Origin of the sequence: Hydrosulfovibrio ferrireducens (assembly GCF_046883345.1) — a bacterium.
GTDB classification, from domain to species: domain Bacteria; phylum Desulfobacterota; class Desulfobulbia; order Desulfobulbales; family Desulfurivibrionaceae; genus Thiovibrio; species Thiovibrio ferrireducens.
This window is the reverse complement of the sequence record NZ_JALKCW010000025.1, coordinates 1-56,861: the sequence shown is the minus strand read 5'-3', so window position 1 is coordinate 56,861 and position 56,861 is coordinate 1. Positions and strand designations below refer to the sequence as shown.

The following is a 56,861-nucleotide window of genomic DNA, read 5'->3' as shown; positions in this document are numbered from 1 at the left end:
CGCCACCTGTCATCAGGAGAAGCATAGGATGATCCCGCAATGCCAGGGCTGCCATGGCGCAAAACCGCACGCCGCGGCCATGCACCAGACTTTCCCGCAGTGCAGTCAATGCCATGGGACAGCCCATGACCTGCACAAATAATTCTTCACCCATGCGGGGCATGATGAAAACGTGCCCCGCATGGGTGGTCTTGCCAGTAGAGGGGTTTTAATATAATCTTCAGAGGAGGAATGCATGGATTTCACCATCGTTAAACCGGACCAGACCCTTGATGTGAAGGGCATGTGTTGCCCTATGCCGCTGCTTAAAACCAAAAAGGCCATTGAGTCCATCGGTTCGGGCCAGATTCTGGAAGTTCTCGGCACCGACCCCGGATCCAAAAATGACCTCCCCAATTGGTGTGCGCGCTGCGGCCATGAATTTTTGGGCAACAAGGAAAATGAAGGAGTTTTCATTTTTTATATCAAAAAGGGGTAGCCGCCCCCTGTTGTAGCTTGAGGCACAATACCGAAAACACATCGGGCCTGAAAGCATGGGGCAGGTGGTGGTTCGTCCATTTTCCCGCCGGGGGTTCCTCATCCTGCCGGACGGGAAAACATCGAATGTACGAATGCCGCGCCTGCCCCTCTTTCCCCTTCACAGGAAAACTCCTCCCCTCACCCTCCCGCCGGATCACTCTTTTCCCCTCCAATCCGAACAGGCATCACACAGCGGACCACGATCATCGCCGCCATCCTCCGGCAGAAGCGGTAGCGCCTGCCAGCGGCAACGATCTCCGCATCAATGATTGAACCGGAAATGCTGCGCTGCGCTTTCCTTCGTGTGGCTTCCCTTCCTGGAAACTCTCCCTGCGCCCCCTTCAACTCCGGTAGCTGCAGGAGAAGCGTGACGTTTTTTTTTGACTTCTCTTTTTTTTTCAACGATTGTTTAGATACTGTTCGGATTCCATCAAGACAAACAACCCGATTTTCCAAGGAAAGGAGTTGAACACCATGAAACTCTCGCTTCGGACAAGGGTAATGGGTATCCCGCTGGCGCTGGTGGCTGCGGCCATCACATCATTGGTGGCGGTGTCCTTGTGGGTGGTGAACACCATGTGGCAAGCCGAGTTGCAGACCCTTGCCAAAAGCCAGGCAGGACTCACGGAAAAAAGCCTTGAGAGCCTCAAGAAGCAATCCCTTGTTTTAGCGGGCTTCTCCGCCCAGGTTCCCGGCGTGCAGGAGGCCTATGCGCTGGCCCGGCAAGGCAATGAGACCGAAGGCCGCGGGATGCTGCGCAAAAGTTTTGACCCCATTCATGCCGAACTCGCCAAAACCCTCGGTCTCAAGACCGTGGAAATTCATTTTCACCTCCCCCCGGCCAAGAGCTTTCTCCGCATCTGGCGCAAGCCAGGCGACCGGGACGGCGGCGATGATCTTTCCGCCTTCCGCAAGACCATTCTCAAGGCCAACAACGAAAAAACCCAGGTCTCCGGCCTCGAGGTTGGCGACCAGGGGTTTGCCATCCGCGGCGTCATTCCGATTACCGGTCCCAACGGCGAACATCTCGGCTCCGTGGAAGGCTTGATGCCCATGGGCAAGGTGTTTGAAACCTCCAAGGCCCTTGAGACAGACAATGTGGCCATTTACCTGCTTTCCTCCCAATTGGAATTCGCGAAAAAAGCCAAGGAGATGAATCCCCCCATTGTGGGCGACATGGCAAGGATATTCAGTTCCGCCGCCACCGAAACCGACCCGTTTATCACGGAAAAAATACTCCAGAACGCGAAAACGACAATCAGCATGGAGGAAAACGGCGGACGACTCATAACCGCCATGCCCATTCTCGATTTCGCCAATGAAACCAAGGGGGTTCTGGTGTATGTCCGGGACGCCAGCACTCTGGTCAATAAGATCCGCTATCTGCAATGGGGCTTAACCCTCGGCGGGATTGCCCTGGTTGCGCTGCTCTCGGTGCTGCTCTTCTTCTCCTCGGGCACAATCACCCGCCGACTCAATCAAACCATCGACACCTTGGGCGAGGCCGGAGGCAACATGCTCTCCGCCGCCCAGGAGATCAACAGCACCAGCCATCAACTGGCCGAAGGCGCTTCAGAGCAGGCTGCCTCGCTGGAGGAAACCTCCTCATCCCTTGAAGAAATGGCCTCGATGACCCTCCGCAATTCAGACAACGCCAGCCAGACGGAAACCCTGATGAAGGAGGCCAGCCGGACCATCACCGAGGCCGGGGAATCCATGCAGCGTCTTACCGGTTCCATGCAGGAAATCTCCAAGGCCAGCGAGCAGACATCCAAGATCATCAAAACCATCGACGAAATTGCCTTCCAAACCAATCTCCTGGCGCTTAATGCGGCGGTGGAAGCGGCACGGGCCGGCGAGGCCGGGGCCGGGTTCGCCGTTGTTGCGGACGAGGTAAGAAATCTCGCCATGCGCGCGGCGGAAGCAGCAAAAAATACCGCCACCCTCATCGAAGGGACTGTTGGCAAGGTCCAGACGGGATCGGAACTCGTTTCCAAAACCAATCAATCCTTTGCCGAGGTTTCCGAGGCTTCTGGCCGCATCAACCTTTTGATCAGCGAAATTGCCTCGGCCTCGAAAGAACAAGCCCATGGCATCAGCCAAATCAACAAGGCAATCGGGCATATCGACTCCGTCACCCAACAGAATGCCGCCAGCGCCGAGGAATCCGCCTCTTCTTCCGAAGTGCTGAGTGCACAGGCAGGCCGCGTGCAGGAGATTGTCGGTGGCCTTGCCGCCCTGGTTTCCGGAGAGGAGAGTCTTCAATCCGCAGGAAGGGGAGAAGGAAGGCCGGCGGCCTCCTTGCCGCGGCCGCCCAACAAACAAAAACTGCTTGACCGTGCAGAGGCGAAACCCGCACCGGCGCCGGCAAATAAACCTTCTTCCGTCAAGGCCCTTCCCCAGCGGAAGGAAACGGATGATGATTTCGAGGATTTTTAAGGGACGCTGGGTTGGGTCTTTCGTCTAAGCCCTTGCCACGCGGCAAGGGCTTTTTTTCAGTTGATCCGAGGCGACCTAGCATGTATCCCGTGAGCCCCCCGTTTTCACGGAATAGAGGAATGAGCCATGCCCCGATTCGGCGCCCACATGTCCATCAGCGGCGGGATAGCCCTGGCCTTCGACCGGTTGGCCCAGGTGGAAGGCCAGGCGTTGCAGATTTTCACCGCCAACCAACGGCAATGGCAGCCCAAGACGCCGAATCTTGCCGAGATTGAGGCCTTCAAGGCCAGGCGGCGGCAAACTCCTGGTATTCCGGTCGCCTCCCACGATTCCTACCTGATCAACCTCGCCTCGCCCAATCCGGAAACAACGGGCAAGTCCATCGCCGCCTTCCGCGACGAGCTGCGCCGTTGCGCTGCCCTGGAAATCGAATATCTGGTTGCGCATCCCGGCTCCCATCTCGGCGAGGGGGTCGAAGCGGGGTTGCGCAGATTCACCGCCAACCTGGACCGGGCTCTAGCCGAGGCTGGCACCGGCCAGCAGGTCATGGTGCTGCTTGAGACCACCGCCGGCCAGGGCACCAATCTGGGGGCGAGCTTCGAGGAACTGGCCACGATCATCGCCAATTCCACCCATCCGGCGCAGTTGGGGGTCTGCTACGACACATGCCACACCTTTGCGGCCGGCTACGATATTCGCACCCCCAAGAAATATGCCGAAACCATGGCCAGATTCGACCAGGTGCTCGGCCTGGAGCGGCTTAAGTTTTTCCATCTTAACGACGCCGGCAAAGGGTTGGGCAGCAGGATCGACCGCCACGCCCATATCGGCCAAGGAGAGATCACCGTGGAGGGATTCCGCAACCTGGTCAACGACCCACGCTTCAGCAACCATCCCATGGTCCTGGAAACCCCAAAGTCGGAGGATCTCCACGAAGACCGGGCGAATCTGCAACTGCTGCGGAGTCTTGTCAGGCAAGAGCCTTTGTAGGAGGGGGCGAAACGGGAACGGGACAACAAAAAAGGGGAAATACGGCCGTGCCTTCTTCCGCCGCCATTTCCCCCTGCCGGAGAAGGCTAGAACAAGTAGATGAGATACAGTGCCGCGGTAACGCAGATGAAAATGACGCCTACCTTGGCGGCAACATCCGGTTCATCGTGTCCGTATCCGTGCGGGTCGTCGTGGTGTTCGTCATGTCCACTCATCGTGCATTCCTCCTCGGGGGTGTTTTTTATTTCTTCGGCAACGGAAAGCCGCTGCTGGTACGTTGTACAATTACACTGCTCGCAACTTATAGTCTTTGCCGACTTTTTCAAGCATTAAATCGCGCCTAAGCCTTGCCGGCGCCGCTCCCCGTCCTTTGCCGGGCTCTCTAACCTTGAAGAGCTTGTCCGTAAATAAATCTTTGGTGCTCGCATCCGGCTTTTGGCCGCCTTTGGCCGCGCCTCAATCGCACAATCCTCGCCGTAGCACTGCTACGCCTGTGGTTTTGCTCAATCGTCCCACCCAAATCCGTCTCACAATCCGGCGCGATCCCTGAAAAGATTATTTACGGACAAGCTCTAAGGCTTTCCTTTCCGGTTGTTGCCTGATAGCATGGAGTATGTGGCCGGACAGCTATTTTTCCCCTAAAAAATCGACGCTGCTTCCATTTCCCATTCCTCAAACCACAGGAGACAACAATGAACCGAAACCTCTGTATTGGCATGATCATGGCGGGACTGATCCTCTGGGGATGCACCCAGGAGGAAAAACAAGCCGAGACGCCACCCCCGGCGACAATGCCCACGGTCGAGCAGGCCATGGACAAGGCGAAAGAAACCGCCGGGACGGTTAGCGAGCAGGTGGAGAAAACGGCCGAGACGGTTGCGGAAAAGGCCGAACAACAGATCGCCACAGTGGAGAAAAAAGCCGCTCCCGTTGTGGAAAAGGTTGCAGAGACGGCAGCCCAGGTCAAGGAGGCGGTAGTCAAGCCTACCACCACGGTGGAAAGCATTGTGATCGACAACAAGAATGGTCAGGTCATTCTCCCGCACAAAAAACACGCCGAGGCTTACGGCTGCGTTGTCTGCCACGGCGACAAAAAACCCGGGCCGCACAAGCTGGGAAAAGATGCGGCCCATGCCCTGTGCCAGGGCTGCCATAAGGAAAAAAAGGCAGGCCCCACCGGTTGCACCCAGTGCCATCAAAAAAAGGCCAAAGCCCTCGAAGGCTGTTGATCCTTTGTCAATTCCGGCAACGGAGCGGGTTCTGGGCCACCGGGACTCGCTCCCCGTGCCGGGTGGGCCTGCATCCCTGCCCTAGCAATGCTTTCTTCGCAACAGGGATGTGGCAATTTTTTCCGGCAGCGTTATGATGGTCCTGCACTTTGGCGCTGCGCCGATCGTATATTTCCACCGGGCAGCCGGACTCCCGTCGCAACCAGCACAACACACAGGACCGAACCATGAATAAGATCACCCAGTATTTCCTGCAGGGCCTCCTTTTTCTCGTGCCGGTGGCGGCCACGCTCTATATGATTTATATCATTTTTTCCAAGATCGACGGGTTCTTCTCCTTTGATGTGCCCGGGATCGGGTTTCTGGTTACCATCGGACTCATCCTTGCCGTGGGGTTCGTGAGCTCCAACCTGCTGGCCAACAGCATCATGCTCCGCGTGGATCGGATGTTCGCCCGAATGCCGCTGGTGACCATGCTCTATACCTCCATCAAGGACCTGATCGACGCCTTTGTCGGCGACAAGAAAAGCTTCAACAAGCCGGTCCTCGTCGCCCTTGATGCGGACAGCCGGATCAGCGTGCTGGGTTTCATCACCCGCGAAGACCTCAATACCCTCGGCATTGCCGACAGCGTAGCCGTTTACCTGCCCCAGTCATACAATTTTGCCGCCAACCTCATCATCGTCGACCGGAGCAGAGTCTCCCTCCTCACCGCCAATCCGAAAGAGGTCATGAAGTTCATCGTCTCCGGCGGGGTTTCCGCTTAAGAACCAGACTTTTTTTCTTGGGCCGCCAACCTGAAACCGACAGGAGCTGAGCGTATGTGCCAGTTCTGCACCCAGCATGGGGAAGGGAAAAAGTGGTACGAGAACATGGCCAACTACACGGCCGAAGTGTTCCATCAGGTCAATTCCGAGCAAAACCTCGTCCGCTTCCTGCGCGGTTTTGCCAAGTCGCTGCGGGATGACGTTGCCACTGCTGCCCGCTGGCAACGCCGCTTCCCCCGGATCTACCGCTTCATCGCCTATCCCATCCTCTCCCGCACGATGCAAAAAACCCACTTCGGCCAGATCGTGCCGCTGGAGGATGTGGAAGCGATTCTCTCGCAGGTGGAGCACATCGTCCGGCTACCCTGCGTCTGCCGGAAGGTCTCCCTCGGCGCCGAAAAACGCTACTGCTTCGGGGTGGGCATGGACCTTACCCCGATCCTCGCCCAAGCGCCGGATTTCGCCGCCTTCGAGCACTGGAGCCGGGAACAGGCCATCAGCTTCATCCGCCAGCTCGATCAGGAAGGCAAAACCCACAGCGTCTGGACCTTCAACACCCCCTTCATCGGCGCGATCTGCAACTGCGACCAGGATTGCATGGCCTACCGGGCCCAGATCACCCTGGGGGTGACGCGCACCATGTGGAAAGCGGAGTACGTGGCCGAAATCGACCCGCTCGCCTGCACCGGCTGCAACCTCTGCCGCCCGCGCTGTTTTTTTGACGCCATCGGCTTTGACCGCGACAACACGAAATGCCACATCGATGTTGCCGCCTGCCATGGCTGCGGAGTCTGCCGCCCCGTTTGCCAGCATGGGGCCATCCGCCTCATCGACCGCGCGGCCGTGCCCGCAGCGGCGGCGAATTGGTAGAGGACAGAGGAAAACGGCGGAAAAATGTGTCGCTCCCCGGAAATATGCATGCTGCAACGGACCGGATTTGGCAACAACCCCAAGGCCAAAAACTAGCATTTGCCTTACGCATCCTGAAGGTATAGGCTGAATGTATACCGTGGTTGCAAACTCCCCTCGGTGAATTCAGCAAAAAAAGCACGGAAATTGCCCGGGCTCTTGCCATGGATACCCTGCCCATGATGCTCAACCACCTCTTGCAACGAAAATTTGTGGTGTGCAACAAGGGGTTTACCCTTATCGAACTCCTGATCGTTATTGCAATCATTGCAACCTTGGCGGGAATTGCCACCCCTTTGTTTTCCAGCTATATTGATCGGGTGAAAAATCAAAAAGCCATGGTTGAAATTCGCATGCTTTCCCGTGAGATTTCATTCTTTCATAATGACAATAACCGTTACCCGGTCAACCTGGCTGAAATTGGCCTCGGCTCTCTGCGCGATCCCTGGGGCAACCCCTATCGATACCTGCCAATTGCCGGCACCCCTAAAGGAAAACTTCGCAAGGATCATTCCATGGTGCCGGTGAATCAGTATTATGATCTGTACAGCATGGGGAAAGATGGCAAAAGCCAGGCCCCGTTTACCGCGGCGGCCAGCAGGGATGACATTGTCCTCGCCAATGATGGTGCATATATCGGACCTGTCTCACAATACTAACGGGATGGAATATGAAGCTTTCCAAGCTTGACTCCACTTTTTTGAAAAGCAAAATAGCCCGCAGGATTTTCTTTCTCTTTATTGGCTGTGCATTGCTGCCGCTTACCGTATTGACAGCCCTCACCTTCATTCATGTCACAAAACAGATTAAAATTCAGAGCCTTGAACGGTTGCAGCAGTCGGCTAAAACCCATGGCCTGAGCATATATGAACGTTTCTTGTCCATGGAAAGCGACATGCAGTTCATGGCCATGACCCTGATGCAAAACAAAACACAACAATCTTTTTCCGCTTTTTTTGACACACTGTTCCATGAAAGGCTCAGCCAACGATATGAAGCGCTCTTCCTTGTGAAAGATGGGGCTGACCCGCAACGACTTTTTGGCAATGCTCCTTTCACCCTTGAATCAACCGGAGATTTGTTGGCAAGAAACGGCAAAAACAAAATTCTGGCCAAAAAGCAAAAAACCGGGCTGGCCGAAATGTACCTGGTTGTCCCCTTGGACACCTTTGCGCCACACAGCTCTGTGTTGATCGCCCGGATCAACACCACCTATCTCTGGGGAATCGGCTACGAAAACATCCTGCCCCCGATGACGGAACTGTGCATTCTCGACCATGGCCGAGATATCCTTGCCAGCTCCTTTCCGACAAGTCCACAGCTCCTTCAGGAACTCGCCTTTCGAACAGGAGGCGGCAAAGAAAGACGGTTCGAATACACGGCCGACGACGAAAATCCATTTCTTGTCAGCTTCTGGCCCCTGTACCTGCAAGGAAGATTCAATGCCCCAAACCTTACCGTGGTTCTCAGGCAGGCACGGGCGGATGTGCTTGCCCCGTTGCAGGATTTCAAGATAATATTTCCGCTGGTCGTGCTTTTATCGCTCTGGATCGTTCTGTTGCTCAGCATGGTGTTCATCAGAAGGTATATGGTTCCGGTTGAGAAACTGAAAGAGGCAACCGTTCAAATCGCCGAAAGGAATTTTACCCACGAGCTCGATATTCAGAGCGGGGATGAATTTGAAACCCTGGCCCAATCCTTCAACACGATGGGCCGCCGGCTGGACAGTCAATTCAACACCCTGGAAACCATTTCCGATATCAGCCGAACCATTCTCTCTTCCCTGAGCACAAGCAGGATCATCGAGACAGCGCTGAGTCGTCTTTCCCAATTTCTCCATAGCGAAGCCAGCCAACTCATCCTTTTCAAAGACCAGCAATCAGGCCAGGCAAGCGCCTTTACCTACTCCGGGGAGGCACAACTCTCCCGTGAGGAAGAGATCGTTGATATCTCGCACACCGAAAAAATGCCGCTCGTTAAAAAGCCGCACCTTCTTCGCACCGACCACGCCTCTTCCCCCCGCTATCTGACAACTTTTTTCGGCAAACCCCTGCCGACCATTCTCCAGCTTCCCCTGGTAACCAATGGCGAGCTCAGAGGCATGGTCAATCTGAGCTTCAACCCCCAGCGAGGATTGAGCGATGACGAGTGCAACCACGCCCGGCAGTTAGCCGACCAGATAACCATTGCCCTGGAGAATGCCAACCTTATCGAGACCCTTGAGAAACTCAACTGGGGCGCCCTCCAAGCCTTGGCCCGCACGGTTGACGCGAAATCACCCTGGACAGCCGGCCATTCTGAACGCGTAACCGACCTCGCCATCAAAATTGCTAAAATCATGGGCTGCAGCAAAAAAGAAATCAGCGCTCTCCATCAAGCAGCCCTGGTGCATGACATTGGCAAAATCGCCATTCCGAGCACAATTCTCGACAAACCGGGAAAACTTACCGACGAGGAGTTTGAGCACGTCAAGAATCACCCCCTTATCGGGGCTCGCATCCTGCAGCCGATTTCCGGATTTGCCGAGGCCATGCACATTGTTCTCCAACACCATGAACGCTGCGACGGCTCGGGATACCCCCTTGGCTTAAACGGTGAGGCGATCAGCCTTGGGGCAAAGATTATTGCCGTGGCCGATACCTATGACGCCCTCATTTCGGAGCGGCCTTATCGGGATGGCTGGGTACAGGACAGGGTGTTTGAGCTTCTTCAGGCGGAAAGCGAAGGCAAATTAGACCCCCAGGTCGTCCAGGCCTGCCTGTTTGCCGTGCGGCAATGACACGGGGGCAACCATGAAATCCTTTAAAAACAAGGGCTTCGCCAAACCGATGCTGTACGCTGCAGCAGCAATCTGTCTTGGCCTCGTCCTCTTTTTTGTTTTTTGGCCCCCAAAAACGCAGCAACTCCCGCCGAATATTTTGGGGGAATGGTATTCCGATGACCCCCGCTACCAAACCTGCTTCGTGACCATCAACGCGGACTCTTTTATCATTGGCGGCGCCGATGGCAATATCTATCCTTACCGCATCAAGTCAATCACCGCGGAAGACACGGCCGACAGCAAGGACCGCTTGTACACCCTGCTCTGTGAAGATCCGGAAGGATTGGAATTGGCGTTCCGCCTCTATTACGATGCGGAGAGAGGGATGCTTTCTTATAAAAACCAGCGGAACATTATCTGGCTCAAAGCCAAAAAAAATTAATCCGGCAGGAGCAGCGGCGCGCTTGTCCTCCTGCCGGACGCCCACCGGGAAAAGATCGCCGGTGTCCCACTGCCCCGATAGTTGCAGATACTTCAAGGGCAGAGGCCTAATCCCCTTCAAGCCCCAGCGCCTTGCGCTTGCCGGTGATCCGCTGGTCCAAAAGCTCGGCCGCCTTGAGCGGGTCGGGCTCAACCACGAAGCTGGCCCCAACCAAGCCTTCCAGTCCGTTCAGGGCCAGATCGGTGACCACCTTGGAGCCGAGGATGTTGGGCGGCAGCCCCAGATGGGTATAGATGCCGCAGGCCACCGCATACAGGCCGATGGCCGCCGCTTTTTCCGAATACCACTCGGGCGAGGAGGCGCACACCGGCAGATCGGAGATATCAACCCCCAATTCGTTGGCGATCAAGGCGCAGAGCTGGATGATCCGCGAGTTGTCCACGCAACTGCCCATGTGCAGAACCGGCGGGATGCCCAGGGAACCGCACACCGCTTTCAGCCCCGGCCCGGCCATGGAAATCGCCTCGGGCATCAGCAAGCCGGCCTTGCCCGCGGCGGTGGTCACGCAGCCGGTGACCAGAACCATGATGTCTCTCTCGATCAATGCCTTGGCCAGGCCGACGTTGCAGGAATCCTGCTGGAATTTCGGGTTGTTGCAGCCGACGATACCGACAAAGCCGCGCACCTTGCCAGCCTTGACCGCATCGAGCAGGGGGGCAAGGCTGCCGCCCAAGGCGGCAAGGATCGCCTCGTTACTGAAGCCGGTCATGATATCCACCGGCTCGCCGGGAATCTCCACCCGATTGGGGTCGCGCTTGCTGAAGCCATCCACCGCGATGGAGACGATCTCCTTGGCCTGGGCCAGGGCGGTTTCCGGGTGGACGCTGAAATGGATGGCCCCGGTGAACTTGGCCTTGTCGGCGGTGGTGATGAACTTGGTATGGTAGCAGGCGGCCGCAGGGATCAGGCTGGGCATGATACACTGGTAATCGACGACAATCGCCTCCACCGCGCCGGTGACCACGGCCAGCTCGGTCATCAGGTGGTTGCCGGCCATGGGAATGCCCCGACGGGCCAGGATCTCGTTGCCGGTGCAGCAGAGCCCGGCGATATTAATGCCGGTGGCGCCTGCTGCCTTGGCTCGGGCCAGCAAGGCCGGATCCTGGGCGGCGGCGACGATCATCTCGCTCACCACCGGATTGTGGCCATGAACCAGGATGTTCACCTGGTCCTTCCGGATCACCCCCAGATTCACCTTCGCCATCTTGGGGGTGGGGGTGCCGAAGATCACGTCGGAGAGTTCGGTGCCGATCATCGAACCGGCCCAGCCGTCGGCCAGGGCGGTGCGCGCCGCGTGGATCAAGGTGTTGGGGGCGTCGTTGTCGCAGCCCATGTGGGTGCGGTGCATCATCTCGGCAATCTCCCGGTCCACCCCGCGCGGGGTCATGCCGAGCTGCTTCCAGATTGCCCGCCGCTTGGCAGGCACCCGGCACACAAAGGAAACCTCTTTCTTGCGGCTGCCGAAGTCGCCGTAAAGCACCTCCAGAAGATCGCGGGCGATCTCCATGACCGCGCGCCCCTCTGTTTTCACCCCGACTTCCCCGGCAATGCGGATCAGCTTTGCTTCATCCCGGATTTGGTAATCCGTGGTGGCTCCCTCGACAATCGCTTCCAGCACCTCGACCAGATCGCGGCCGTGATCGGAGTGGCCGGCAGCGCCTCCGGCGATGAAACGGCCGAAGTTCCTGGCCACGATCACATCCGCATCGGCGCCGCAGACGCCGCGCTTCATCTTGTCGCTGATCCGGCACGGCCCCATGACGCAGTTGCGACAGGTGGTGCCAAGCTCGCAGAATTTGCAGTGCGGGGTCTGCTGTTCCAGCCGGTCCCAGGCCGTTTCCACCCCGTCGCGCTCGGCCTTGGCAAGCATTTGCCTGGCGTCGGGCCAGATGGATTTCTCCTCGATCGATCGCTTTTCCCGTGCCATCTTGCGTCCTCCTTTGCGGTCACCGGTTGTTCTTGGGCAGGCTATACTCCTCGGAAAAGAGGTTCTGTGAACTTTCCGGCATTTTTCTTATATTTTTCAAAGTAGCGTGAACATGCTGGGCCGATACCTGGCAGTATCCTATCACCCCTGGGGAAGATTTTTCAATACTGCACAGTACACCAGGAAAACTTCCTCCTTTCCTGCCCGGCCTTGCCAAGGTCTTGAGGAACATGGGGTTTCGCCTGTCCCGGCGGAAGCGAGACTAAAAAAAGAAGGAAAGGGTCAGGGACCCGAAGGTGTGATTGCCGTGTTGCTCGTCGTATTCCTTGGTGCGGAGCACCTGGGTCCAGGTCAGCTTGAACTGCTGGAAATAGACGGCGGCCCCGCCTGCCAGATCGACGACAAATGGTCGCTTGTCAACGCTGTGGCTGTGGGCAAAGGTATTGCCGTCCAGAAAGATGTCCTGGAGCACCGCGCGGCCGTTCACCGCGGCAAAAAAATAACCGCCTCGCTGCTGCCTTGCGGAAAAACTGGTGTTGCCTGCCGGGCGGATCAGGCTTACGCCGAAGTCGTCGGGCAGGTTCCAGCCCAAACGGGTTTCAAAGCCGGTGTTGGCATAGGTGTAGACATTGCCCAGGGCGCAGCCGAGGTGGGTGATGGCATCGATGGCAAAGGTATCCCGGCTGACGAAGGGGGCGTGGTGCCATTTGCGTTCGTAAATCGCGGCCAACCCCGGCTCGTTTTTTAACTGGTGATCCCAGCCGTTTGGTTCTTGATTGCCGGTAAGATCGTGCACCGTTTTCTGCGTCTCCTCGGCAAAGGAGCCCGGCCCGACCATGCCCAGTTGCAGTTCGATGGTATCCATTTGCTTATTGCTTCTGGTATGAAATGCCGCGGCAAAATAGGTCCAGCCCGCATAGGGGCGATCATCGCTGATCAGGTCGCTGCGGGAGATGTCGCTCGGGGTGTAAATGTCCTGGCCAAGGGAGAATTCCACCTTGCGCTTCAAGGCCGGGTCCGGATCGTTGATAAAGGGCAGCCGGTAAACGTACTCAAGACTCCATTCCGGCAGCTTGCCGCTCTCCACAAAGCTGACCAGGTCCGGCGAGATGAGGGAGATTTTGACGCCGTTGGTGTAATTGCGGTCCGTGCCGGTAAAGAGGTCGTTTTCAAAGTAGACATTCACGGTCCACGGCAACCGCGGTTCTTCCGCGGCCAGGGAGGATGTTGCCGGGGCGAGGCAGAAAAGGCCAAGAAGCAGCCCGGGAAGGCAGGTCCGGAGACCGGGACGGGTAAAACCTGTGGGTATCAGCATATCTTCTTTCTCCATCCTTCCGTTTTCCGGCCGGAAGGTTGCCGCTTGTCGCCCATTATGGGGACACCCCACCTCTCTCTCATCAAACCGCCCAGCCTCAGAGCCAGTTGCCCTGGGGCTCGGGCGCGCTTCTGATCCGCTCCAGTTGATCGGCAAGATCGCGCAGCTCCCGCTGCCAGTACTCGCGGGTGCCGAAATCAGGCGCCACCCTGCTCAACCCCTCCTCGGCCACCTGATACCCGCACCAGGCCATGTAGTGGATAAAGCGCATGGCCCTGAGCGGCTCGATCAGCCGCAGGCTCCGCCGGTCGAAATCCCGGAAGGTCTCGTAGCCTTCAAGAAAAAGGTCGATCTCGGCAAAGGTCTCTTCCCGGTAGCCGGGCAGCAGCATCCAGAAATCCTGCACCGGCGGGCCGAGGGCCATGTCGTCGAAATCAATGACATAAAAGGATTCGCCCGGGCGATAGATGAGGTTGGAAAAATGGCAGTCGCCGTGGATGCGGATCATCTCGGTGTTGGCGAACAGCGGACTGATCTCACCGATCAGCACTTTCGCCAGCTCAGCGAATTGCGGGGCAAGATCCGCGGGCAGGAATTTTCCGGCCAGAAGATAATCCACCTGCTGCCGGGTTGATTTTTGCGGGGTCATGGTGATCCGCCCCTCCGGGATCCGGCCTGCGCCCACGGCATGAATCCGGCCCAGCAACCGGCCGATTTCCAACCACTGCTCCTCGCTGTATTCATCCAGGCTGCGGCCGCCGCATTTGGGAAACACGGTAAAATACATCCCTTCATGCTCGCCGAGACTGCCGTTGCCCTGCAAGGCAAGCGGGGCGATGACCGGAATCTCCCGACCGGCAAGCTCCAGCAAAAACTCATGCTCGTCTTGGAGCGCAGCCCGGGCCCAGCGCCCTGGCCGGTAGAACTTGACCACCAGCCCTTCGCCGTTCTCGCCCTCCAGCTCGTAAACCCGGTTGATGTAGCTGGCCAGGGGCCGGCAAAGATTGGTGCAACGGATATCCAGCCCCTTTTCCACCAACCCGAGGACCATGTCCGGGGTCAGATGGTGAAAAGCGGAATGCGCGTGGGGCGCGACAGTGCGGTTCATGATATTTCAATCTCGTTCTTCATTAAGAGGTAACTATTCAGCGCGATGCCGAAAAATACAATGTTCCCTGGACGATAACGGTTCCGCAGTGCCGCAGATGCTAGGAAGAGGTCTGCGAAATGTGCTGTCGCACATGAGCTGGCCGATGACAACGCAGATGCGGTGCTGCGGAACCGTTATCAGCCGAGCGCCACGTCAAGAACCATCATCACCGCAAAGCCCACCAGGGTCGCCATGGTGACCATGTCGATATGCTTCGGATTCTGCTGCGATTCCGGGATAAGCTCTTCCACCACGACAAAGATCATGGCTCCCGCGGCAAAACAGAGGGCGTAGGGGAGAACGGACTGCATGCTCAGGACGAAATAGGCGCCCAACACTCCGGCCACCGGCTCCACCAACCCGGAGGCTTGCCCGAGCAAGAAGCTTTTTCCCCGGCTCAAGCCCTCGCGGCGCAGGGGCATGGATACCGCCGCGCCCTCGGGAAAATTCTGCAAGCCGATGCCGATGGCCAGGGCAATGGCGCCGCCCAGGCTTGCCGAAGGGATATTGGCGGCCACTGCGCCAAAGGCCACGCCCACGGCCAGCCCCTCGGGGATGTTGTGCAGGGTAATGGCCAGCACCAGCAACGTGCTGCGCTGCCAGGAGGTTTTCACCCCCTCGCTCTTGCTGATATCCAGGCCGGGATGGAGATGGGGCAGGAAACGGTCAATGAGCCGCATGAACAACCCCCCGGCCAAAAACCCGAGGGCCGCGGTGCGCCAGGGGACGAACCCCATCTGGCCGGCCATCTCAATGCCCGGGGCAAGCAGCGACCAGAAACTCGCGGCGATCATCACCCCGGCGGCAAAGCCGAGCATGGAATCCATGAGCTTCTGGTTCACGGTTCGATGCATGAACACCAGGGCCGCGCCCGCAGCGGTCACGCCCCAGGTAAAAATGGTGGCCAGCAGGGCCTGGAGAACCGGGTTCAATTCCTGAAAAAAAATCACCATGGTGGGAGCCTGCCGCCTGTGTCGTCTGGAGCTGTCCTGAAAAACCGTATGTGCCATTGTATGCCAGAAACAGCAAAAAGTATATGCGGGAAATGGGGCGGGAACGTTGCACGGCTCTTGCCGCAATCCCTTCTTTCCTTTCCCCCTCAGTCTCCGTTGTGACTAAAGTCACACCGCCCAATGACCTCGGTCATTGTTCCCCTCTTCCTCCTCTTGCTATGAGAGACAAAGGCATTGTGCCTGCGCACTGTTTTTCAATCTTCATAAGGAGGAGAGAGATGAAAAAAATGTACACGGTTTTTGCGGCAACCGCCTTCTGTTCATGCCTCGCGGCTGGACTGGCCTTGCCGGACAAAGCCAACGCCGGACCATCCATTGATTTCGGCGATGATGGCGGCTACCTGCAACTTGATGTAAAATTCCAAGGTATGCTGGATCACACGAATTTTGGTTCCGGCGCTGATGGCCAGGCGAGCCGCTGGGATGCTGATCTCCGCAGGGCAAGGCTCGTCTTCACCGGCATGTTTGACGACACCTGGGGCGCCAAGTTCCAGACCTGCGCCGGCACCAGCGCCACCCGTAATTTCGGAGGTGGCGGCTATGAACTCTCTAAAAATAACAGCAAGACCAATTCCCAGATCCGGCTGACCGACGGCTATCTCATCGGGATGTTCAACGATCAGCTCAACATCAAGGCCGGTCTGACCAAAATTCCCCTGACCCGCGCCAATCTGGACGAATGTTTTGCCCCGTTGAGCCACGAACGCTCGTCCTTTGTCTATTCGCCCTATGGCACGGACGCCACCAAAAACAGCCGGGACATGGGCGTTGTGGCCACCGGCGCTTTTATTGATAATCACCTGAAATACTTCGCCGGGATCATGGAAGGCAGGGAGGGCGCGGCCACTTTCTACAACCCGTTCCAGGACAAGACCTATACCACCAGCGCCGAACCCAGCAGCAATCTGGAATATGTGGCCCGGCTCCACTATTCCTTTCTGGATCCCGAGACCAGCGCCAGCGCCGGAGGGTACAAGGGGACCTATCTGGGGAAAAAAGGCAAGGTCTTGACCCTGGGTGTCGCTGGGGCGTACGAAAAGGATGCCGCCTACAAGAACACATCACCAGCCGGAGCGATGGGTACGGACAACTTCTTTTTGCCTGCGATTACCGGCGATGAGACGGTGGATTACAGCGCCTGGACCGCGGATCTTTTCTTTGAATACCCCTTTGCCAACGGAGGCGTTCTCACCGCCACCGCCCTCTATCTTGACGTCGATTTTGACGATGCCTACAAGACCGCTCGCGCACCTGGCGATCTGGGAACCATAGTGGGTGGAGCCACCGGCCAAAGGGACGGTTACTATGTTAAACTCGGCTACGTTCTTCCCCTCACCGTGGGTTCAAAAGGAAAAGTCCAGCCTTTTGCGCGCTATGAAGATTGGAACGTAGCCAATCTTTTGAACGTCGACGATCAGGGCGTGCAACAGTGGGGGCTTGGGGCGAACTACTTTGTGAGAGGGGATGACAAAATCCGTTTCACCCTCGAGTACTACCGCACCGAGTATGACAAACCCACGAACCTTGCTGATTACATCGACTTCCTCACCCCGACCGTCGGCACGACAACCAGCTACGACACCGTGGCGGCCATGTTCATGGTTTCATTTTAACCCGGCATGATTTTTTTGCAGGCCTTCTTGTCCCCAAGGCGGGAAGGCCTGTTTTCCCCAAGGTTGACGCTGGGGGAATGATACCAACACGGCAGAACACCCCATCAGGAGAAAAAATGAAAAAAACAATCCTCTTCATCCTGTTTGGCCTGATCGCAAGCAGCCCCGCCTTTGCCGAAGAGCTGGTCGTGCATCTTACCTCCGGTAATGCGGTGGTGATCCAATACACGGGAACCATTCAGGGAGTAGCCCTCCAAGGGAAAACCGATGCCATAGCAAGCCTGGACATGCCGGCCACACCCAAGCCTGCGGTCAAGGCCCAACAACCTGTTGTGGAAAAGCAGACTTCTTCGCCTCAACCGGAACAGGTTGAAGCCAAAAACGGGAAAGAACGATGGTTTCGCTTCAAGTGGGCGGAGCCGAAAGGCGAGGATTAGAAGCCTGCCGGAAATGCGCAGCCTCGTTGCACAAAAGCTATTCTGGGCGACGGCCCTTTGTAGAGCATCACCTGTCTCCTTATCTCCTTCCCGGCTGGCCTCCCGCGGCCAGCCGGGGCTTTTTCCCCACAAAGAAAAAGAATCAGCGGATTCCCCTTTGAAATCTACGGCTCTGGAACCACGCCCCCGATCAGAAAGGATCGCCCAGATTCTGCAATCTGGCAGGATCTTTCAGCATGATACGCGACCCTCTTCCCGCACTCTCCGTTTCCAGAAGCCCCTCGTTTTTCAATTTGGTCAGACTGCGGGAGACCACCTCGCGACAGGTTCCCAAGCGGCAGGCCAGTTCGTTCTGGGAAAGGCTGCACACCGGAATCTTGTCCTTCCCCGGCTGCGAATTGGCAAGGAGTATCTTGATCAGCCGCTCCTGCACATTCTTAAAGGTGAAATCCTCCAGCAGGGTCGCATAGCCGGCCAGTTTCGAAGAAATACAGGTGATAAAATGCAGGGCGAGCTCATGATGCTGGGCCAAGATCCAGTCCAGATCCTTCCGCGGCAGACAGAAAATCAGGCAGTCATCCTGGGCCAGGGCATTGGCAAAAGATCTGCCGGCAAAGAGGTTGGCCAGACAAAAAACCTTCCCTGCGTCGACATGCCAGAGGGTAACCTTGCGGCCGTTGATATCGCTTTTATAGATCTCCACCGAGCCCATCTCGACAATATAGAGATACTCGACGGCGTCGTCCTGATAGAAAACATGCTGACCGCTGCGGAATTTCTTTTTCCGGCAACGGGCCAGCAAATCTTTCAGCACATCCTCCGGGATGCCGGAAAAAACAGGGATCGCTCGCAGAAAATTATAATCCGGACCGTTGACCATTGCGTATCCTCCTGAATGCGCTTCAGCGTGTATTCTGACAATAGTTACTCGTTTTTATGAAAAAAACTCACAAAAAAATATTTTTCCCGGATCCGGCAGAGCCAACACAGGAGAATCGCCCATGAAAAAACGAGAAGACGGGCGTTACGAAAAATTCCCGCGGTTCACCCCGTGCCAGGAGATGTATGTGTTCCACAATGAGGTCGGCAGGGTTCTCGACATCAGCATGAACGGCGTAACATTCACATACATTGCCGACAATCGTCCTCCCAAGGATTTCCCGTCCGAAGGGATGCTCTTTACGACCGGCGGCATGTATATCCATGACATTCCCTTTGCGCGCATCAGTGATCACGTGCATGGCTGTTTTTTTTCAGACGGCTACTGTATCAGGGAAAGACGGATCCGCTTCGGTGCGCTTTCGCCCGAACTGGTCAGAAAACTGGAAGGCTTTATCCTGGAAAACGCGCACATTCCGCAACGTTCATACGCTGCGCGGCACCTGGCGTACACGCCCGATTATGTTACCACCGGAGGAGCAACCCATTGTACCCCCCCTGCAAGAGCGGAGGGCGGAGCATAACTCGAACGTACAGTTGGCTCGAGGCAGCGCATTTTCGCAAGGATGATTCGTCGGCCATGCCTCCAAAACCCTTATCCCCAAATGATTGCCCCGTTACGGAGAAAAAATAATGCTGCTCACCTCCTTTACCGTGGAATTTTCCCCCGCCGGGTGCTGCCGAAACAAAGGGCCATCCCTGCGTTGCCTTGCCCTGCTCGATCAAAACGTGAGCGAAGCCCTTCCTTACCTGAATGCCGTTCTGGGCGGATACACCTATATCAAGGAGCCCCCCTCGCTTGCCTTCCATTATTCCCGGGGCATCCTCGTCACCGTGGATGCGGACAGCATCGCCATCAATTGCACAAAGAACCCGACAGAAGCTGAGGAAATCCTCGCCTGGCTCCAAAGGGAAATCAACACGGCCTGGGAAAAACGGGAAGAGATTACCCCCAAATATACTGCTGCGCCGTGGCCAACGCCTGCGGACATCCTAAGACTGCTGCCCAAGACAGATTGCGGCCAATGCGGGCTTGCGACCTGCATTGCCTTCGCCTCCACGGCGGCCGAGGGCGGCAAGGTTGCGAAAGATTGTCCGGTTCTGCCGTCCAATGCGCAAAAAGAGCTTACCGCCTACCTGAGCCGCTTTCATTTTGATAGGCAATGACCGATCAACCTGCCGTACAGGGAAAAGGATGACCATCCTTGAAAAATCAGAGCCTCGCCGTGAAAAACATACCTCTAAAACATGAGGCGAACGCCTGGTCCCATTACTGGCGCACAACGCCTGCCGCGTCACGCGGCTGCCTGCCGGACCTGCCCGGCGTTGCAGCCAATCATCTTCAGGAAATATGGCGACAATTCTTTGTCTCCCTTCCCCGGTCCGCACGACTGCTGGACCTGGGCACCGGCGGCGGGGCCGTGCTTACCGAGGCGCAAGCCGTCCGGCCCGATCTGCAATTATCCGGAGTCGATTACGCAGCCGTGCTTCCCAAACTGGACACGGCCATCACCCTCTATCCCGAAACCAGGATTGAACAGCTTCCCTTTGCCGACGGCAGTTTTGAGGTTATTACCAGCCAGTTCGCCCTTGAGTACGGGAATGTTTCGGCTGCCATACAGGAAGTATCCCGGGTTTCGACCTTTGAGGGAAAGTATTTGTTTATCTGCCATCACGCCGACGGAGTGATCGTCCGGGATAATCTCGCCCGGCTCAAAGCCCTCCGTGAAACCCTCTCCCCGGCCGGTCTGTTCTCCACCGCCGTTTTGGCCCTTCGCCGGCGAAAAAAATCAACCCCAGAAACATGGCAACGACTCGCCCGGATATTCGCCACCCTCCAGCGCAAGCATCCAGATCAATCCATTGTGAAGGAGGTGGCCGCCGATATCGCCCGCATCATGGCCGAGCCGGACAGTCTGGAAAAACTCCTGGCCTTGCGCCGTGCATTGGAAATGGAAGACCAGCGGATCATGGCCTTGAAAAAAGCGGCCTTGACTGAAAACCAAGCCAGAGTTTTGGCCGAGGTGCTCTCCGCGAAACAACAGGCGTTGCATTGGGAAGTTGTGCATGTGCCGGGAGCCGACGCACCCTTTGCCTGGCGGATAAGCAACCTCTCCCGGTCGTCCCTGCCTGCAAGCCCCGGCAGATAAATATCTTTTGATTTTATCCGCCTATGCGGATATGCTAAATTCAAATTTCTCGCCCCTTAATGGCTCTGAACACAAATGCCCATCGGGAGCTCCATGCGGACAACAGCACAATTTTTCAAAGCCCTCTCCGAGGAGCCCCGCTTGCGGATTCTGGCCCTGCTCCTGAACGGCGAACTCTGCGTGTGCGACCTGATGGCCGTGCTCCAGTTGCCGCAATCGACAATCTCCCGCCATCTCGCCTATCTGCGCAATACGGGCTGGGTAAAAGGCAGGCGCCGCGGAGTCTGGATGTATTACCGGCTGGCCGAGATGCCGACGCCTTTTGCCCAGGAACTGGTCGCGTTGCTCGGCAAGCGATTGCGCGAGTTGCCGGACACCCTCCAGGACTATGCGGCCCTGGAGGCGTTTCGCCGCACCAAGAAACCCTGCGCCTGATTTTTTTCCGCACTCATCCGCCTATGCGGCTAAAAAAGGAAATCACCCGGCAGCCAGTGCTGCACGTGAGACAGGAGAATCCCCATGAAAATTCAAGTGTTGGGCCCTGGCTGCCCTAAATGCCGCGAGGTGGAACGCCTCATGCAGACCGTGTTGAACGAGACCGGGACGCAGGCCACCATCGAAAAAGTGACGGATTTTGAACAGATCGCCACGTTTGGCGTCTTCTCAACCCCGGCGGTGGTCATCGACGGCACGGTGAAATGTGTGGGCAAGGTTCCCGCTAAAAAGGAAGTCCTCGCCTGGCTCGGCTACGAGAACAGCACCCCTCCGGAGCCCCCCGCTCCGGAAACAGGCAAAAAACTCTCCTTCCTCGACCAGTACCTCACCCTCTGGATCTTCCTGGCCATGTTCATCGGGGTGATGGGAGGCTATCTCTATCCGCCGGTCACCGAGATCATCAACTCCTTTCAAGTCGGCGCCACCAACATCCCCATCGCCATCGGCCTGATCCTCATGATGTACCCGCCCCTGGCCAAGGTGCGCTACGAAAAGCTGCACGAGGTTTTCCGCGACTTCAGGGTGCTGGCCCTTTCCCTGGTGCAGAACTGGCTTATCGGCCCGCTCCTCATGTTTCTCCTGGCCGTCACCTTTCTTGCCGGCCACCACGAATACATGGTGGGGCTCATCCTCATCGGCCTGGCCCGCTGCATCGCCATGGTCATTGTCTGGAACGATCTGGCCAGCGGCGACACCGAATACTGCGCCGGGCTGGTGGCCTTCAACTCCATCTTCCAGGTGCTCTTCTTCTCAATCTACGCCTGGTTTTTCATCTCCGTGCTGCCGGGCTGGCTGGGGCTGACCGGCGCGGTGGTGGACATCTCCATGGCACAGATCGCCGAGTCGGTCTTCATCTATCTCGGCATCCCCTTTCTCGCCGGGATGCTGACCCGCTTTATCGGGGTAAAACTCAAGGGCGAAGCCTGGTACCAGGAAAAGCTGATTCCCAAGATCAGCCCCTTCACCCTGATCTTCCTGCTCTTCACCATCATGGTGATGTTTTCCCTCAAGGGCGAATACATCGTGCAATTGCCCTTTGACGTGATTCGCATCGCCATCCCGCTCACCATCTACTTTCTGGTCATGTTCCTGGTTTCCTTTTTCATGTCCATGAAGGTGGGGGCCACCTACGAGCAGTCCGCCACCCTCTCCTTCACCGCCGCTTCCAATAACTTTGAGCTGGCCATCGCCGTGGCCATCGCCGTGTTCGGCATCAACTCCGGCGTCGCCTTTGCCGCGGTGATCGGGCCGCTGGTCGAAGTGCCGGTGCTCATCGGGTTGGTCAACGTGGCGCTTTGGTTCCGGAAGAAATATTTCCCCTTTACCAAGGAAACCCTGGCCGGAGTCTGCCATGTTTCCTGCAAACCGTGAGGCCGGTCTGATCGCCGCCACCAAGGAGAAAAAACAGATGCAAACGAGACATTGGCCATGGACGGCGGGATTGTTCCTGCTCCTGTGCTTCAGTCCGGCACAGGCCGCTTCCCTTGACGACTATCTGGCAGGTTTCTCCTACCAGGAACGCAAGGAGATGAAGATCGACAGCAAGGAACTGGTGGAACTGCTCAAGAAAGGAGAAGCCCAGCTCATCGATATCCGCTTCCCCGAGGAATTCGCCGCTTGGCACATGAACTTCGCCAAGAACATCCCGCTTAACGAACTGCCGGCCCGGCTGGGCGAACTGGACAAGAGCAAGCTCATCGTCACCGCCTGCCCCCACTACGATCGCTCCAGCATGGCCCGGCTCTATCTCACCACCAAAGGATACCGGGCCAGATACCTCAACGACGGCCTGCTCGGGCTTGCCGAATTGCTGCGGGGAGACAAAGCACGCGATTTCGTCAATGCCACGACACGCTGAAGCAGGGAGCACCGTTTTCATGCACGAAGAAAAAACCATAATCCACAAGGAGAACAGATGAAAATTTTTATCCGCTTCGCATTCTTACTGGCCGCCATTCTGGGTCTACAGGTTTCCGATGGCCTGGCTGGCGGCGGCTCGCTGGCCATCCCGGTGCCCGGCATGGTCACCATGGTTGACTTGGGCGCCACCACCTGCATCCCCTGCAAGATGATGGCCCCCATCCTGGAAGAGCTGAAAACAGAGTACAAGGACAAGGCCGCCATTGTCTTTATCGATGTCTGGAAGATGCCGGAGCAATCAAAAAAATACAAGGTGAGCATGATCCCCACCCAGGTGTTTTTTGACCAAAACGGCACGGAGGTGTACCGCCATGTCGGCTTCATGGACAAACAAGCCATCGTGGCTCAGCTTGCCAAAATGGGCGTTGCCCAACCCGGTGGCGGAGGCGACAAGTAATGGATGCCCTTTTTCTCCAGGTCAATGCCTGGATGGGCGCGGGCCTGGCCCTGGCCGCCCTGGGCTGTTTTCTCTGGGGCATGATCAGCGTCTTGCTCAGCCCCTGCCACCTGGCTTCCATCCCTCTGGTGGTGGCCTATGTGGGCGGCCAGGAACAACTGGTCAAGGGCAGGCAGGCCGTGCACTACGCGGTGCTGTTCAGCACCGGCCTTTTTTTAACCATCGTCCTGGTGGGGGTGATCTGCGCCCTGCTCGGCAGGATGCTGGGCGATGTGGGGCCGTACTGGACCATGGCCGTGGGGGTGATTCTTATCTGGGTGGCCGTTGACATGCTGGGCATTGCCAAGTGCTCCATGCCAAGCGGGCTCATGGCGAAACTACAGGTGAAGGGCGCATGGGGCGCTTTTGTGCTGGGTCTGGCCTACGGCGTGCTCTCCGGCTCCTGCACCTTCGGCTTCATCGCCCCCATCCTGGCCATCATCACGGTCCAGCAGCAGGTGCTGACCGGGGTTGTGTTCATCCTTCTGTTTGCCGTGGGCCATTGCCTGCCCATTGCCGTGGCAGGCAGTTCAACCGCCACGGTGAAACGGCTGCTGGCCAGCTCCTCCTTCGGGGAGGCCAGCGGATGGTTCCGTAAGGGGGCCGGGGTGCTGATCGGTGGGCTTGGAGTATATTTCCTGGTCAGACCCTTTGTGTAACATCAGAACAATTGCTCTTTGTGTTACAATGAGTTCCTGGAGCCCAATTTTCCTTCTCTCTCAACGATGCGAAAGGCGGAAAAACCATGACCATAAAAGACCTGCGGCTCTTCCAGACAGCCACGCCGTTCCCCAAAGCCGACGTTGTGGTCCAGCCGGAGGCGACATTCATGGTCGATCGCCTGTGGAAAATCAGTTGGCTGAACAAAAGGGCTGAACAACTTCTTCATCTTTCGGCGCACGCCACTATCGGGCAGGACTTCAACGCGATATTCAGCGAACAACGTTTCGGCGGACTCCATGCCATCCAGCGCTCCCTTGCCAGGGGGCACAGTATATCCAAATACCAGACTGTTTTTTTCGACCCGGCCAATGGATCGCCGACGGCCGTGCGGGTAACTGCCCAGGCTATTCCCGATGCGGAAGGCAATTTTTCCGGCGCCGTTGTCTCCCTTCGGGACACTTCGGACTCCGCGCAAAGTTTTTCCCTGGTCCTCAAGAATATCGCCGATGGTGTCTTCACGGTGGACAAGAACCTGCTCATCACCTCGTTCAACCCTGCCGCACAACGAATTTTGGGTTGGACAGAGGCAGAGGTGCTCGGCACCCCCTGCCTGAAAATATTCGGCGGCAGCCTCTGCGGTGCCGAGTGTATTCTGGGGCAAAGCATTCAGCACGACAATCCCATTGTCGGCCGGCTCGTTTTTCCCAAGGATAAACATGGCCGGACCATCCCGATCAGCATCAGCGCTGCGGCCCTGATGAACCCGGACGGTGAAGTCATCGGCGGGGTCGGCACCTTTCGGGACATGACCCAGATCATGACCACAGACCTGATCCTGGAGAGTGTCGCCGATGGGGTGTTCACGGTGGACCGCAATTGGCGGATCACCTCGTTTAACCGGGCCGCGGAAATAATCACCGGCTGGAAGCGGCATGACGCCGTGGGAAAATTATGCGCCGAGGTTTTTCAGTCCGACGTCTGCGGCCAGGAATGCCCCATAGCCCAGAGCCTCTATGCAGGCAAAGCGGTGGCCAACCGCACCGTCCACATCCGCGACACCCTGGGGAAAAATATCCCCATCAGCGTCAGTGCTTCGCCCCTGGTGGACCATGAAGGCACCATCATCGGCGGGGTGGAAACCTTCCGCGACCTGAGCCTTGTTACAATCCTGCGCAAACAGATAGCGCAACGCTACTCTTTTGACGAGATCATCAGCAAGAATGCCAAGATGCAAAACATCTTCAGCATCCTGCCGGAAATCGCCCACAGCGACAGTAATGTCCTGGTCCTGGGAGAATCCGGCACCGGCAAGGAAATACTGGCGAGAGCAATTCACAATGCCAGCACCAGAAAAGACCAGCCTTTCGTGGCGGTCAGTTGCGGGGCCTTGCCGGAAACCCTTCTGGAGTCGGAACTCTTTGGGTACAAAGCTGGAGCGTTCACCGATGCAAGGCAAGACAAACAGGGGCGCTTTGCCGCCGCCGAGAAAGGCACTCTTTTCCTCGACGAAATCGGCGACATCTCGCTTGGCGTCCAGGTGAAACTGCTGCGGGTGCTCCAGGAAAAGCGATATGAACCGCTGGGTTCGAACAAAACCATCGAGGCGGATGCCCGGATTATCGCCGCCACCAACAGGGATCTTCACGACCAGGTGCAGAAGGGTCTTTTCCGGGAAGATCTTTTCTACCGACTCAACGTAGTCCGGATCACCCTGCCGCCCCTGCGGGAACGCAAAGAGGACATCCCCCTGCTGGTGCAGCATATGATCACCCTGTTCTCCGCCAAAACAGGAAAAGACATCGCGGAAATTTCGGACGCAGCCCTGGCGCTGCTCCTGCAATATGATTTTCCAGGCAATATCAGGGAACTCAAAAATATCATCGAGTATGCCTTCATCCTCTGCCCCGGCGGGCTTATCCAACCGGCCCATCTTCCCGATCCGTTTGCGCAACGGAAGGATGACAACTCTCTCCTCCATGACCATCCTGCCGGAGCCCCCTTGACGCTTGAAGAAATGGCTTGCCAGACCATCCTGCGTTCCCTTGAGCGGCACAAATGGAAAAAGATGGCGGTCTGCCGCGAACTGGCCATATCCAAGGACACCCTGCGCCGTAAAATCGCGCAATACCAGCTTAGCGACCCGGCGGAGGAAGATCGCGCCGGCCCATTGAGCCCCACCCACACAACGGAGGAATTACATGGAACCAAACAGCATCAAACCTGACAAGACCTTGGACTGCAAAGGAATGAGTTGCCCCATGCCGTTGCTCAAAACCAAGAAGGCAATTGACGCGATCAATTCCGGAGAGATCCTGGAAATCTTAGGCACTGATCCGGGCTCAAAAAATGACCTGCCCGGTTGGTGCAAACGAGCGGGGCACGAATTTTTAGGCGAGGTCGAAGATGCGGGGTTTATCAGGTTTTACATCAAGAAAGGGTAGGTGCGATTATCAGGCGCAATTTCAATTCCAAATCATTCGGTATTATTTCGCCGTTCGTTGCGTGCTCTGCTTTTTTGATTTGGAATTAGATACATCCCCACGCAAAAAACGGGCTGACATCCAGCGTATCCTGTCTGCGGGGTTACTCCGGGGCTAACTGCAGCAAGACCTCAATTTCCGTGCCCAAGGATTCCGGACTGCGACCTGCGGTCAGGGTAAGCGCATTTTTCCGGCAAAATTCCAGACACAGCCCGCAGCCGCTGCAGCGACCCCAATCGAACTGCAGCCGTTTCAGCTCGTATTCCCTGGTGTTCTTAAGCGCCCCGGTGGGGCACATCCCGGCGCATCCGCCGCAGAAGTTGCATTCCGTATTCACCGTAAGCGTGAAAAAGAGAGGCAGCAGGGCCAGCCGGACGGTTTCGTCGCTGGAGCCCGCCAGGGTTTGACGGAGTAAAGCCAAACGAGGCGGCTGATGCTTGTGGGCATGCTTTTCCCGGGGGTTCGGCTCCGCCTGCAGGGTGGTAATGGTCTCAGAAGCGGCATGGATGGAAAGATCCCAGAAGGCGCGGAAAAAAGAGCGTCTGCTCGCTGATGCCGCCGGCCCGATCTCTTCTTCCTCCGTAACCAACCTGATGCGAGAGGTGAGGCCGTCATGCCCCAGCTTGCGGTCAAGGGCCTGGAGGCGTCGAGCCAGAATCTCCGGGACAAACGAACCCCGGCAATCACCGCACCGGGCAAGGTACAGGCAAACAGTTTCCCTCGACCGGGCGGCAAAGGCGACCAGATGCTCCTCGGAAAGTGCGCCCAAGCAGGGAAGAATAATCTCCTCGCCGGTGCGGATCCCTTTTTCACAGCAAAGGAAAACCGCTTTCCCAGCAGCCAGCTTGGCTGGGAGTGCGGCCAGGCGGGAGTCGCACCCGACCAGCGCCTCGACCGGGCAGACGGCGGTGCAGGCCAGACAGCCCACGCAGCGCTTCAGGTCCAGACGCACCCCGCTCCCTGCTTCCGGGATGATGGCCTGGACCGGGCACTCGTCAAGACAGCGGCTGCAACCATTGCCTTGCAGCCGGTTGCGCAGACAGCGGCGGGAGATGAATTCAAGAGCAGGCGGTTCGCTGCTGCGAAAACGCTCAGTCAGGCGGTCGGCTAGGCTCATGGGGCTTGGGCTGCTGCTGATTTCTGGAGCCGTTGCTGCTCCGCGCCGATGAAGCCGACCAGGCATTCTCCCAGGTCGCGGTAAAAAGCAAGGGTAGCCTGCTCCTTGAGGATATTGCCGAGAATAGGCGCCCACGAGGCGAGCAACCTGTTGAAAAACCGGGCACGGAGCGCGAAAAAATCGGCACGCTCCGCTTGGTTCGATTCGTTGATGGCCTGGGCGATCTTGCCTTCGAGAAAGCTCATGAACTCAAGCTCGATGGCAATATGATCAGGCGGCTCGTCACCTTCGTGCTTTACCCCTGAATCCGCATAGAACTTCAGGACTTCCATGGTCGAATCGCCCATCAATTTCCTTTCCTGCTCCAGATACACCGAGCCATACGGATGGGCCGGAGCGCCGAAGGGCCCCAAAAACAGAGCGGAATACTCGACCAACAGTTCTTCCTGGCTGTTTTCCGCAAGGGACTGCGCCATCCGTCGGCAGGCTTGCGCCACCGCCGGCAGCGAAATTTCCTGCATCAGCCCTGCCAGATTGGCGCAGAGGTTCTCCTCGAGAAACATCTCCCGGTCCGGTTGATAGAAACAGGCGGCAAGCAACCGGTAGGCATCGCTTTGGCGCTGGGCGGCTTGCATGAGTTCGGTGGTCATAGTGTTTCCTTAAAAAGAGTATACTGCGAAGTCTTTTGCAAAAAGAGAAAAACACCCTTCGACAGGCTCAGGGCGAACGGTAGCCATCTTAAAATCATTATAGTTTCTTCCGTTCATGCTGAGCCTGTCGAAGCACAACAAAGCATTTTACAAGAGCCTCAACGAAAAACCCTGCTAAAAAAGGGGGCGGAATGCCTGAGCACCCGCCCCCTAAACTTCCGGCTATCCTTTGCTCAGACTACTTGGCCGCGCTGTAGCTCCGGATGTAATAGACATTGGGCTTGGTGCCTTTTTCGGGCTTGAGAACCGTGCCCTTGTACTTCTTGAGCAGTTGGGCAACCTCGCTGTTCTTGTCTTGGAGATCGCCGAAGGTTCTGGCCTTAGCCGGACAAGCAGCCACACAGTTGGGCAACAAACCCTTTTTCACCCGGTGCTCGCAGAAGATGCACTTTTCGGTGATGCCGTTGCGCCGCACATCCTGATAGTCCGGATGGTCGTACTTGGTCCGGTGGGGCGGGTTGTCGGTCTTGGCCGCCATTTCCGCCGGAGAGGTGGTGCAGCCGGGGATCATCTCCGTCTTGTCTGCATAAAAGGGTTCATAGGGCTTACCCTCCTCGTTGTAGCTGATAACGCTGGTCTCTCCGCCCTTGACCTCCATCTTGGAATAGGGACATGCCTCCTGACAGGCGCGGCAACCGATGCAGCGCTCGTCGTTGTGCATGGTGATGCCGTCCTTGGTCTTGTACATCGCCTTGGGGGTCACCGGGCAGGCCTTGACACAGGGCGCGTTGCTGCAGTGGTTGCATTGCACCGGTATGGACGTGTATTTGGTCGTGGGAAACTTGCCGCTGGTCTCGCTCTTGTAGTCGACCCAGTTATGGGCCTGCCCCAAGCTTCTGCCTGCGGTGTTGTTCTCGCTTTTGCAGGCCAGGGCGCAGGCCCCGCACCCAGCACATTTCTGAAGATCTATTACCATCGCATATTGCGTCATTTATCATTTCCTCCTGTGAAAATGCTTACACCCTTCGGGTATAAGTTTCGTTTGAGCAGGCAAGCTGCTCAACTCAGCTTTAGGCCTTCTGAATTTTTACGCCGGTGAAGCCGCCGTTTCTTGCGGTGGCGCCGCTGAGCCGGTCGTAATCATCGGGCATAAGTTCGTTGTTGTTCGCACCTCTCGGGATCGCCTTGGCATAGTCCTTGGCGGCGGTCCGGCCATAGGCCCAGTGCCCCTGACCATAGCATTTGGCGATGGTGCCGGGTCGCACCCCTTCCCACAATTTTGCCTTGACCGTGATACTGGCGGTGGTCGAGGTGAGCTTGACCATGTCGCCGGTTTTGATGCCGAGCTTCTTGCCGTCCGCGGGGTTGATTTTCACGACATCTTCCCAGCTCTCATCGCCCACATCCAACTTCTTGAACTCATGGTACCAGACGGTGTTCTGGCTCCGGCCCTCGCGGTTGAGCCGCGACTTGTAGTCGATGAAGGTAAAGGGGTATTCCTTTTCGCTGCCGTGGCGTTTGGGCGATTCGTAGTGCGGCACGAAGACCAGTTCGCCCTGGGCTTCGTAGCCGCTGGCCTTGAGAACCTCGTCCACCGTGGTCTTGTTCTTTTCCGCGAACAAGCCCAGGGTCTTCTTCAGGGTCTCGCTGTAGAACTCGAACTTCTTGGTTTCGGTCTTGAACTTGCCCCAGTTCTTCTTGTAGGCATAGGTTTCGGTGTTGTAGATGCCCTTCTTCTTGAAATCCTCCCAACCGGAGAGCTGGTCGCCCTTCATCTTGTCCTTGCCGTCCCAGACCTTGTGACTGGAGATCTTGGCGGCGATTTCGATGAATTCGGCGGCGTTGGCGGGTTTTTTCTTGGTTTCCGGGTCTTCGAGGGAGGCATAGTAGTCGAAGAGATTGGCAAAGCCCCTGGCCTTGAGCTTCTCGGCCAGCAGCCACATCATCTCGGTCTCCTCGGGTTTGGCCTGACCCAGCGGTTTGACGACCGGCTGCTGGATGGACATATGGCCATGGAGGTTCGCCATGTTGGTGATGATCGAAAGCTTCTCGGTCGGGGCAAAGGTGGCCGGCAGAACGATGTCGGCAAACTGGCTCATCTCCGAGGCGTTGGTGACCAGATGGGCGAAAAAAGGCAGCGCGGACAGGGCCTTTTCCCAGCGCTGGGCGCCGGTGCCGGAGAAGGCAAAGTTGGTCCAGGTGCTGATGCACACCTTGATCGCCCCCGGATCCTTCAACATGCCGTTGGCCACGTTGTTGGTGACCACGTTCGCCTTGGCGCTCTCGGTCACCTTGCCGTCTTTCTCCTTTTTGTCGATGCCGCCCATGATGGCGGGCATGTCCTTGGCGCCGCGACCGTCGATTTTCTTAGCCTTGCCGGATTTTTTCGCCAGATCGTCCAGGTACTTGTCGATGGAGGGGAATTTATCCGTCGGCGCGCTTGAACTCTGCATGACGCCACCCTCGGTCTCGATTGAGCCGAGGATGCCGTTTAAGGCGTACACCGCCATGGAGGCATAGGTGCCGCGCGGGGTCATGGCCACACCCGGCCCCATGAAAACAGCACAGGCAGAGCCGGCCTTGCCCATGGTTCGGGCAACGCGGACGATTTGCTTTTCCGGGATCAGGGTGATCTTGGCGGCCCAGGCCGGGGTCTTGTCCTTCAGCTCAAGGTTCCACCATTTGACCACGCCGTGGGTCTGTTTCTCCTCAAAGGCGGCCTCGTCCACGGTGGCGCCGACCTTGAAAAGGTTCTTGCCGTCCTTGAATTCGCCGACGAACTCCTTGCTCCACATGCCTTCGCTCAGAAGCACATGGGCGATGGCCGCGGCCAGGGCGCCGTCCTCGCCGGGCTTGATCGGCAGCCACTCATTGGCCTTGGCGGCCGAGGCGGAGAGGCGCGGATCAACCGCGATGACCGTACCCCGGTCCAAGATATCGCCGAACTTATTGATGGTGTTAGGTACCTGCCGGTTGGAGGAAAGCGGATCACAGCCCCAAACCACCAGGCATTTGGTCTTGGCCATATCATAATCGCGGTAGCCGAAGAACCCTTGAGTGTAGCCGGGACCCATCTTCTCCGCCTCGGCGCAGATGGCGCTGTGCGAGATGGCATTGGGGCTGCCGAAGATCTTCGGCATGGTGCCGTAGCAGAGTTCCTGGGAGGTAGGGGAGTAACGGCCGCGCATATAGAGGAGCTTTTCCGGCTCTCCGGCTTTGCGCAGTTCCATCATCTTATCGGCGATGGTATCCAGAGCCTCGTCCCAGGTGATGGGCACGAACTTGGGGTCGATGCCGCGGCCCTTGGCCGGGTTGGTCCGCTTCATCGGAGTCAGAACCCGGTCCGGATCGTAGGTCTGCTGGAGCATCAGGTGGCCGCGGGGGCAGCAGTAGCCGTTGTTGGCCTTACTGAGCTGGTTGCCGCGCACCTTCACGGCGCGGCCGTCCTGAATAAAAAACTCCACCGGACACCAGGCCGTGCAGCCCTGGCAGGTGGAGGGCATCCATGTGCCGGGCTTCTCCCCGATGGCTCCCTGCGGCGCTTCGGCCAGGGCGTTCAGGGTGGAACCCTTGAAAGCGGCGGCCGCCAGACCGGTTGCCGCGCTGAGCTTAAGAAAATCTCTTCTTTTGATCTTCATGCGCTTCTCTCCTTTGTGTGCTTCAGGCTATGCTACCCGTGTTGCCTCTGAGTAATGCGTTCTATTTCAATGGCAAGGCCGGCCTTGACAACCCCGCCGTGGATGACCTTGGTGAAGATGCCTTCCTTGGGCATGATGCAGTCCCCGGTGGCTTTCTTGATGGCGCAACCGGCATTGTGGCATTCTTTGCCGATCTGGGTGACTTCGAGCACGACCTGGCCGTCGATCACCAACCGGTCGCCGATGGCAAGGGCCATCAAATCCAGGTCCCGGCAGACGATGTTTTCGGCAAACACCCCGTGCTTCAGGTGGGGCATCTTTTTCTTCACCGCATCAATGCTTTCCCCGGCCAGCAGGGAAACCTGCCGGTGCCAGATCCCGGCATGGGCATCCCCGGTGATTCCCCAGTTTTCCTCCAGGAGAATCTCGGGAACCTCTTTTTTCACCATGCCTTTTTTTTCGCTGATACAAACCGCTTCCACCACGCCCATGAGCACCTCTCGTGTATTGATGAATACGGCCTTTGACCACAGGCCGGGAGCACAAAAAAGCAGGAAACTCCTCCAATTACAGATCAGGATAGGGGAAGCGGAAAAGGAAAACAAGCGGGGATTTCTTGATTTCTTTGTAGGGGTTTTCCCGACAACCGTCTGTCAGGAAAACGGGCTATTTCGCGGAACGTTTTTGGCGGGAAACAAACTCAACCAGCTCGGCCCTGGTTTCCAGGCCAAGCTTGGCCATGGCTCTGGAACGATAGGTGGCCACGGTTTTTTCACTCAAGAAATGCTGCTCGGCGATCTCCCTGCTCGTGAACCCCATGGCCACCGCGAGCATGACCTGCTGCTCCCGGTTACTGAGCGAGAGCCAGAGCATCTCCTCGGGGGAGGCTGCGCCCTTGTCCTGTTCGGCCAGGATATCCGGCATCATGGCCGGATGGATGTACATCTGCCCCCGCATCACCGCGCGGATGGCATAAAGCAGGTCCACATCCAGACATTTCTTGAGGATAAAGCCCTTGGCGCCCTTGGCCACGGCTTCCTTGAGATACTGATGGTCCTCATGCATGGTCAGCATGAGGACGCAGGTTGCACGCGCCTGGCGCAATATCTCCGGCAAAAGCAGAAGCCCGCTGGTTCCCGGCAGGGAGATATCGAGGAGCACGATGTCCGGTTGCAGTTCCTTGGTAAGCGCCAAGGCCTTGGGCCCCGAATCGGCCGTACCCGCCACCTCCATGTCCGGTTCGGCATTGAGCAGCAGGCTCAAACCGGAAAGAAGCACCGGATGATCATCGACCACCAAAATCCGGATCAGTTCACTGTTCATGGCAGACCCCCGCCTTGGCAGGCATTTCAAAAACCAGCATGGCACCCTCGCCCGGACTGCTTTCAACCCGGAAAGACCCTTGCAGCAACTGGGTTCGCTCCCGCATTCCCAGCACCCCGAGCTTAGTCTTGGAATCGACCAGCTCCGGCACGAAACCGACTCCGTTATCCTCGATCACGCCCCGAAGTTTTTCCCCGCGCCATTCCAGAAGAACGCTCACCGCAGTGGCCCGGGCATGCCGCGCCACATTGGCGAGGGCTTCCTGGATAATCCGATAAACGCAGGTTTCCGTGCAACCATCCGCCCTCTTCTCGGCAAAGCCGATAATGGTCAGCTCCACCGGGATGGAGTGGCGGTTGGTAAACCCCCGAACCAGCATCTCCACCGCCGGAACCAGGCCGAGATCGTCCAGCACGCTGGGCCGCAGCGCCACTGCCAGATCATGGATCGCCTCCATCTCCTCGGTTATGGCCTTTCGCAACCGGCCGATGCTCTGGCGGATTTCGTTCTCGTTTTTCGCGTTTTCCAGCATCTTGAGATCAACCATGACCGAGGCCAGCGCCTGACCGGTCTGGTCGTGGAGCTCGCGGGCGATCCGTTTTCTTTCCCCTTCCTGGCCGGCCATGACCCGATGCAGGAAATCCCGTTGGAGATGCTCCTTTTCCAAGCGGGCCTTATCCGCGCTGGCCAAGGAAAACACCATGGCGTTGAAGCCTTCCATGAGTTTGCCAAGTTCATCCTGGCTTTCCGTCGGAGCCGGATTCATGGAATAATCCCCCCGCCGCACGGCCCGGGTGGCTTCGAGCAGCCTGGTTACGGGCTTGGTGATAATCCAGGTCAGTCCCAAAGACAAGAGCACCCCGAATATCGCAACCAGCAAGGTGGTCCGGGCAAGGGAGCCGGTGATCGCCCCAATCTGGCGGCGCAGGCTGTCGCCCTTCACTCCGACCACCACCGCACCCTCGTTGCCGTTGCTGATGCCCGCCGCCGCCTCCCAAATATTTCCCTCATTGGTGCGGAGCAGTTTCGGCTCTGATCCCTGCGGCGAAAGACCGGGGAGGTTTTTCAGCAGGTCAGCAGGAAACCCGCCCTCAAAGGTGTGGGCCACCACCTGCCCGTGGGTGTTGCGGACAAAAACATAGCGCAGGTCCGGACGATTCTGCACCGTGTTTCGAAGCATCTGGGTCAAGCCGTAGACATCGTTGATCAGTAAATAATCGTGGGTTTGATAGGAAAGTTCCGTGGCCACGAAGCGGCTCTCTTCCCGGAGGAAGGCGTCGAAGTTCTCGCTGAGCGCCGCCTGCACCTTATAAATGGTGACCGCGCCAAAAAGCAGGATCAGAGTCAGGGCCAAGCCAAGAATCTTCAACCGCAGCGGCACGCTGAGCAGAACGGACCTGGCTTTATACGCGGCTTGCCGGAAAAACGCGGTCACAGGGAGCAGGCCAACAGCCACGGGAGTCTCCTTAGAATCCATACAACCCTGGCGCGGGCTCCACGAAACGTTCCACCCCAAGCACGGCCAGGGCTTTTTCACCTTCCACATCATGGTGCAGGCCGAGAAGCAGCTCCTTCAACAAGGCTTTCTTTTCCTGGGAAATGCTGCGCGGCACCACCACCGGGGGGATGCCGAAATCGCGCGATTCCCAGATCACCTTGGTCTGCCTGGCAATTTCCGGGTTGCGCCTGCTGGCGAATTCATAGACCAGACTGTCCACCGAAGCGCCATCCGCGATGCCTTCCATCACCGCAGCCATGGAACGGTCGTGGCTGTAAGTGAAAATCGTCCGACCGAAAAAGGTTTCCGGCTGCTGCCCCATGCCCTGCAACAGGGAGAGGGGGTAGAGATAGCCGGTATTGGAAAGCGGATCGGTAAAAGCAAACACCTTGCCGCGCAGGTCGGGAAATTCCCGTACCGGGGAAGCGGCAGGCACGATGACAAAGGCTCGATAGGTGGTCTTGCCGTTGATCCGCGGGACAACCAGCAGCGACATCGCCTCTTTCCGGGCGCCTTCGACATAAGCCCCGGTGCAGATGAAGCCGAGATCCACCACGTTTCTGGCCAGCAGATCGTTCAGCTCCTGGTAGGTTTTGCGCTGCACCAAGATTGCCGGTTTGCCCATCTTGCGACCCAGATAATCGATGAGCGGCTGGTAGGAAAGCGCCGTGCCCTGGGGAGAAAGAATGGCCCCCACCCCGATCCGCAGCGCTTGCGAATCCGGCTCGATTTGCCCCGCCGGGAGCTGTTGGAGGTTGTCCAGCCGGACCAGGCGATCCTGCTCCACCTTTTCCTGCTTCCCACCTTCGCAGCCGATCAGCAGAAAAAAAAGAAGCCCCAGACACATGGCCTTGCGCCAGACACAGCCAGACTTTCTTTGCGTGAACACGGTCATGACAAAATATATCACACTGGGTTTATGGTTTTTTCATCAAAAAAAAACCTGCCGCAGATCATTCCAGAATAAATCCGGCCACTGGCAGCCCTTTTCCCCAGGCCTGCCAGGCGCCGCCGTGGATGTCCAGGGTACGGGCCGCGCTGTCGTAGGTGGCCTCGATGTTGGTTTCCAGGCTGCAGCGGCGATCGTAGTTGGTGTGGCTAAAAACAAGCCGGTAGACCGTACCGCCTTGAGGACTCGCCTGCTCGACATAGGCGACATGCCCGGTGGGCATCTTGCGCCGGGTATTGGCAGCAAGGATAAGGATACTGCCGGACCGGGGAGTAAGCGAGGTGTTGCCGCGTGCTTTTTCACAGGCAAACCAGGTGAGGGGGCCGTTTTCGTGGCCCAGGCGGCAACTGTCGATCCCGCTCCGGCAACGGGCAAAGGGGAGGCTCTGGGGCTCGCAGCGTCGCGCCTTTGCCTGTTTGCCACCTCCGTTTCCGGGCCGCAACTGAAAGCACTCCGGGGTAGCACGCCCCCGGCTCACTAGGGAGGCGATGAATTCCTCCGGCCCGGAATCCTGCTCAGGGAGCGGCTCGCGTGGCGGGACCCGGGGGAGACTGCTCTGGGTTGGGGCGGCAGCAGAAACCCTTGTCTCCCGCGCCGTTTCCCGGCCCTCGGGAAGATCTGCCACAGATTCGTGGTGGGCGCAGCCGGAAACACACAGGACCATAACAAAGATTTTTCCGGCCAGCCGGAGTGTGCCTTGCTGCATGGGAACTCCATTATTTTCTTCTCTGATTGCTCTCAGGGCGCTGCGCCCGGATCCTTCGCGCATCATAGCAGACCCACCCACCCTTGACAATGCTGGGGATTCCGGACTTGAGGGTTGCGGCAGAATAGGGTTGCGCCCCCTTGTCCGCCATGCTATAAATGCCGTTTTTTCGTGGAGATACCCTACATCATGATTGTTGAAATCGCCACAAGCCGCGATTACAACTGTTGCCGCTTCGCTGCTGCAACTCTTCGAGTCTATATCACGGACCTGCTTCCTTTTCCCTTCTTGCGAGTTAAACGATGATACACCTCACCAACATCAGCAAACAGCATGGCTCCCAAATTCTTTTCGCCAATGCCAGCTTTCAGATCCTCCCCGGCGTGCGCACCGGCCTTGTCGGCCCCAACGGCGCGGGCAAGTCCACCATCTTCCGCTTGATCACCGGCGAGGAAGAACCGGACAAGGGCGAAATCTCCTGCGCCAAGAAAACGGTGATCGGCTATTTTTCCCAGGAGGTGGGCGAGATGTCCGGCCGTTCGGCCCTGGAGGAAACCATGGCCGCGGTGGGCGAGGTGGTGCGCTTGGGCGAGGAGCTTAAGGAGATGGAAGCAGCCATGGCCCAGCCCATGGAGGACGAGGCCATGGCCGCGTTGCTGGAGCGATACGGCGATGCCATGGAGGAATTCGAGCATCGCGGCGGCTACGACCTGGAATCCCGGGCTCAAGCGGTGCTCACCGGGCTGGGCATCGGGCCGGAGGATTTCAACCGGCCGGTGGAATCGTTCAGCGGCGGCTGGAAGATGCGCATCGCCCTGGCCCGCATCCTGACCATGAACCCCGATGTTCTGCTGCTCGATGAGCCCACCAACCATCTGGACGTGGAGTCCATCGTCTGGCTGGAGGAGTGGCTGGCCAAGGAGTTCAAGGGCGCGGTGCTCATGACCTGCCATGACCGCGACTTCATGAACCGGCTGGTTTCCAGGATCATCGAGGTGGCCAACTGCACCATCACCACCTACAGCGGCAATTACGATTTTTACTTGCGCGAGCGGGAGATCCGGCGGGAACAGTTGGCCGCCAGCTTCCGCCGCCAGCAGGAAATGATGGCCAAGGAGGAGGATTTCATCGCCCGCTTCGCGGCCCGCGCCTCCCACGCCTCCCAGGTGCAGTCCCGGATCAAAAAGCTGGACAAGATCGAACGCATCGAGCTGCCCCCGGAACAGCGGGTGATCAGCTTCGAATTTGGTGAGCCGCCCCGCAGCGGCGACGACGTGGTGCGCATGGAGAATCTGGCCAAGAGCTGGCCGCGGGACGATGGCGGGGAAAGGCCGGTGTTTTCCGGCATCTCCGGGGTGATCCAGCGGGGAGAAAAGGTGGCGGTGGTCGGGGTCAACGGCGCGGGCAAATCAACCTTCTTGAAGGTACTGGCCGGGCAGACCGAGCCCACCTCGGGCACTGTCACCATCGGGGCCAACGTCGGCCTCGGCTATTTTTCCCAACATGCCATGGATGTGCTGGTTCCGGAGCGAACTGTCTTCGACACCGTGCAGGACGCCCTGCCCCAGGCCAACATCGGCACCATCCGCAACCTCTGCGCCGCTTTTCTCTTTACGGGCGACACGGTGGACAAACAGATCAAGCTGCTGTCCGGCGGGGAAAAAAGCCGGGTGGTGCTGGCCACCATGCTGGCCCGGCCGCTTAATTTCCTGATCCTGGACGAGCCCACCAACCATCTGGACATCCAATCGCGGGAGATCTTGCTGGGAGCGCTGCAGAAATTCACCGGCACCGTGGTGCTGGTCAGCCATGACCGGCATTTTCTCCGCTCGCTGGTCAACCGGGTCATGGAGGTGGATCACGGGGAGATGCGGTCCTACGGGGGAGATTACGAATACTACCTGCGCAAGTCCGGGCACCTGCCTGCCTGAACCTAAGCGGTCAGCCCTTTCAACCGGGCGGCCCGTTCGAAATTGAGGATGATCTGAGCCAGTTGCCGTTCCTCGTGAGGGGTCGGGGTGAAGTGGATGCCATAACTCGCGAACTTCGTTGCTCCGGTGTCGGCCTTTCTGGCAATGGTCGCGGTCTTGAGTTTGACCAACTGTCTGACCACCGTTGCCGGCGCTCCGAATTCGTTTGCCGGCGCCGCATGGTTGAGCTGGAGGCAGATGGCCTGGATATCGCTGGGGACCACAACCGGTGTGGCCTGGGGCAGGCACAGACGAATCCCGGTGGCGCTCAAATCTTCAATCCGGCCGGCAAGAAGCCATTTTGCTGCGGTCTGGAAGATAGCGATGCTCTCGGCGGTGGGGACAACCCGGTAGGCATGTCGCCGCTGGATAATCGTAACCTCCGCCGGAAGCGCAAGCTCCAGGTACTCATCCTTGATCCGGAAGATCATGCCCTTGCCGATGATATTGCGCCCGATGACGCAGCGGAACTGGAATTCCACCCCCCCGGGAGTGAACTTCGAACCCTTATCCCGCTTGGCCAGGATCAGACGGGTGGGAGAGACCTTAACGACCCAGGCATCGCTGCGATGCCCGTGCTGGACAATGCTCAGGGTTTTGCGCCGCTCAAGCATCTGCTCGAAGATCCGGCTGACCGCCCCCGCATTCCTAACAATCTCGACCTCAGCCTCTTCCATTCCGTATACAACTCCCCGCAGCTCAAGCTCTCTCAAAAAAAACTGAACGGACACGGTGTTCACGATACCAAGCTTTGCCATGCCCGGTCAACACCACCCTGTCATCCGGGAGCGAAAATCCTTTTTTTCGCTTGCTTTTTCCTGCTGCTTTCGCCGACAATACAAGCACGCCCCGATGGCCGCTTTTCACCCACTTACAGTTCCCCACAACTGCGCAGCGGCGAAGCCTCATCGGGGCTTTCTCATGCCCCGTTCAACTGTGCTCGCGGGTCTTTCGGAAGACGATCTCCGGAAACAGCTCCGCCACCCTGCCCAGCCGCCACTCGCTTTCCGCCAGATAGGCCAGATGCCCCTCTGCGTCCAGGGCCAGATGGGCCTGATTCTTACTCCTGAACTCATCGAGCTTCTTGCGGTCCTCGCAGTCGATCCAGCGGGCCGTGGCGTAGCTCACCTGCTCGTACACCGCATCCACCCCGTATTCCGCCTTCAAACGGGCCATGGTCACCTCGAACTGCAGCACGCCCACCGCGCCCAGGATGTAATCGCTGCCCATCAGCGGCCGGAAAAGCTGCACTGCCCCTTCTTCGGCCAACTGCACCAACCCCTTGTTCAACTGCTTGATCTTGAGCGGATTTTTGATCAATACCCGCCGGAAATGCTCGGGCGCAAAGTTGGGGATGCCGGTGAACTTGAGGGGTTCCTTGTCGGAAAAGGTATCGCCGATCTTGATGGTCCCATGGTTGTGGATGCCGATGATGTCGCCGGGCCACGCTTCCTCCACGTTGGTGCGATCCTGGGCCATGAAGATGGTGGCGTTGGCCAGGGCGACCTCCTTGCCCAGCCGGTGGTGCATGACCTTCATCCCCCGGGTGAACTTGCCCGAGCAGATGCGGAAAAAGGCGATCCGGTCGCGGTGGGCCGGGTTCATGTTGGCCTGGATCTTAAAGGTGAAGCCGGAAAAGGCTTCTTCGTCCGGAGAAACCATGCGGGTGGTGGTGGCGCGGGGGCCGGGCGGCGGGGCCAGCTCGACAAAGGCGTCCAGCAGCTCGCGCACCCCGAAGTTATTGACGGCGCTGCCGAAAAACACCGGGGACTGGCTGGCCTTGAGGTATTCGGCATGGTCAAAGGGGCTGGCCGCCCCGGCCAAAAGTTCGAGATCCTCGCGGAGTCTCTCCGCCTGACTGCCCAGCATCTGGTCCAGGAGCGGATCGTTCAAGTCCTTGACCACGATCCCGTCCTGGGGCCGCCGGTCCTTGCTGGGGGTGAAGAGATTCAGCTCCTGGCGCATGATGTTGTAGACGCCCTTGAAGCTCTTGCCCATGCCGATGGGCCAGGAGAGCGGGGTGCATTCGATCTGCAGCTTCTCCTCGATCTCGCTCAAGATATCCAGGGGCTCGCGGCCCTCGCGGTCCAGCTTGTTGATGAAGGTGATCACCGGCGTATTGCGCATCCGGCAGATCTCCATGAGCTTCTCGGTCTGGGCCTCGACCCCCTTGGCGCTGTCGATGACCATGAGCGCGCTGTCCACTGCGGTGAGCACCCGGTAGGTGTCCTCGGAAAAGTCCTTATGGCCCGGGGTATCGAGCAAGTTGACCTCGAAATCCCGGTAGTCGAACTGCATCACCGAGGTGGTCACCGAGATGCCGCGTTCCTTTTCGATACTCATCCAGTCGCTGACCGCGTGGTTGTCGGTCTTGCGGGATTTGACCGCCCCGGCCATCTGGATGGCGCCGCCAAAGAGCAAGAGCTTTTCGGTGAGGGTGGTCTTGCCCGCATCGGGATGGCTGATGATGCCGAAGGTACGGCGCCGCTTGATTTCTTTTTCCAGTATACTGCTCATCTGATCCTGTTTCCTCTCTGCGTTCCGGGCCGGAATCCGTAATCGTTCACCAGGAATAGAAAACGGAACAGCGTATATACTCCAAAAAACGCAGTTTGTCAGCAAGTTCCATCGAGCCGGCACGACGTATGATCCTTCCTGCCGACCCCACCCAACGCAACCGCAGCCGAGGGCCAATCCACACTGTTTCCCTTGTCCCCCATGGGCATGGGACGAATTTGCTTTATGCATCACCGGCTGGCGTGTATACTTTTTTTATTTTCTCCCTTTCTTTCTTCGTGGTGATCCCTTGTCCGTAAGCAAAAAAAAACCAACCCGCAAACCAAGCTTCGCCGGTGACCAGGCCAAGGGAGCGGCAACCGATCGCCCTTCCCCCCGCAGGAAAAAATCATCACCGGATACGCCCTTCGGCAAAAAAGAGGACCGGACCGCCACTGCTTCCCCTCGCGGCCGCGCCTTTACCGGCTTCAAGAAAACACATGCGGAGAATTTCGAAGAGGAACCATCCCGGACCCCTGCCAGGGCATCCGGCCGCCCTTCGCACGCCAACAGAAAAGCCTCGCCGGAAAAGCCCTTCGGGAGGAAGACCCGCAGGCCTGCGGCAGCTTCTCCACGGGGCCGTGCCTCAGCCGCCCCAAAAAAATCGCAGCCGGAAATCTCCGAAGAGGAATCTTTTTGGGCCCCGGCCTTGCCCACCGACCGCTCCTTTGCCAGTTTTCTCAAGCCGCTCATTCCCCATGCGACTGCTCCGGACACCCAAACCATCCTGCACAGCTCTCCATTGGCCCATCTCGATTATTCCGTGGAGCTTCAGGTCAAGGACCAAGGCTTGCTGGCCTTCTGGAAACAGCACCGGCTGCCCGGCCTGCCGGAACAGGTGCTCCGCTCCCCCAAGGCCCGCGGCTACCGCACCACCTCAAAACGCAAGGGCTTCCTCCACGGCTCGACCCTGTATCTGCTCTTGGGAGACAAGGCTGCCCTGCCCAAAAACCGCCAGTATTTCACCGCCTCGCCCCTGGAGCCCAAGGAGCATGAGGTTATCTACCGCTTTCTCCAGCAGAAACTGAGCGAGCCGGCCTTTCGGCTGATCGCCGGGCATCTCAACTATCTCATCATCCGCGGCGGCTACACCGAGCAGGCGGTGATCTTCAATGTGGATCTCATGAACGGGCCGCTGGTCCGCAAGATGAAACTCCTGGCCGCCCATCTCCAGAAGCTTCCCGTCGCGGTCTCCGCGGCCTTTGTCTATCTTGACCCCAGCCAGTCCGACTATTATCTGGAAAGCAAACGCCCGGCCGAGACCCTGCACTTCAAGAAGCTTTTCGGCCCGGACCAGTTGGGGGCCTCTTACCACGGCTGCCGCTATCAGTTTCATCCCACCTCATTTTCCCAGATCAACGAATCCATGGTGGAAACCATGCTGGCCCGGGCCCGGGAGCTGCTGGCCCCCACCCCGGACCAGTCGTTGCTCGACCTGTACTGCGGCTACGGGTTGTTCAGCCATTTCCTCGCCCCCGCCTACCGGCAGGTGCTGGCCGTTGATGGCGAAGGCCCCTCCATCCGGGCCGCCGAGGCCAACAGCCGCTTGAACCAGAAAAGGGGGGGCCAGACCAAGTTTCTCGCCCACCGGATCACCGTCGGCTACCTGGAAAAAACCCTGCCGCCGCCAGCCCCGGGCGAAGTAATCCTCCTCGACCCGCCCCGCCAAGGCACGTTGCCGGGGGTGATTGCCGCCCTGGCCCGCAGGAAACCAAAAAAAGTGCTCCATATCTTCTGCGGGGTGGACCAGATCCCCCCCTCCCTCAGGGAATGGCAGGCCAGCGGCTATCAGGCGCGGCGCATCGCCCCCCTGGACATGTTCCCGGGCTCGGCCAATCTTGAGATCCTGATTCTTTTGGAACCAAAGGCATGACCAAAAAATAGCACTACTAACCCCCACAGTGGCTATCCAGCTCGGAGCAAAAAAAGAACATAACCCACGAAATGTAACTGTTCAGCAGTGCCGCAGATGCGCGGAAGAGGTCTGCGAAGTGTGCTATTGCACACGAGCAGGCCGATGACAAAGCAGATATGGTGCTGCTGGACAGTTCGAGGTATCCCATGGCGCAAAGCGTGTATATCGTGGCAATCGGGCCCCAGAGCGGCAAATCCGTGGTCGCTTTGGGCATCATGGAGCTGCTCTCCCGCCGTCTGCGCAGGGTCGGCTACTTTCGCCCGATCATCCCCTCGCATCACGTGGCGGACAACAACCTGCAATTGATCAAAACCCGCTACCGCTTGCAATTCGCCTACGACGAGATGTTCGCCCTGTCCCACGACGAGGCCCAGCATCTTTCCGCCGAGGGGCGCACCGATGAGATTCTCAAGGCCATTCTCGACAAGTACAAGCATCTGGAAAGCAAATGCGATTTCATCCTCTGCGAAGGCACCGATTTCAGCGGCCTCTCCCTGCCGTTTGAGTTCGAATTCAACGCCGAGGTGGTCAACAACCTGGGCAGCCCCATCCTGCTGCTTTTAAACTGCCATAACAAATCCCCGGAGGATATCCTCGACGCCCTGCACGTGGCCCAGGAATCCTTTCTCAAGAAGGGCTGCACCATCCTGGCCAGCATGGTCAACCGGGTTGATCCTTTTCTCATGGAGACGGTGCGGGAAAAACTTACGGAATGCGCCACGGAATGCGGGCCGGTCTATATCCTGCCGGAAGAGCCGTTTCTCGGCAAACCCACGGTGGGGGAGATCGCCCGGGCCCTGGACGCCAGGGTCATCATGGGAGACCCGGAGGAGATGAACCGGGGGGTGACGGACTTCAAGGTGGCGGCCATGAATCTGCCCCATTTCCTCGACCATCTGGTGGAAGGCGACCTGATCATCGCGCCGGGCGACCGCTCGGACATCATCCTCGGCAGCCTGGCCGCCAACTTTTCCAGCACCTACCCGAGCATTGCCGGACTGTTGCTCTCGGGCGGCTTTGTGCCGGACGCCCAGATCACCCTGCTTCTTGAGGGCTTGAGCTACAAAGTGACCGTGCCCATCGTCAGCGTGCGGACCGACACCTTTACCACGGCCATAAACGCCAGCGGGGTGCCCCCCATGCTCACCCCGGAAAACGACCGCAAGATCGCCACCGCCCTGGGGCTTTTTGAAACGCACGTCAACCTGCCGGAGCTGGAAAGCCGCATCTCCCTTGTGAGATCGACGCGGGTCACCCCGATCATGTTCGAATACAATCTGGTGGAGATGGCCCAGAAACACCGGCAGCACATCGTCCTGCCCGAAGGCGCGGAAGAGCGGATCCTGCGGGCCAGTGAAATGCTTATCCGGCGCGGCGTGGCGGAGATCACCCTGCTGGGCAACCCCGCCGAGATCAAAGGCACGGCCAGCAACCTCGGCCTTGACCTTACCGGCATCGAAATGATCGATCCGGCCACCTCCCCCCTGCGCAAGGAGTTTGCCCAAACCTACTTCCAGCTTCGCAAACACAAGGGGATTACCGAAAAGGGCGCCTTTGACACGGTGGCCGACGTCAACTACTTCGGCACCATGATGATCCACAAGGGCTTGGCCGACGGCATGGTCTCCGGAGCGGTGCACACCACCGGCGACACCATCCGCCCGGCCCTGCAGATCATCCGCACCCAGCCGGGGGTTTCCATTGTTTCCAGCGTCTTTCTGATGTGCCTGGCCGATCGGGTTCTGGTCTACGGCGACTGCGCGGTGAACCCCGACCCCAACGCCCAGCAGTTGGCGGAGATAGCCATAAGCTCGGCCGAAACCGCCAAGCTTTACGGCATTGAACCCCTGGTCGCCATGTGCTCGTATGCCACCGGCACCTCGGGCACGGGCGCCGACGTGGACAAGGTGCGCGAAGCGACCAGGATCGCGAAAGAACTCCGGCCGGATCTCAAGATCGAAGGCCCGATCCAGTACGACGCCGCCGTGGACGCCGGGGTCGCCAAAACCAAGCTGCCGGAGAGCCAGGTGGCGGGCAAGGCCACGGTGTTCATCTTCCCGGACCTCAACACCGGCAACAACCTGTACAAGGCGGTGCAGCGTTCGGCCAACGCCGTGGCCATCGGCCCGGTGCTTCAAGGGCTGAACAAGCCGGTCAACGACCTGAGCCGGGGCTGCACCGTGCCGGACATCGTCAACACTGTGGCGATCACCGCCATCCAGGCCCAGGCCGCCCGTAACTGAGGCGCAGCACCGCATCTGCTTTGTCATCGGTCGGCTCGTGTGCACTAGCACACTTCGCCGGCCTCTTTCGCGCATCTGCGGCACTGCGCCACAGTTACTGACTGTTGGTTGGAATGTTTCAGTCTGTTTTTGGGTTTTAGCTGAATAGTTACCGAGGAATAATCCATGAAGGTTCTGGTGCTCAACTCCGGCAGCTCTTCCATCAAATACCAGTTGTTCGACATGCGGGACGAATCGGTGCTGGCCGGTGGAAGCATCGAACAGATCGGCGAACCGGGCAGTCACCTCAGCCATTCTCTGAGAACGGGCCAGATCGAGATGGCGAAAACGGTCCGGACTCTCCCGGTTCCCGATCACCGCCAGGGATTTCAGCTCATCGCCTCGGTCCTGCGGGAAACCGGAGCGCTGACCGACACCGGAGAACTCAAGGGCATCGGTCACCGGGTCGTGCATGGCGGCGAACAATTCAAGGAACCCACCCGGGTTACCCCCGAGGTGCTGGCCGCGATCCGGTCCTTGATCCCCCTGGCGCCGCTGCACAATCCGGCCAACCTCCTCGGCATGGAGGTGGCCATGGAGAGCGCTCCCGCAGTGCCCCAGGTCGCGGTGTTCGATACCGCCTTCCACCAAACCATTCCGCCACACGCCTACCGCTACGCCATCCCCAAAAGGCTCTACGAGGCGCATCAGGTCCGGCGCTACGGTTTCCACGGCACCTCGCACCGCTATGTGGCGAAAAAGGCGGCGGAGTTTTTACACAAACCGCTGGAAACCCTCAATCTGATCAGCCTGCATCTGGGCAACGGAGCCAGCGCCGCCGCCATCCAACAGGGGAAATGCATCGACACCTCCATGGGCCTCACCCCCCTTGAAGGGCTGATCATGGGGACCCGTTGCGGGGATCTCGACCCGGCGATCATCTTTTATCTGGCGCGGGAAACACAGCTTTCCTGCGAAGAGATCGAATCGATCCTCAACAAGGAGAGCGGCCTCAAGGGGATTTGCGGGGTCAACGACATGCGTTCGGTGGGTGAGCTTGCGGCAGGAGGCGATCCGGAAGCACGGCTTGCCATTGCCATGTACTGTTACCGGATCAAAAAATACATCGGCGCCTACCATGCGGTGCTGGGGGGGCTAGACGGACTGATCTTCACCGGCGGCATCGGGGAACACGCCGATTTTATCCGGGCAGGATGCTGCGAAGGTCTTGACCATCTGGGACTTGCGATGAATAATGGGAAAAACCTCGGACACCAAGAAGGGTGTTCCGCTCTGGAAAGCGGAACGGGCCGGGTGAAAATCCTGGTTATCCCCACCAACGAAGAATTGGAGATTGCCGAACAGACCGTCGCCTGTCTGGAGGCTGACTAGTCAGGAGCGCACATCATGTTTACCGAAACACTGCCAAAAACGATCATCTCCCTGCTGTGCGGCTGCCTGCTGCTGAGCCTGGCCGCCTGCAGCCTTAATGAAAAAAGCGTCCGCTCCTCCTGGGAAAATGGGGTGCTGCGGGTGGGAGTCACACCGAATTATCCCTGCCTCATCCACAAATCCCCTGAAACCGGCCTGATTTCCGGGTTTGAAGCCGACGCCGCCGCGCTGCTTGCCCAACGGCTGCACAGCAGACTCCAGTTTGTCGAGCTGGAATGGGGAGAGCAGATCCCCGCCCTGGAACGCAAGGAGGTTGACATTATCATGTCCGCCATGTCCATCACCGAGATGCGCAAGCTCCGGGTGGCCTTCAGCGAACCATACCTCACCATCAGCCAGATGGCCCTGACCACCAAGGACGCCGAAGGGAAATTCCCCTCCGCCCAAGAAATTCTCGCCACCCGCGATGCCATCGGGGTGGAAAAGGGCACCACCGGGGATGTCTTTGTTCAGCGCTATTGCCCGACAGCGGAACCGTTTTTTTTCTCCTCGCCCGATGCCGCGGTGCAAGCCCTCCGTGACAAGCGCATCGATCTTTTCATCGACGATGAACCGGTCCTCGGGGCCTATGCCGCCCAATACGGCGGTGAAGGGCTGATCCTGCTCAAGACCCGTTTGACCAGCGAAGAACTTGCCTGGGCGGTCCACCGCGCTGATCCGGCCTTGCTCAAGGCGGTGAACTCCGCCCTGGAGAGCTGGAAAGATGACGGCACCCTCCAGCGGCTTCTCAAGAAGTGGCTGCCCAAATGAAGCCTGGCGCCCGAGTCGGCCGCATCTTCAAGCTTGCTGGGCCTTGCGCCACCCGGCGCCCTTAAGGCGCGCGATCCGCTGGATATTCCAGCTCTGGATGGCCTGCAGATAGTGGCGCTGGTCCTCCCGCAGGAGGGCCATGATCTTTTCCTTCTCTTCCCGGATCTCCTCCCGTTCGCCGGGATACATCTCCAGCCAGCAGGCATAACCCCGGTCAAAAAGAAATTCCGGGCAAACCGCCTCCGGCTCCACCTGCAATTTCGCCGTGAGCAGCATGGTGGCGAGGATCATGTCGTACTCAACCACCCAGCCGTTGTCGTTGAGCATGGAACGCGCATCAAACCCGACATCTCCGGGGCAATTCGGGCAAAAGACCCGCTGGATCACCCCCGAGTGCAACAGGTTGTCGCGGAGATGAAACTGGACGATTGCGGCACCGCACTCACAGGTTTTTCGCACATCAACGCACATACCACGCCCCTTTTCTTCTTTGTCGTATTTTTTTCCGAAGGCTCAAATAGCCACCGCCCAACCAGACCCTGTTTTCAGAACCTTCTCGGCAGGGGGGAAGAATCCTTGCGGCCATCGATCATCTTCTGGAACTGCAACCGTTCAGCCCGCGCATCCTGAAGCTCGAGCTGGATCGCCGCCTGCTCCTCCGGCGCGGCCGAAAGCAGAAGCTTTTCCAGCCGTTCAACCTGCTGCTGCGTCCGGTACAGTTCCCGAGCCAGATCCCGTAAAGACATGTTTTTACCTGTGTGGATTGTGTTTCCGCAGTGCCCTGAAAGCGCTCAGGGCAACACCATTGAGAGCCGCCCTGTCCGTCATGATCAGCTTGACCGGAATGGACGAGAGAATCCCGGCCATCCGCCCTTTGCCGGTGAACCGCTTCATGAATTGCAACTGATCAAAGACGGGAAGAAGCCTGGGCAGCATGCCGCCACCCAAATAGAGCCCCCCGGAACAGAGGAACTTGAGGGCCATGTTCCCGGCCTCGGCCGCCAGGACAGCGAAAAAAATCTCCAGGGTCAGACGCGCCGCCTCCCCGCCTTTTTCCTGGGCCTGGGCCACGAGAACCGGGGTCATGTCCGCGGCGCCAGCCAGCGCTTCTTGAAAGTCCCGGGGCACCTGCATCCCTGCCCCCTGGGTCAGGTAACGATAGATATTCGGCATCCCTTTTCCGGAACAGATCAGCTCATAGCTTACATGGCCGTGTTCCGCCCGCAAAAAGGAAAGCAAGCCCTCTTCCATCTCCGAGGTCGGCGCAAAATCGACATGCCCTCCTTCGGAGGGATGGGCGGTGTACCCTGCGCCATTCCAGCAGAGATAGGCCTCGCCAAGCCCTGTCCCAGGGGCAAGGACCGCCACGCTGCCGTGGGGATCCACCGTCCCGCCATTGATTACCAGCAGGTCTTCCGGCGGTAAAATTGTCACCGCTTCGGCCACCGCCACCAGATCGTTCAGCACGATAACTTCGGCAAGCCGGAACTGCTCCCGCAAGAGTTCCGGATCAATGAGCCAGCCCAGATTGGTCATCCTGACCCGCTGGCCGCTTACAACCGGACCGGCAACGCCAAAGGCGGCCGCCTGGGGATGCTGTTCGGAGCCGTGCAGAAACGCAGCGACTATTTCGGAAAAATCCCCATACGCGCTGTTGGCAAAACGCTGTTCCCTGAGCAGGACATACCCGTCGTCCGTGGCGGCATACATTGCCAGGATAGTTTTTGTCCCGCCAAGATCTCCTGCAAGAAAATACGCCATTCCCCCTCCTGGGCACGGTGCAGCCCCTGTTGCGGCCAGGGCCGGCCTGCGATACGGCTCCGCCCTAACAGAAGAGGCCGTACCCATATCGGGTGCGGCCTCTTGCAAAAAACTCAAACCCAGGGCCTTGCCGGACAAGGCAAGCGCCCGCCTCCTCTACCTGTCGGAAGCCTTCCCCCCTTCAACCAGCCGGGTCAGATGCCCGATATTGTCGCGAAGCATCAGAGTTTGGGAGGTAACCGCCTCGGAGGCTGCGGCCAGTTCCTCGGCATTGGCCGCCATCTGCTGGGTCCCGGTGTCCATCTCGGTCACGGCCTTGTTGATCTGGAGAACCCCCTGGGTCTGCTCATGGGAGGCGGTGGAGATCTCTTCCACCAGAATCGCCACCTTCCGCGAGCCGTCCACCACATCCTTGGATTCCGCCACCACCTCGTTCACCTTTTGCAACCCGTCATTGACATTGCCGATGGCCCGTTCAATCAGGTCGCTGGAGTTTCTTGCCGATTGAGCGGTACGCTGGGCAAGATTGCGCACCTCATCGGCAACCACGGCAAAACCCGCGCCCTGCTCCCCGGCCCTGGCGGCTTCCACCGCCGCATTCAAGGCGAGAAGATTGGTCTGGAAGGCGATCGCCTCGATCTCCCGAATGATTGAAGCGATTGCGTCACTGTCCTTTTTGATGTTCTGCATGGAGAGCTGCATGGCCGCCACATTGACGTTGGCCCTGGAGCCAATCGCCTCATTCTGCTTCATCGAAGAGTTGGCCTCGGCGGAGTTGGTGTCATTCTGCTGCACCATGGCCGTGATCTCTTCAAGGGAGGCGCTGGTTTCCTCAAGGGAGGCCGCCATCTCCGAAGCCATTTCCGCCACCGTTTGAGAGGTGCTGGCCGTGGCCTGAGCCTCCTCGGAAATACGGTCGGCGCTCTCGTCCAGATCACGGACAATGGTATTGATGGACCGGACAAGCATCTGTACGACAAAAAAGGCGAACAGGCCAACGACCACAAGAGAGATAGCCCCGCCAACGATAAAGAACATCCCGAACATCTTCACCTCGGCCATGGCCTTTTCCTTGGTGATCTCCTGGCCGCCGCGAAGCTCGTCAACCGCAGCCTTGGTGCTTTGCATCAGGCTGTAATATTTCTCAAAAAACTCCCCGTCAAAGGCTTCCAAGGCGGTGGCCTCATCCCCGTTTTCCAGGGAAGGCAGGATCTTTGTTTTGATGATTTCGTCCATCACCGGCCAGGAGGCGGCCAGTTCGTCATAGGAGGCTACGGTTGCCGGAGCCTGTTCCACGGCATGGCACGATCCGCAGTACATTTTTTTACCGGCGGGCTTGGTAATGCTTTCCCGCATTTCCTCAATTGCCTCGTTAAACTTGGCGGAGGTGGTTTTCAGGCCGCTCAGGCTTTCCGGATCGTACTCCATGATCTGGCCCTTGAGGATGCTGTTGAGGAGATTGAGGTTGAGACGAATCCGGGCGACCTTGTCGATGTAGTCCATCTTGAGTTCGATGCCGGTGTACATATCCCCGCCGATCTGCACCCTGTGGATAATGAACTGGGCGATCACGACGCTGGACACCATGGACAACGCGACAAAACCGACCAGAAGAAAAAGTTTTATCCGCAGACTCAAGTTTTCAAACCACTCTCTCATAACGCCCCCTTTCATGCGTCTTTCGTTAACTCCATCGCAACTGATCTGTGTATTATATCGTATACTCTTGCTTTTTTTACCACATATTTTTCCCAAGTATTTTCCGTTGGTTGTCGGAAACAGCGGTGGTCAAACCACCAACAAAAAAGGGGCGCGGCAGCCTTTTTGTTGGAAGACACGGAAGGCATTGCTTAAGTATAATTTTTTATACTACACCGAGCCCTCGCCTCGGACAGTTGTTCCCCTTGCCCAAATTTCAGTCCTCACGCCAAAAAAACTCCCTCCACATGCTGGTACAAAAAAAACAGCCCCATATAATCGAGCGAAACAACTGCATAAAATAAAAAACAGCTCCTTTGCCCCCGTTACAAGTGTTAAAAAATTTGTACTTTCCCCTTCTTTCGCTTCCTTGCTTGATCCCCCGGAAAGCCCCATGAATCCAGCAAAAATCGATAAAAAAACAAAAAACAAAACAGTGGCATGCTTGTTGCTTTTACACAAGATCAGTAAAACAACTCTTATCTCCTTTCTCCTTAAAAGAAGATCGACTTTCCCGCGAAGTCGATCTTCTTTTTTTTGCGCAGAGCAAAGCGTCCGGAAAGCCAACGTCATTTTCTGCCCGCCCCTGTTTTTTGCTGTTTGCACTTCCCGCTAAAGCCAGATATAGTACGACCCCTGCGGCAGTCGGCGCCTTGCCCGCCAATACAGACCCCGTAGCCAACCCCCCCGAACCCGGCAAGGGGGTTCGGTTTATCGCATCCTCTTCCGCGCCGGCCTGTCACACAATTCTCAGTCTCGTACGGGACGGCGGCATTCCGCTCACGCTGCCCTCCATCTTCCCTGTTCTTTCATTTTACAAAACCGTTCGACACAACGAGCCTACGATGACCTATTCCCTTGGGGCAATCCCCAGTACAACCCCTTTCGTTCTCGCGCCCATGGCCGGCGCCACCGACCTGCCCTTCCGTCTGCTCTGCAAAGAATATGGGGCAGGTCTTTGCTATTCCGAGATGATCGACTGCCATGGCCTGGTGTCGCAGAACCGCGACTGCCTGGAGCTGCTCCTCACCAACGCCGCGGAACAACCGGTGGTCATGCAGCTTTACGGCAGCGATCCCGCCGCCATGGGAGAAGCCGCGGCGATCCTGAGCGAACACCCCATTGCCGGAATCGACATCAACATGGGTTGCCCCATGGAAAAAGTCGTCCAGACAGGCGCCGGAGCCGCTTTGATGAAAAACCCGCGCCTTGCGGCACAGATCATCACCGCCGTCTGCAAAAACGCAAAAAAACCGGTAAGCGTCAAGATACGCTCGGGCTGGAACCAGCACACCATTACCGCCCCGGAGATTGCCAAAATAGCGGAAGGCGCCGGCGCGCACGCCATTGCCATCCATGCCCGCACCTGGAGCGACGGATTCACCGGCCCCATTGACCACGAGGTCATACGCCAAGTCATGAAAAGCGTTGCCATCCCGGTTTTTGCCAACGGCGACATCACCTCCCATGAGCAGGGGGTGGCCCTGCTTCAAAAAATCGGCTGCGCCGGCGTGATGATCGGCCGGGCCGCCCTGGGCGCGCCTTGGATCTTTTCCGGCGCCGTGAACCAGCATCCTTCCATGGCCTACAGAATCAGAGCCCTGTTGCGCCATCTTGAACTGGCCGAGATCCACCTTGCCCCGGAACCGAATCTCTCTAAAATCAGAAACCACGCCTGGAAATACTTTCGCGGCACAACCAATGGCGGAGCCATCCGCAGACAGATCGACGCCACCACCACCTACCCTGCGCTGAAGGCCTTGGTCCACACCCTGGCCGAACGGGTATTACAACCCTCTGCCTGAAGCGCTGCGGGGATGCGATTGCACGAAAACAGCCATGGACTCAAGCCATGTATTACGGCACCGCCTTTTACAAGCGTGATGATTTGGTGGAGTGTGGCGGAGCTGGTGTCTACCCGCGAGGACCGACTTCTTCAGGCCTGACTATAGAGAGAGTATTGATTTCGGCCCGCTTGCTTGGCCTGATACATGGCGCTGTCGGCTTTCTTGAGAATGGTGTCGATATCCGCACCATGATCTGGATAGAGGGAGATCCCGATACTGCTGGTGATACGTAACGAGTGTCCCTCAAGAACAAAGGCGTTCCGGAAAACATCGATAATTTTTTTGGCAACCCGCAGTCCATTCTGGTCGTTTTTTTGGTCGGAAAGCACAAAAACGAATTCATCCCCGCCGAAACGGCCAACGGTGTCCCCTTTCCGAAGGATTTCCGTCATTTTTTTCGCAACAGCTTGCAGCAACTTATCCCCGACATGATGGCCGAGGGTATCATTGACCTCTTTGAATTTATCAAGGTCGAGCATCATGAGGGCCACCTTCATTCCGTTTCTGTCGGCCTGGCTCATCGCCATATTAAAACGGTCGATAACAAGCATGCGATTCGGCAGGCCGGTCAGATGGTCATGATAGGCGAGACTCAGAATCTCCCGCTCCAGTTCTTTCTGGGTCGTGATGTCCTCAATGGCAAGAAGGATGACCCGCTTCTTGCCCTTTTCTCGTTTAATTTGCCGGGCATTCAAAAGCATTATGCGCCTGCCGATGGTGGAAAAAACATGTTCAACCTCATAGTCGTCAAAGGTCGTCCTTTCGGGAAGGATGGTTTCCAGGAGTTCGCGCAGCTTGGGGATATCCCACTGTTTGTTGCCCAGGTCATAGATAAGCTGCCCCACGGTCTCTTCGGGCTTTACCTTGAAAACCTTATAGAACGAACGGCTGGCCGAGACCACCCTGAGGTCTTGATCCAGGGCAACTAACGGCTCGCGCACGGTGTTGATGATGCTCTCGGCGAATTCACTGGCTTCATCTGCTTTTTCCTTAATGATGGCCAGTTTTTTCCGGGTCTTTTCCAGACCGGCTTCTATCTTCTTCCGCGCGGTGATGTCCTCAATGGCAAGGAGGATGATCCGCTCCTCCCCCTTTCCTCGCTGAATTTGCCGGGCATTCAAAAGCATTATGCGCCTGCCGATGGCGGAAAAAACGTGTTCAACCTCATAGTCGTCAAAGGTTGTCTTTTGGGGAAGGATGGTTTCCAGGAGTTCGCGCAGCTTGGGGATATCCCACTGTTTGTTGCCCAGGTCATAGATAAGCTGCCCCACGGTCTCTTCGGGCTTTACCTTGAAAACCTTATAGAACGAACGGCTGGCCGAGACCACCCGGAGGTCTTGATCCAGGACAACTAACGGCTCGCGTACGGTATTGATGATGCTCTCGGCGAATTCCCCGGATCGTGTCGTGCGCTTTCCGCTGACCATGAACTCCCTCTCACTTCTTGTTGATATGATCATTGCGGCAAAAGAGGATTCGTACATTTTTCACAGGAGCACGAATACGGGGGAAGATCACTCCCAGACAGGCCAGGAGCAGCGCCGGAACTCAACGGGTCTTGGCCTCAGGCATTTCCAAAACCAGGAGTTCCAAGCGATTCCGAAGGATTTGGGCCGCTATCTCACCGAACCGACCAACAATCCAGAGCTGCCAAAAATGATCAGCGGCAGGCGCCCACGCTATTTCCTGGACATGAACCAGCCCAGGAGCAGGCCAGCGATGAAAGTGCCACCGATGGCATAATATGGCTTTACATGAATGAACTCGTCAGCGGTCTGGACCTTGTCCAGGAATTGGGCTTCAAGATCGCCGTACTCGCCCCGGACTGCTTCCAGGCGTTTCTTCAGTGCGGTTCTGGCTGAGCTGATCCGGTCGTCGAGTTCGCCGGAAGTAGCCTCCACAAGCGCATGGGCATGGTCGATGATGTAGTGCATTTCCTGACTCATTGGTTTGTAGTTTTTGTGTGTGGTTGCCATATCGCACATCCTCATCAGGTTAAATTTTGCTTTGCTCTCGGGCTGTGGATCAGTTGCAGAAATTTTCCCTCCTGAAAAGCCGGCGCTCACCTCCCCACGCGGATAGTGGAGAGGTAACTGGAAATCCCAAAAACGTTCAGGAGCCACAAAACCACGGCAATGATCACAACGGCATTCAGAATCGACTTTATGGATCTCGCCATTGGGATAAATCGGTTGATGAGCCACAGAATAACACCAACCACGACCAGGACCACGACCACTTGAATTAACGGCATGAGTTCACACCCCTCCTTTTTTGTGCTTTTGGAAACAAAAACCCTCAGCGATCCGCTTTCAAAAAGCGTCTGAACACTCTTCTGCAAGCGACATCAGGCGCTGCGGTTCTCTAAAACCGCCCCAGCAACATCAGGATGAGCAAAATCAAAAGGATCAAGCCAATCCCACCGCTCGGATAGTAACCCCACTCTCGGCTGTGAGGCCACCTGGGCATTGCACCCACCAGCATCAGAATCAAAACAACGAGCAAAATCGTTCCAAGCATAATGTTCCTCCTTTTTATTGGACAAGCCAACGGCCAAATTGTTACCTCCGCTTCAGAGCCAGTCTTACCGGGTACGAAAAAATGGTCCGCATCACTCAACGCTGTCAGAACAGAGACAAGATTCCATTACCAACTCCCCTCTGGCTCAAGAATCCGTAAGTCGCGATCAGGCTGACAAGAAATACTCATCAAAATCTACGAGGCTCTGATGCACATGGCAGCAGTAATAATTTCCTTCAAAAAAGCATTTAGCCGGGGATTTAATCATGCCCTTCACTTTGTGCAACCTGCCTTCCGTCTGGTTCTTGGTGCTGGATTTCATGATATTTCTCCGAGTGGGTCCCGGGTTGCGAAATGTTGCGATGACATCGATCTTTTCCGTCATTAAACTGCCGCCTGTGCCCCAGCCTGTATAGGCTTCTTCCTTCTGCGGCAGCGGGGAAAAAAGGTTCCCGGAGAATGGGTCTCCGAGAACCCACGGTTCCTCATGTTCTTGTCATGTTATGCCCTGTCAGTGCTGCAGCGCGGTTTATCCTGTTCTGAGTTCTTGCGACTGCACCCTTACTTACCGTTTCCGCCCTTGCGGCCCGGGTCCCCAGGAATCCCGCCTCGTTCGTCATTCGACCGGCTTTGATTACCCTGGTTCGAGCGGCCAGGGTCACAATCCTCTGACCCGTTGCCCACGCCCTGGTTGCAAGGCTTCTTGTGCTTCTTCTCATTATCCTTGCAGTATTTATGGCAGTATTTCTTGCAGAAATTTTCATCTATCACCGGAGGTACGAGGGTGCTGCAACCGAAGACATCGGTGCCGGTCATTGTCACTCCGGCTTTGGCAAAGACTTGCCCGATCAGGCTTCCGCCGGTGAAGGTGCTGGCCGCCCCAGCAAGAACAGTCCCTTTGAGGTTCGAAGCCGACATGGTCACGGCGTCGGCGACCCACCAATACACATTGCATGGTTGGCCACCGTTAGCCATCGCCACTGTGAAGCCGGTGCCTGTCAGTGCGCCGCTCCCCAAGGTTCCGATTTTGAAAATCCAGACCGCATTCGGGTCGCCCTGGGCATCGAGGGTCAGTGTCCCGTTTGTTGTCGTGGACGCGCCCCCGACACAATAGACACCGGGCGCAAGCACCAGGCCCGCAAGGTCGCCCGTCAAAGTAAACTCGCACAGTTCAAGGGCGAGTGTGTCGTAGGCAATGAGGAAGTCCTCGTAAGCCGCAACGGCGATAGGGTCGCCAGCCGGGAAAACCGTCCCGAGAACCGTGCTCGTGGTTACAGTGACCGCGCCGGGAGAACCCACGTCTCCCATAACAGTGGAGTTGGTAAGGGTTACCGCCGTGCCGCCCAACACCGCGAAGCTATCTGCCGTATCCAGATCAGGCACTGTTTGCGCCATTGCCGTGTGAAACGGCACCGCGGCAAAAAGCGCGCCGAAAAAAACCATAGCGGCGAGCTGTGCGGTAAACTTGGTAAACCTACGCGTTCTACTCATTTGTTGAGGGTGTAAAAAGGATTGTGTAAATGGCCATTCCGGGGGTAGAAAAGTTCGCCCCCAACCAAGGAGAGAGATATGGCCATTTCCAAAGAAGTGCTTGACCAACTGATTGCCGATTACAAAAAGCCGGAAGACCTGATC

Annotated in this window: 57 protein-coding genes (1 of these 57 running past the window's edge); 28 read left to right on the top strand and 29 right to left on the bottom strand. The window is 57.7% G+C overall.

From position 1 onward, the window contains the following. Positions 1–142: the end of a hypothetical protein gene (locus tag MWR57_RS12435; protein WP_423125146.1), read on the top strand. 659 nt of this gene lie to the left of the window's left edge; the window shows 142 of its 801 coding nt (coding positions 660–801); its start codon lies off the left edge, out of view; it ends in the stop codon at positions 140–142. Between the two features lie 93 nt (positions 143–235). Next, positions 236–478, top strand: coding sequence for a sulfurtransferase TusA family protein (locus MWR57_RS12430; protein WP_423125145.1), 243 nt, complete (start codon positions 236–238; stop codon positions 476–478). Positions 479–657: 179 nt separating this feature from the next. Here the strand turns inward: MWR57_RS12430 and MWR57_RS12425 are convergent, their stop codons facing one another. Beyond that, the gene (locus MWR57_RS12425) at positions 658–975 is read right to left on the bottom strand and encodes a hypothetical protein (RefSeq protein WP_423125144.1); all 318 of its coding nucleotides are present in this window, start codon (positions 973–975) and stop codon (positions 658–660) included. Positions 976–993: 18 nt separating this feature from the next. Here MWR57_RS12425 and MWR57_RS12420 point away from each other — a divergent pair, with 18 nt between their 5' ends. Continuing rightward, a complete protein-coding gene (locus MWR57_RS12420) occupies positions 994–2,958 on the top strand; it encodes a methyl-accepting chemotaxis protein (RefSeq protein WP_423125143.1) in 1,965 nt (654 codons plus the stop codon). A 126-nt stretch (positions 2,959–3,084) separates the two neighbouring features. Then, complete coding sequence (locus MWR57_RS12415; protein ID WP_423125142.1) at positions 3,085–3,948, top strand: deoxyribonuclease IV; 864 nt, start codon at positions 3,085–3,087, stop codon at positions 3,946–3,948. A gap of 86 nt (positions 3,949–4,034) precedes the next feature. Here MWR57_RS12415 and MWR57_RS12410 read toward each other — a convergent pair whose 3' ends face one another. Next, on the bottom strand, positions 4,035–4,163 hold the full coding sequence (locus MWR57_RS12410) for a hypothetical protein (RefSeq protein ID WP_423125141.1): 129 nt from the start codon (positions 4,161–4,163) through the stop codon (positions 4,035–4,037). Between the two features lie 477 nt (positions 4,164–4,640). On the opposite strand from MWR57_RS12410, the gene MWR57_RS12405 reads away from it, so the two are divergent. The 6 genes from MWR57_RS12405 to MWR57_RS12380 all read left to right on the top strand — a co-directional run bounded on the left by MWR57_RS12405 (position 4,641) and on the right by MWR57_RS12380 (position 10,056). After that, complete coding sequence (locus MWR57_RS12405) at positions 4,641–5,177, top strand: cytochrome c3 family protein (protein ID WP_423125140.1); 537 nt, start codon at positions 4,641–4,643, stop codon at positions 5,175–5,177. Positions 5,178–5,404: 227 nt separating this feature from the next. Next, positions 5,405–5,944 carry a DUF502 domain-containing protein gene (locus MWR57_RS12400; RefSeq protein ID WP_423125139.1) on the top strand — a complete coding sequence of 180 codons (540 nt, stop codon included), beginning with the start codon at positions 5,405–5,407 and terminating at the stop codon, positions 5,942–5,944. Positions 5,945–5,998: 54 nt separating this feature from the next. After that, positions 5,999–6,814 (top strand): ATP-binding protein, encoded by an 816-nt coding sequence (locus MWR57_RS12395; protein ID WP_423125138.1) that lies wholly within the window; start codon positions 5,999–6,001, stop codon positions 6,812–6,814. A 203-nt stretch (positions 6,815–7,017) separates the two neighbouring features. Further along, positions 7,018–7,512: a prepilin-type N-terminal cleavage/methylation domain-containing protein gene (locus tag MWR57_RS12390; protein WP_423125137.1), complete on the top strand. Its 495-nt coding sequence runs from the start codon at positions 7,018–7,020 to the stop codon at positions 7,510–7,512. An 11-nt stretch (positions 7,513–7,523) separates the two neighbouring features. Continuing rightward, positions 7,524–9,632, top strand: coding sequence for an HD domain-containing phosphohydrolase (locus MWR57_RS12385; RefSeq protein ID WP_423125136.1), 2,109 nt, complete (start codon positions 7,524–7,526; stop codon positions 9,630–9,632). A gap of 13 nt (positions 9,633–9,645) precedes the next feature. Beyond that, on the top strand, positions 9,646–10,056 hold the full coding sequence (locus MWR57_RS12380) for a hypothetical protein (protein ID WP_423125135.1): 411 nt from the start codon (positions 9,646–9,648) through the stop codon (positions 10,054–10,056). A gap of 106 nt (positions 10,057–10,162) precedes the next feature. Here the strand turns inward: MWR57_RS12380 and cooS are convergent, their stop codons facing one another. From cooS to MWR57_RS12360, 4 genes are all read right to left on the bottom strand, one after another. After that, entirely contained in the window at positions 10,163–12,043 is a 1,881-nt protein-coding gene (gene cooS, locus MWR57_RS12375; RefSeq protein ID WP_423125134.1) for an anaerobic carbon-monoxide dehydrogenase catalytic subunit, read from the bottom strand. A gap of 262 nt (positions 12,044–12,305) precedes the next feature. Then, positions 12,306–13,358, bottom strand: a complete 1,053-nt coding sequence (locus tag MWR57_RS12370) for a lipid A deacylase LpxR family protein (RefSeq protein WP_423125133.1) — start codon at positions 13,356–13,358, stop codon at positions 12,306–12,308. A gap of 97 nt (positions 13,359–13,455) precedes the next feature. Then, on the bottom strand, positions 13,456–14,466 hold the full coding sequence (locus tag MWR57_RS12365) for a serine/threonine protein kinase (protein ID WP_423125132.1): 1,011 nt from the start codon (positions 14,464–14,466) through the stop codon (positions 13,456–13,458). Positions 14,467–14,645: 179 nt separating this feature from the next. Next, positions 14,646–15,461 (bottom strand): ZIP family metal transporter, encoded by an 816-nt coding sequence (locus MWR57_RS12360; RefSeq protein WP_479723974.1) that lies wholly within the window; start codon positions 15,459–15,461, stop codon positions 14,646–14,648. A gap of 278 nt (positions 15,462–15,739) precedes the next feature. On the opposite strand from MWR57_RS12360, the gene extI reads away from it, so the two are divergent. Continuing rightward, positions 15,740–17,134, top strand: coding sequence for a selenite/tellurite reduction operon porin ExtI (gene extI, locus MWR57_RS12355; protein WP_423125131.1), 1,395 nt, complete (start codon positions 15,740–15,742; stop codon positions 17,132–17,134). 116 nt (positions 17,135–17,250) lie between these two features. After that, complete coding sequence (locus tag MWR57_RS12350; protein WP_423125130.1) at positions 17,251–17,571, top strand: hypothetical protein; 321 nt, start codon at positions 17,251–17,253, stop codon at positions 17,569–17,571. A gap of 190 nt (positions 17,572–17,761) precedes the next feature. On the opposite strand, the gene MWR57_RS12345 is transcribed toward MWR57_RS12350, so the two are convergent. Beyond that, positions 17,762–18,451, bottom strand: coding sequence for a Crp/Fnr family transcriptional regulator (locus MWR57_RS12345; protein ID WP_423125129.1), 690 nt, complete (start codon positions 18,449–18,451; stop codon positions 17,762–17,764). A 121-nt stretch (positions 18,452–18,572) separates the two neighbouring features. On the opposite strand from MWR57_RS12345, the gene MWR57_RS12340 reads away from it, so the two are divergent. The 10 genes from MWR57_RS12340 (at position 18,573) to MWR57_RS12295 (ending at position 26,615) form a co-directional block, all read left to right on the top strand. Then, complete coding sequence (locus tag MWR57_RS12340; RefSeq protein WP_423125128.1) at positions 18,573–19,034, top strand: hypothetical protein; 462 nt, start codon at positions 18,573–18,575, stop codon at positions 19,032–19,034. A gap of 109 nt (positions 19,035–19,143) precedes the next feature. Next, positions 19,144–19,677: a (Fe-S)-binding protein gene (locus MWR57_RS12335; RefSeq protein WP_423125127.1), complete on the top strand. Its 534-nt coding sequence runs from the start codon at positions 19,144–19,146 to the stop codon at positions 19,675–19,677. A 38-nt stretch (positions 19,678–19,715) separates the two neighbouring features. Next, the gene (locus tag MWR57_RS12330) at positions 19,716–20,660 is read left to right on the top strand and encodes a class I SAM-dependent methyltransferase (protein ID WP_423125126.1); all 945 of its coding nucleotides are present in this window, start codon (positions 19,716–19,718) and stop codon (positions 20,658–20,660) included. Positions 20,661–20,753: 93 nt separating this feature from the next. Then, positions 20,754–21,095, top strand: a complete 342-nt coding sequence (locus MWR57_RS12325; RefSeq protein WP_423125125.1) for an ArsR/SmtB family transcription factor — start codon at positions 20,754–20,756, stop codon at positions 21,093–21,095. Between the two features lie 84 nt (positions 21,096–21,179). Beyond that, on the top strand, positions 21,180–22,526 hold the full coding sequence (arsB, locus tag MWR57_RS12320) for an ACR3 family arsenite efflux transporter (protein WP_423125124.1): 1,347 nt from the start codon (positions 21,180–21,182) through the stop codon (positions 22,524–22,526). Then, positions 22,507–23,013: a rhodanese-like domain-containing protein gene (locus tag MWR57_RS12315; protein ID WP_423125123.1), complete on the top strand. Its 507-nt coding sequence runs from the start codon at positions 22,507–22,509 to the stop codon at positions 23,011–23,013. Before arsB ends, MWR57_RS12315 begins: the two co-directional genes overlap by 20 nt. A 57-nt stretch (positions 23,014–23,070) precedes the next feature. Next, positions 23,071–23,472: a thioredoxin family protein gene (locus tag MWR57_RS12310; protein ID WP_423125122.1), complete on the top strand. Its 402-nt coding sequence runs from the start codon at positions 23,071–23,073 to the stop codon at positions 23,470–23,472. Further along, a complete protein-coding gene (locus tag MWR57_RS12305) occupies positions 23,472–24,170 on the top strand; it encodes a cytochrome c biogenesis CcdA family protein (protein ID WP_423125121.1) in 699 nt (232 codons plus the stop codon). The genes MWR57_RS12310 and MWR57_RS12305 overlap by 1 nt, the downstream gene beginning before the upstream one ends. A gap of 86 nt (positions 24,171–24,256) precedes the next feature. Then, positions 24,257–26,398 (top strand): sigma 54-interacting transcriptional regulator, encoded by a 2,142-nt coding sequence (locus MWR57_RS12300; protein WP_423125120.1) that lies wholly within the window; start codon positions 24,257–24,259, stop codon positions 26,396–26,398. Beyond that, entirely contained in the window at positions 26,373–26,615 is a 243-nt protein-coding gene (locus tag MWR57_RS12295) for a sulfurtransferase TusA family protein (RefSeq protein ID WP_423125119.1), read from the top strand. The genes MWR57_RS12300 and MWR57_RS12295 overlap by 26 nt, the downstream gene beginning before the upstream one ends. A 142-nt stretch (positions 26,616–26,757) precedes the next feature. On the opposite strand, the gene MWR57_RS12290 is transcribed toward MWR57_RS12295, so the two are convergent. The 9 genes from MWR57_RS12290 to MWR57_RS12250 all read right to left on the bottom strand — a co-directional run bounded on the left by MWR57_RS12290 (position 26,758) and on the right by MWR57_RS12250 (position 36,535). After that, on the bottom strand, positions 26,758–27,771 hold the full coding sequence (locus MWR57_RS12290; RefSeq protein ID WP_423125118.1) for a 4Fe-4S binding protein: 1,014 nt from the start codon (positions 27,769–27,771) through the stop codon (positions 26,758–26,760). After that, positions 27,768–28,421, bottom strand: a complete 654-nt coding sequence (locus tag MWR57_RS12285) for a TorD/DmsD family molecular chaperone (RefSeq protein WP_423125117.1) — start codon at positions 28,419–28,421, stop codon at positions 27,768–27,770. The genes MWR57_RS12290 and MWR57_RS12285 overlap by 4 nt, the downstream gene beginning before the upstream one ends. A gap of 238 nt (positions 28,422–28,659) precedes the next feature. After that, entirely contained in the window at positions 28,660–29,412 is a 753-nt protein-coding gene (locus tag MWR57_RS12280) for a 4Fe-4S dicluster domain-containing protein (RefSeq protein ID WP_423125116.1), read from the bottom strand. 79 nt (positions 29,413–29,491) lie between these two features. Further along, positions 29,492–32,059, bottom strand: a complete 2,568-nt coding sequence (locus MWR57_RS12275; protein ID WP_423125115.1) for a molybdopterin-dependent oxidoreductase — start codon at positions 32,057–32,059, stop codon at positions 29,492–29,494. 32 nt (positions 32,060–32,091) lie between these two features. After that, on the bottom strand, positions 32,092–32,550 hold the full coding sequence (locus MWR57_RS12270) for an MOSC domain-containing protein (RefSeq protein ID WP_423125114.1): 459 nt from the start codon (positions 32,548–32,550) through the stop codon (positions 32,092–32,094). A 175-nt stretch (positions 32,551–32,725) separates the two neighbouring features. Next, entirely contained in the window at positions 32,726–33,382 is a 657-nt protein-coding gene (locus MWR57_RS12265; RefSeq protein ID WP_423125113.1) for a response regulator, read from the bottom strand. Next, positions 33,372–34,838: a sensor histidine kinase gene (locus MWR57_RS12260; RefSeq protein ID WP_423125112.1), complete on the bottom strand. Its 1,467-nt coding sequence runs from the start codon at positions 34,836–34,838 to the stop codon at positions 33,372–33,374. Before MWR57_RS12260 ends, MWR57_RS12265 begins: the two co-directional genes overlap by 11 nt. A gap of 10 nt (positions 34,839–34,848) precedes the next feature. Continuing rightward, the gene (locus tag MWR57_RS12255; RefSeq protein WP_423125111.1) at positions 34,849–35,775 is read right to left on the bottom strand and encodes a substrate-binding domain-containing protein; all 927 of its coding nucleotides are present in this window, start codon (positions 35,773–35,775) and stop codon (positions 34,849–34,851) included. Positions 35,776–35,833: 58 nt separating this feature from the next. After that, positions 35,834–36,535, bottom strand: a complete 702-nt coding sequence (locus MWR57_RS12250) for a hypothetical protein (protein WP_423125110.1) — start codon at positions 36,533–36,535, stop codon at positions 35,834–35,836. 302 nt (positions 36,536–36,837) lie between these two features. On the opposite strand from MWR57_RS12250, the gene MWR57_RS12245 reads away from it, so the two are divergent. Beyond that, positions 36,838–38,466 carry an ABC-F family ATP-binding cassette domain-containing protein gene (locus MWR57_RS12245; RefSeq protein ID WP_423125109.1) on the top strand — a complete coding sequence of 543 codons (1,629 nt, stop codon included), beginning with the start codon at positions 36,838–36,840 and terminating at the stop codon, positions 38,464–38,466. A gap of 2 nt (positions 38,467–38,468) precedes the next feature. Here MWR57_RS12245 and MWR57_RS12240 read toward each other — a convergent pair whose 3' ends face one another. After that, positions 38,469–39,182, bottom strand: coding sequence for a PilZ domain-containing protein (locus MWR57_RS12240; protein WP_423125108.1), 714 nt, complete (start codon positions 39,180–39,182; stop codon positions 38,469–38,471). 253 nt (positions 39,183–39,435) lie between these two features. Then, positions 39,436–41,022 (bottom strand): peptide chain release factor 3, encoded by a 1,587-nt coding sequence (locus tag MWR57_RS12235; RefSeq protein WP_423125107.1) that lies wholly within the window; start codon positions 41,020–41,022, stop codon positions 39,436–39,438. 289 nt (positions 41,023–41,311) lie between these two features. On the opposite strand from MWR57_RS12235, the gene MWR57_RS12230 reads away from it, so the two are divergent. The 4 genes from MWR57_RS12230 to MWR57_RS12215 all read left to right on the top strand — a co-directional run bounded on the left by MWR57_RS12230 (position 41,312) and on the right by MWR57_RS12215 (position 47,400). After that, positions 41,312–42,934, top strand: coding sequence for a class I SAM-dependent RNA methyltransferase (locus MWR57_RS12230; RefSeq protein WP_423125106.1), 1,623 nt, complete (start codon positions 41,312–41,314; stop codon positions 42,932–42,934). Positions 42,935–43,122: 188 nt separating this feature from the next. Further along, complete coding sequence (gene pta / locus MWR57_RS12225; RefSeq protein WP_423125105.1) at positions 43,123–45,219, top strand: phosphate acetyltransferase; 2,097 nt, start codon at positions 43,123–43,125, stop codon at positions 45,217–45,219. A 165-nt stretch (positions 45,220–45,384) separates the two neighbouring features. Continuing rightward, a complete protein-coding gene (locus tag MWR57_RS12220) occupies positions 45,385–46,590 on the top strand; it encodes an acetate/propionate family kinase (RefSeq protein ID WP_423125104.1) in 1,206 nt (401 codons plus the stop codon). 15 nt (positions 46,591–46,605) lie between these two features. After that, complete coding sequence (locus MWR57_RS12215) at positions 46,606–47,400, top strand: substrate-binding periplasmic protein (RefSeq protein ID WP_423125103.1); 795 nt, start codon at positions 46,606–46,608, stop codon at positions 47,398–47,400. 27 nt (positions 47,401–47,427) lie between these two features. Here the strand turns inward: MWR57_RS12215 and MWR57_RS12210 are convergent, their stop codons facing one another. The 5 genes from MWR57_RS12210 to MWR57_RS12190 all read right to left on the bottom strand — a co-directional run bounded on the left by MWR57_RS12210 (position 47,428) and on the right by MWR57_RS12190 (position 51,432). Further along, complete coding sequence (locus MWR57_RS12210) at positions 47,428–47,871, bottom strand: hypothetical protein (protein WP_423125102.1); 444 nt, start codon at positions 47,869–47,871, stop codon at positions 47,428–47,430. 74 nt (positions 47,872–47,945) lie between these two features. Continuing rightward, complete coding sequence (locus tag MWR57_RS12205; protein WP_423125101.1) at positions 47,946–48,146, bottom strand: hypothetical protein; 201 nt, start codon at positions 48,144–48,146, stop codon at positions 47,946–47,948. A gap of 4 nt (positions 48,147–48,150) precedes the next feature. Then, a complete protein-coding gene (gene glk / locus MWR57_RS12200) occupies positions 48,151–49,161 on the bottom strand; it encodes a glucokinase (RefSeq protein WP_423125100.1) in 1,011 nt (336 codons plus the stop codon). 156 nt (positions 49,162–49,317) lie between these two features. Continuing rightward, positions 49,318–50,820, bottom strand: coding sequence for a methyl-accepting chemotaxis protein (locus MWR57_RS12195; protein WP_423125099.1), 1,503 nt, complete (start codon positions 50,818–50,820; stop codon positions 49,318–49,320). Positions 50,821–51,030: 210 nt separating this feature from the next. Next, a complete protein-coding gene (locus MWR57_RS12190; protein ID WP_423125098.1) occupies positions 51,031–51,432 on the bottom strand; it encodes a hypothetical protein in 402 nt (133 codons plus the stop codon). Between the two features lie 272 nt (positions 51,433–51,704). On the opposite strand from MWR57_RS12190, the gene dusB reads away from it, so the two are divergent. Beyond that, positions 51,705–52,664: a tRNA dihydrouridine synthase DusB gene (dusB, locus tag MWR57_RS12185; RefSeq protein ID WP_423125097.1), complete on the top strand. Its 960-nt coding sequence runs from the start codon at positions 51,705–51,707 to the stop codon at positions 52,662–52,664. Positions 52,665–52,795: 131 nt separating this feature from the next. Here the strand turns inward: dusB and MWR57_RS12180 are convergent, their stop codons facing one another. From MWR57_RS12180 to MWR57_RS12155, 6 genes are all read right to left on the bottom strand, one after another. Then, on the bottom strand, positions 52,796–54,133 hold the full coding sequence (locus MWR57_RS12180; RefSeq protein WP_423125096.1) for a diguanylate cyclase domain-containing protein: 1,338 nt from the start codon (positions 54,131–54,133) through the stop codon (positions 52,796–52,798). Between the two features lie 252 nt (positions 54,134–54,385). Further along, positions 54,386–54,682 carry an ElaB/YgaM/YqjD family protein gene (locus MWR57_RS12175; protein WP_423125095.1) on the bottom strand — a complete coding sequence of 99 codons (297 nt, stop codon included), beginning with the start codon at positions 54,680–54,682 and terminating at the stop codon, positions 54,386–54,388. 86 nt (positions 54,683–54,768) lie between these two features. Further along, positions 54,769–54,960 (bottom strand): Thivi_2564 family membrane protein, encoded by a 192-nt coding sequence (locus MWR57_RS12170; RefSeq protein WP_423125094.1) that lies wholly within the window; start codon positions 54,958–54,960, stop codon positions 54,769–54,771. A gap of 110 nt (positions 54,961–55,070) precedes the next feature. Then, positions 55,071–55,226: a DUF3309 family protein gene (locus tag MWR57_RS12165; protein ID WP_423125093.1), complete on the bottom strand. Its 156-nt coding sequence runs from the start codon at positions 55,224–55,226 to the stop codon at positions 55,071–55,073. A 166-nt stretch (positions 55,227–55,392) separates the two neighbouring features. After that, positions 55,393–55,548, bottom strand: coding sequence for a hypothetical protein (locus tag MWR57_RS12160; protein ID WP_423125092.1), 156 nt, complete (start codon positions 55,546–55,548; stop codon positions 55,393–55,395). A gap of 239 nt (positions 55,549–55,787) precedes the next feature. Beyond that, a partial coding sequence (locus MWR57_RS12155) for an ice-binding family protein (protein ID WP_423125091.1) occupies positions 55,788–56,861 on the bottom strand: 1,074 nt, incomplete at its 5' end.

Coding starts and splice junctions, on each gene's coding strand:
- MWR57_RS12220 (WP_423125104.1), top strand. CDS start 45,385: ATGAAGGTTCTGGTGCTCAACTCCGGCAGCTCTTCCATCAAATACCAG.
- MWR57_RS12190 (WP_423125098.1), bottom strand. CDS start 51,432: ATGACGTTGGCTTTCCGGACGCTTTGCTCTGCGCAAAAAAAAGAAGAT.
- MWR57_RS12245 (WP_423125109.1), top strand. CDS start 36,838: ATGATACACCTCACCAACATCAGCAAACAGCATGGCTCCCAAATTCTT.
- MWR57_RS12370 (WP_423125133.1), bottom strand. CDS start 13,358: ATGCTGATACCCACAGGTTTTACCCGTCCCGGTCTCCGGACCTGCCTT.
- MWR57_RS12380 (WP_423125135.1), top strand. CDS start 9,646: ATGAAATCCTTTAAAAACAAGGGCTTCGCCAAACCGATGCTGTACGCT.
- MWR57_RS12325 (WP_423125125.1), top strand. CDS start 20,754: ATGCGGACAACAGCACAATTTTTCAAAGCCCTCTCCGAGGAGCCCCGC.
- glk (WP_423125100.1), bottom strand. CDS start 49,161: ATGGCGTATTTTCTTGCAGGAGATCTTGGCGGGACAAAAACTATCCTG.
- MWR57_RS12295 (WP_423125119.1), top strand. CDS start 26,373: ATGGAACCAAACAGCATCAAACCTGACAAGACCTTGGACTGCAAAGGA.
- MWR57_RS12395 (WP_423125138.1), top strand. CDS start 5,999: ATGTGCCAGTTCTGCACCCAGCATGGGGAAGGGAAAAAGTGGTACGAG.
- MWR57_RS12350 (WP_423125130.1), top strand. CDS start 17,251: ATGAAAAAAACAATCCTCTTCATCCTGTTTGGCCTGATCGCAAGCAGC.
- MWR57_RS12365 (WP_423125132.1), bottom strand. CDS start 14,466: ATGAACCGCACTGTCGCGCCCCACGCGCATTCCGCTTTTCACCATCTG.
- MWR57_RS12315 (WP_423125123.1), top strand. CDS start 22,507: ATGTTTCCTGCAAACCGTGAGGCCGGTCTGATCGCCGCCACCAAGGAG.
- MWR57_RS12360 (WP_479723974.1), bottom strand. CDS start 15,461: ATGGTGATTTTTTTTCAGGAATTGAACCCGGTTCTCCAGGCCCTGCTG.
- pta (WP_423125105.1), top strand. CDS start 43,123: ATGGCGCAAAGCGTGTATATCGTGGCAATCGGGCCCCAGAGCGGCAAA.
- MWR57_RS12310 (WP_423125122.1), top strand. CDS start 23,071: ATGAAAATTTTTATCCGCTTCGCATTCTTACTGGCCGCCATTCTGGGT.
- MWR57_RS12175 (WP_423125095.1), bottom strand. CDS start 54,682: ATGGCAACCACACACAAAAACTACAAACCAATGAGTCAGGAAATGCAC.
- dusB (WP_423125097.1), top strand. CDS start 51,705: ATGACCTATTCCCTTGGGGCAATCCCCAGTACAACCCCTTTCGTTCTC.
- MWR57_RS12430 (WP_423125145.1), top strand. CDS start 236: ATGGATTTCACCATCGTTAAACCGGACCAGACCCTTGATGTGAAGGGC.
- MWR57_RS12180 (WP_423125096.1), bottom strand. CDS start 54,133: ATGGTCAGCGGAAAGCGCACGACACGATCCGGGGAATTCGCCGAGAGC.
- MWR57_RS12165 (WP_423125093.1), bottom strand. CDS start 55,226: ATGCTTGGAACGATTTTGCTCGTTGTTTTGATTCTGATGCTGGTGGGT.
- MWR57_RS12400 (WP_423125139.1), top strand. CDS start 5,405: ATGAATAAGATCACCCAGTATTTCCTGCAGGGCCTCCTTTTTCTCGTG.
- MWR57_RS12215 (WP_423125103.1), top strand. CDS start 46,606: ATGTTTACCGAAACACTGCCAAAAACGATCATCTCCCTGCTGTGCGGC.
- MWR57_RS12205 (WP_423125101.1), bottom strand. CDS start 48,146: ATGTCTTTACGGGATCTGGCTCGGGAACTGTACCGGACGCAGCAGCAG.
- MWR57_RS12195 (WP_423125099.1), bottom strand. CDS start 50,820: ATGAGAGAGTGGTTTGAAAACTTGAGTCTGCGGATAAAACTTTTTCTT.
- MWR57_RS12255 (WP_423125111.1), bottom strand. CDS start 35,775: ATGACCGTGTTCACGCAAAGAAAGTCTGGCTGTGTCTGGCGCAAGGCC.
- MWR57_RS12170 (WP_423125094.1), bottom strand. CDS start 54,960: ATGCCGTTAATTCAAGTGGTCGTGGTCCTGGTCGTGGTTGGTGTTATT.
- MWR57_RS12420 (WP_423125143.1), top strand. CDS start 994: ATGAAACTCTCGCTTCGGACAAGGGTAATGGGTATCCCGCTGGCGCTG.
- MWR57_RS12160 (WP_423125092.1), bottom strand. CDS start 55,548: ATGAAATCCAGCACCAAGAACCAGACGGAAGGCAGGTTGCACAAAGTG.
- extI (WP_423125131.1), top strand. CDS start 15,740: ATGAAAAAAATGTACACGGTTTTTGCGGCAACCGCCTTCTGTTCATGC.
- MWR57_RS12275 (WP_423125115.1), bottom strand. CDS start 32,059: ATGAAGATCAAAAGAAGAGATTTTCTTAAGCTCAGCGCGGCAACCGGT.
- MWR57_RS12410 (WP_423125141.1), bottom strand. CDS start 4,163: ATGAGTGGACATGACGAACACCACGACGACCCGCACGGATACGGACAC.
- arsB (WP_423125124.1), top strand. CDS start 21,180: ATGAAAATTCAAGTGTTGGGCCCTGGCTGCCCTAAATGCCGCGAGGTG.
- MWR57_RS12285 (WP_423125117.1), bottom strand. CDS start 28,421: ATGACCACCGAACTCATGCAAGCCGCCCAGCGCCAAAGCGATGCCTAC.
- MWR57_RS12240 (WP_423125108.1), bottom strand. CDS start 39,182: ATGGAAGAGGCTGAGGTCGAGATTGTTAGGAATGCGGGGGCGGTCAGC.
- MWR57_RS12405 (WP_423125140.1), top strand. CDS start 4,641: ATGAACCGAAACCTCTGTATTGGCATGATCATGGCGGGACTGATCCTC.
- MWR57_RS12340 (WP_423125128.1), top strand. CDS start 18,573: ATGAAAAAACGAGAAGACGGGCGTTACGAAAAATTCCCGCGGTTCACC.
- MWR57_RS12250 (WP_423125110.1), bottom strand. CDS start 36,535: ATGCAGCAAGGCACACTCCGGCTGGCCGGAAAAATCTTTGTTATGGTC.
- MWR57_RS12280 (WP_423125116.1), bottom strand. CDS start 29,412: ATGACGCAATATGCGATGGTAATAGATCTTCAGAAATGTGCTGGGTGC.
- MWR57_RS12335 (WP_423125127.1), top strand. CDS start 19,144: ATGCTGCTCACCTCCTTTACCGTGGAATTTTCCCCCGCCGGGTGCTGC.
- MWR57_RS12270 (WP_423125114.1), bottom strand. CDS start 32,550: ATGGGCGTGGTGGAAGCGGTTTGTATCAGCGAAAAAAAAGGCATGGTG.
- MWR57_RS12345 (WP_423125129.1), bottom strand. CDS start 18,451: ATGGTCAACGGTCCGGATTATAATTTTCTGCGAGCGATCCCTGTTTTT.
- MWR57_RS12415 (WP_423125142.1), top strand. CDS start 3,085: ATGCCCCGATTCGGCGCCCACATGTCCATCAGCGGCGGGATAGCCCTG.
- MWR57_RS12290 (WP_423125118.1), bottom strand. CDS start 27,771: ATGAGCCTAGCCGACCGCCTGACTGAGCGTTTTCGCAGCAGCGAACCG.
- MWR57_RS12265 (WP_423125113.1), bottom strand. CDS start 33,382: ATGAACAGTGAACTGATCCGGATTTTGGTGGTCGATGATCATCCGGTG.
- MWR57_RS12300 (WP_423125120.1), top strand. CDS start 24,257: ATGACCATAAAAGACCTGCGGCTCTTCCAGACAGCCACGCCGTTCCCC.
- cooS (WP_423125134.1), bottom strand. CDS start 12,043: ATGGCACGGGAAAAGCGATCGATCGAGGAGAAATCCATCTGGCCCGAC.
- MWR57_RS12385 (WP_423125136.1), top strand. CDS start 7,524: ATGAAGCTTTCCAAGCTTGACTCCACTTTTTTGAAAAGCAAAATAGCC.
- MWR57_RS12210 (WP_423125102.1), bottom strand. CDS start 47,871: ATGTGCGTTGATGTGCGAAAAACCTGTGAGTGCGGTGCCGCAATCGTC.
- MWR57_RS12305 (WP_423125121.1), top strand. CDS start 23,472: ATGGATGCCCTTTTTCTCCAGGTCAATGCCTGGATGGGCGCGGGCCTG.
- MWR57_RS12235 (WP_423125107.1), bottom strand. CDS start 41,022: ATGAGCAGTATACTGGAAAAAGAAATCAAGCGGCGCCGTACCTTCGGC.
- MWR57_RS12390 (WP_423125137.1), top strand. CDS start 7,018: ATGGATACCCTGCCCATGATGCTCAACCACCTCTTGCAACGAAAATTT.